This is a genomic window from Pseudoalteromonas luteoviolacea CPMOR-1 (genome assembly GCF_001625685.1).
GTDB classification, from domain to species: Bacteria; Pseudomonadota; Gammaproteobacteria; order Enterobacterales; family Alteromonadaceae; genus Pseudoalteromonas; species Pseudoalteromonas luteoviolacea_K.
In genome coordinates this window covers 230,686-277,403 of the sequence record NZ_AUYC01000020.1, presented here as the reverse complement: position 1 = coordinate 277,403, position 46,718 = coordinate 230,686, and the positions used below count along the sequence as shown (strand labels likewise).

Below are 46,718 nucleotides of genomic sequence, written 5' to 3'. Positions count from 1 at the left end.
TGGCGGAGAGATAGGGATTTGAACCCTAGATACGCTATTAACGTATGCCGGTTTTCAAGACCGGTGCTTTCAACCACTCAGCCATCTCTCCGTTGTTGGCGCGCATAATAAGGGCTATTCAAAAATATGTAAAGTATTTTTTTGATAATTTGACAATAGTTTGAGTTAATGCTGTTCAGTAATATTGTTTTGGTCGCCTTGCCAAAAACGCACAAACGACGCTGACTATAATTATGCAAAGCAGCACAGCACTTGAATCAACCGCAATGTGAATCATTTTTTCCCAGCTGCTTATCTTTTGTGCCAACAGCGGAATAACCGAAATCGAGGCAACAACCATAAATATTTTTAAGGCTGCAAAAAAATCAAAACGCTTATTGAAATTCATCCAAGCAGTGAGCAAAACAAGTAATAAAACTGGTGATGTTAGAGATAGCCAAGCATTACTGACGTAACTAAGTAAGTAGTGACAAATAATACAGCCTACCCCACCCCAAGTTATCCAGACCCACCAGTTCTCTCGTCTCTTTAGAAATAAATCTCCCATAACCTATCTTCTTATATTTATTCACAGGTAACAAACTAGGTACATCCATACTAAGACTTCTTAGACTAACAAACACAGATTAAAAAACAACCAAAGTATGATGATTTATTTTTCTAGATCACAAATGTATTTATAAAGGCGCAAACTTTGAAAAACGATGGGTATTTTCCAGGTGGCGTTTTACGTTAGCCTTAGTTATAGACTACACGACCTAGCTTTAATTTAAATAAAAATCCTCAGCTATATTAAAAACTTAATATATGACAAATAATCATGTTTCTACATCCGATTCAGCTTGACTTAAACCTTAACGTAACGATAATGCAAACCGTTATCATTTAATACCATATTTGGTACAACCCTCACCTTCAACTTTGCAAGGGCTTTGTAACGTGCCATTTAGGTCAGTGACATTTATTTGTTCTTTGGATAGGATTTTATGGACAACTTTATTTTGCAATCTTCTAACTCACGTCGTAATACACTTCGTTTGACACCTGTAACAATCGCTTTAACCGCTGCGCTAACAGGTTCACCCGCACTCGCAGAAACAATCGCAGATGACGGTCAAACGGCAAACGAAATTGAGCGCATTTATGTAACCGCCTCAACTACAGGTAACTACTCAGATGCCGCAACAAAATCAGCAACAAAAATGATTTTGTCTTTAAAAGAAACGCCGCAATCAGTGTCTGTAATCACTCAGCAGCAATTAGAAGATTGGAAGTCTGTTAATATCAAAGACATCTTACAACACACTACGGGTGTTTATGCCAGCTCATCTAGAAGTCATGATAGACCTTTTTTTGTCGCACGTGGTGAACGTATTAACTTAGTTCAAGTAGACGGTGTACAACAGTTTCCCGGAGGCCGCCGCTCAGACGTCAATGGCGACGCAATTGCCTATGAGCGCGTAGAAATTTTGCGTGGTGCAAACGGCTTAATGACAGGCGTAGGTTCACCGACCGCAACAGTAAACTTAGTGCGTAAACGTGCCATTAGCAAAGAGCTTGATGGTCATGTCGGTGTTACAACTGGACGCTGGAACAATAACCGTGTCGAATTAGACATTTCAACACCATTAAACAGTGACGGTAGTATCCGTGGACGCGTAGCGGCTGCACATTATGACAGAGACTCCTTCATTGATAGATACAGCCAAGAAAAAACATCAATATATATGACAGCAGAAGCAGATATCTCTGATGCCACACTGTTTCGTGTAGGTTATGAATACGCTGATACTGAGTCTTTAGGCGCAATGAACTCACATGCAACGCCTTATTATTTCATCGACGGCTCTTTAATGAACTTGGAACGAGGCTCAACAGGCCTTGCAGCAAACTACAGTTCATGGCCCCTGGAAGAAAACACTATATTCGCAAGTTTAAACCATGGCTTTGACAATGGTTGGCAATTAAATACTATCGCAACGTATAACACCATCGAAATGGAAGGCGGCAACCTGTTCTTTGTTTGGACAAACGATTTTTATGCTAAAGATGGCTCCGTAAACCCTGAAGTTGGTCACGGCTATAACTTTGTGATCAGTGACTCGAAAGACACACAAAAAACATTTGATATTAATTTACAAGGTGGTTTTGAATTATTAGGACGTGAACACGACTTGATAGTTGGATTTAATCTGTTTGATAGAGAACGCATAGGTTACAATAAAAAAGACGGACAGCGTGACATCTCGATTGAAAATATTAATTACTTCGGCTGGACAGGCGACATCGCACGCTATTCATACCAGCATATAGACACAGCTAATTATACTACAAATCATGAGAGTAGCGGTTTTTATGTAGCAACTCGTTTATCACTCACAGATAATTTAAAGTCAATCATTGGCGTTAGACAAACAGATTGGGAAGTTGTCGAGCATAGAACGAACCGTAAAACGCAACAACTTGCTCATAATATCAAAGGCAGCTATGAGGTAAGCAATGAACTCACGCCCTATGCAGGTCTTATTTACGATATCAACGATGAGTTTAGTATATACGCAAGTTATACCGATGCATTCGAACCTCAAAATGCGTATGACAAGGATGATAACCTACAGGCCCCTATTGTTGGCGAAAGTATTGAAGCTGGTTTAAAAGCTGAAATAGGCTTACTAAATTTCTCCTTTGCTGTATTCGAAAGCAACAGGAATAATGTTGCCAAAGCAGATCCTGCATATGCTCAGCAACAAACGCCAAATGGTAATACCGTCACCATGCTAATCGATGAAACTCAAACAAGCGGTTTCGAAATCGAACTAAGCGGTGAAGTTCACCCTGGCTTTAATATCTACGCAGGGTATTCATATGCAAGATCAGAAGACGAACATGGTTCACAGCTCAATACTGAGGTGCCAGAGCAGTTATTAAACATCTACACGACATACCAACCAACGGACTTAATTGAAGACTTAACGATTGGTTTTGGCGTCAATTGGAAAGATAGCTACTGGGTAAAAAGTACACGCCCTTCAGGCAACTTTGACTACGGTCTCAATAGATGGGGGGAGGTGTCACCAATTGAAGTTGATGAGATCCGTACTCATGGTTCAATCACATTATTCAATCTAATGGCACGCTATGACGTGACCGACGACCTGAGCGTCTCATTGAACATCGATAATGTATTCGACAAGAAATATTACGATGCGATTTCAACTGGTCAAGGCCGCGTAAACTGGGGTGAGCCCCGAAATTGGAAGCTATCTGCCAGATACAGCTTCTAATTTATTGTGCTTTAGGACAAAAGCGAGCATCCATGCTCGCTTTTTGTTTGTTTCAAAATCGCTTCGATGTAAAATTATTGTTACACGCAAATCATTGTTAACCCTGCTTAAGTTAAAGTTTTCTTAATCTTTTTAAGACGTCTTACCACTGTTTATTTTTCAATCAAGTCTTGAAATCTTGGTGTATCTCAGATTATTCATATACAAGCTCAATTTCGAGCACATAAAGGAAAAGATACATCATGAAAAAGGTTAAATTACTACTATCTGCACTCACAATCGCTGCGGCAAATACCTATGCTATGCCGCCAACTGATGTTCACCCGAATGTCGTAGGAGGAATAGAAACACCGGCTTATTCAAGACCATATCAAGTAGCATTGCTGATGAATGGCCGTCAAGGCTGTGGCGGTACGTTGATCAGTCCAGATTGGGTGTTAACGGCAGCACACTGTCTAGACAGCGCGTCTACATCAAGCTTAACGGTTCGAGTTGGTGCGCACTCTATCAGTCGAGGAGATGGTCAAACACTCAGGGTATCTCAGATTATAAACCATGAAAGATGGCGTGGTGCCAATGGTATACGCTCAGGTTACGATATTGCACTTTTGAAACTCGCTTCACCAGCGCCCAGTCAATATACCCCAGCAAAATTACCAACCGCAGCGATTGAGTCTCAATATGCAAACGTTGGTGCATACGTCACAGTATCTGGATGGGGGTTAACCTCCAATCGGGGTAGACCTAGTGATGTACTTCGAGAAGCTGAACTACCGGTTATCAGCAACAGCAGCTGTAGCTCATTGCTCAACTTTTCAATACCTGGTTCAGTGATATGCGGTGGTGGTGAAGGAGGACGCTCTGCATGTAATGGCGATAGTGGCGGTCCGTACGCAGTGCGCGTCGGAAATGATTTTTACAGTATTGGTACCGTCAGTTGGGGGATTGCCTGCCAAGGTGCGACCGCATTTACTCGAACGACTAGCTACCTAGATTGGATCAAACAGAAAACGGGTATTATTGATATTCCAAATGACAAACCACCAGTCGCTGATTTTAGATATAGTGTAAATGGCACGTCGGTTAATTTCACAAGCACTTCTACAGATGATAAAGGCATCGCTCAATTTGATTGGAACTTCGGTCAAGGTAACGCATCGTCAAACGTCGAAAACCCAAATCATGATTACAATGCCAATGGAGAGTTTAATGTCACTTTAACCGTCACTGACACAAAAGGACAGGCCAACAGTACATCTAAAGTAATCCGTGTTGGCACACCGCCTAGTTGCGGAGAAAACTGGCTGGCAACAAAGAGTTATTCACCTGGCGATAAAGTAACATTCAATGGCGTTGTCTATGAGGCCATTTGGTGGTCTCAAGGTGCTCAACCAGACTTATATAGCAATGTGTGGAGAAAAGGAAGTGATTGCGATGGTTCATCGGACCCAGCCCCGATTGCTAACTTTACTGTTGTTCAAAATGGATTAACCGTATCACTTCAAAATCAGAGCACCGGCGCGGCTTCTTACACATGGGATTTTGGTGATGGGAAAACGAGCACAACACAGTCACCAACGCATACGTATGCTGTTAAAGGCCAATACACCATTACACTTACAGCGGAAAATAACCAAGGAAAATCAGCAACACTCAGTAAAGTAGTCACTGTTGGTGACTCGTCTGGAGGCTGTCATGGTTTACCTTCTTGGTCAGCTGAAAAGGTGTATTTCAAAGGAGATCGTGTTGCACATGACAATGTGATCTACGAAGCCAACTGGTGGGTTCAAGGTGAAAATCCAGCTAACTCGGATGATTGGGGCCCCTGGACTCGTATCCAACCTTGCAATTAACAAACTGATAGTAAAATGTAAATTTTACTTTTAAAGCAACTGAGTCCCATGTAATCTTGTATGAAAAACTAGCATTACAGAGAGCATGGGACTTAATCAACACAATCGCACTGAATTAACACGTTTAGGTGAGCGGATCCAAAAAACGTTTATTGCCGTGAGTAATACCTTACCTGAACATGCACAAACGATTGGCGGTTTCGCAAAATTACTAGAATACAATCGTTCAAACAGCCAACGTTTCTTCGCGGCATGTAAAGCCAGTAGCGGTCTGCAAGTCTTGGTTGAGCTCCCCGGTACTCATGCACTCCAAATACTTTCTCGTAAGCTATCTCCCTTACTTCCTCCTTCATTAATGAGTCAAGTTAATCAAGTCGTTGACTTGTTTGCTCAGTGCATTGAAAATAACGCAAAGAGTCATGCCGATTTAAAACGCTTGATCCAAGCTCCCAAAAAAGAAGAAGTGCATTCCGAAGCGTCCGATCATAAAGCTCAGCTCTATCATGCCGCGAAAGCCCTACTCAAATTTAGTGTTGAAGAAGTTTTTTGCATCTATATTTTGCGCGAAAATCAGAACGATCCAAGTTTTTTGCAAGAAGTTGCGCTTATTAATAAATCCGGCATCAAGCGGCTTGTAGGCGCGGTACCCTTTGTACAGTTTTATACTCACCCTCACCCTGAACATTTCGACGGTCCCATTGAAGTCACTGCGGATAGTGCACTCAAGGCCAATGAATTTACACTTGGCGTCTCCAAAGAGTATTCAAGCGATGGGTTTTTGGATGCATTTAGCACCTATTCACCAAGTAACTCAGGCTTGGTCTTTGACCCATTGCCCAGTGAAAATAGCGACGTTACGTTTGTTTTTAATAACCCAGATGAAGTGGTTAATCCACTTGACCATAAAAGTCCATGTAGCTCGACCAGCTTAACCATCAAAAACCCTGTGAAAAAGCTCACGATGCTCGTCCTACTTGAAAAGCAAATTGACCGTTGTAGCACAGTCAATATTGGCTGCTATCATAGCAATCAAAAAGTAGAGGAAGGTAAGCTCAAAGCCAGTGATTTATGGACAGAAAGGTTTCCTGAATTTCCAGAATTAAAAATCACGCCCCTCGAAAACAACTTTGCTCATTGTCAATTACCAGAGGCTCATAAAGATAAACTAAGATATTTGCTCGATGTCAGTGGCATAGCTGCTGATAATTTCATCTGCTACGCCACTGAAGTAGAGTACCCTATTTGGTCAAGTACCTATAGAATCTACTTTGAACATCAATAGTTACAGCTCATTGAGATTATTGAGGTAGTGTTGAGCCTTTTCTAATATTAATGCTCTCTGTTCTGGGGACTTTTTCCGCCAGGTCGCGTATACCATACGATTACGAGGGTTAGCAGCAAACTGTGCCTCATGGGTATCCATAAATTGCCAATACATTGAATTAAGTGGGCAAGCATTGTTACCTGCAACGGATTTAATGTCGTAACGACAATCTGAGCAATAATCGCTCATTTTATTAATATAGTTGCCGCTGGCAGCGTACGCTTTTGAGCCTACGATGCCTCCGTCTGCAAATTGACTCATCCCTCGCGTATTCGGCATTTCTACCCACTCAATTGCGTCGATATAAACACCTAAATACCAGTCATCAACTTGTCTGGGATCAATACCAGCTATTAAGCAAAAGTTTCCCGTTACCATTAGGCGCTGAATATGATGAGCATATGCATAATCTAAAGACTGCTTAACTGCATGCTTCTGACAATTCATATGCGTCTTACCATCCCAAAACCAGTCCGGTAAGTCTCGTTTTGCATCCAGTTCATTAAGCTCGGCGTACTTTGGCATGTTAACCCAGTAAATGCCACGAACAAACTCTCTCCAGCCTATGATCTGTCTGACAAACCCCTCAACTTGCGCGATATCCACTGCCTGTTTATGTTGCATAAAATGCGCGATAACCGTATCAACCACAAACTGAGGGCTGATTATTTTGCTATTCAGCGCAAACGACAGCCTCGAATGATACAAACTCCATTGCTTTTTTGTATACATATCATCAGCTTTACAAGTCATCGCATCTTGGAAAAAGCCAAATTTAGGTAATTGAGTTTCGCAAAACGTAACCAGCAATTCTTTCGCTTGCACCCTTGTAATTGGCCACAAACTGTTTGCTTCGTAGGTGCCAAATGTATTGACATTATGCCTTTGCAGCCTGTCCCATACATCACTCACATCATTAGCAAAAATCAAGGGCTCGGGTATATCAGATAAGTCTTTTTGTTTAAGCTTATTTCTATTATTGCTATCAAAATTCCACTCGCCACCATACGGACTCTCACCATCCATCAAAATATTAAAGCGTATCCGCATTTTTCGATAAAAAGCTTCTAATCGGTGCTTTTTACCAGCAGTAAAATAGTGAGAGAGTTCGCTATCAGATAAATAAAAGTGCTCAGATTCATATGCACACGTATCAACACCTATCTCAGCACAATAGATGCTCAGTTGCTCTCGAAGACGATATTCATCGGGCAATTGATACTCAAACTTGGCAACGTCATATTTGCGAATAAGGTGATTTATTAATTCTGGCAACGTGTCAAACGAATGCGTGTCATCAAGAGTGAGATGAATGACTTGATGACCCGCTTTTTGCAGTGCAACTGAGAATGCCTTCATCGCAGCAAAGAAAGCACATACTTTTTGAATATGATGCTTCACATAACTCGTTTCTTGATTCAGTTCAGCAATCACATATAACGTGCTTTCATCTTTCGAACCATACCAGCTATGACTGGCGTTAAGCTGGTCACCTAAAATTAAACGCAGTGTTTGATAAGTTTGAGGCATATTTCATTAACTCTTTTTCTGACGGTTTGAAGCACAGCGCTTAGAACAATATTTGACATTAGCCCAGTCTCTTTCCCACTTTTTTCGCCAAGTGAACGGGCGATTGCATGTCACACACACTTTCGTAGGCAAATTTACTTTTTTATGCACCATATTTACCTTACATGTATTGCCAAAACACGTTTGGCCTCAATCGCTACATCTTCTCGTTTTTTCCAGTGCCACATAAGTGCTTGCGCTTGAGTATAGCTTTGTTTTAAATCAATAATGGGAGTTGGGTAATCGACACCAAGTTCAATGCCATACATCATTTGCTCCATCTCAGTTAAATCCCAAGGCGCATGAACTAAAGGCGCTGGTATATCAGCTAATTCTGGGACCCATTTTTTTACAAATACACCCTCTGGGTCTTTGTCTTCACCTTGCTTTACTGGGTTATAAATGCGAATTGTATTTATCCCTGTAACCCCTGCCTGCATCTGAAATTGGCTGTAGTGTATTCCCGGTTCAAAGTCTAAAAATAACTTTGCTAAGTGTGTCACGCCCTCACGCCAGTCTAATTCTAAATGGTGACATAGAAAACTTACCAACATGGCACGCATTCTGAAATTGAGATACCCTGTTTTTATCAAGCTACGCATGCAAGCATCCACCATAGGCACACCCGTATTTCCTTCTTTCCATGCTTTTAGTCGTGCAGAGGCCTCACTTCCTTTTACTCTTGGCATGCCTTCGTAGGCACGATTTACGCACCTGAACTCCATATCACATTCACTTTCAAACTTTTGGATAAAATGGCAATGCCAGTGCAACCTTGATGTAAAAGCGACTAGAGAACGCCTCCAATGTGGCTTTTTCCAATTAGCTAAGACGGTTTGGTATACTTGTCTCAAACTCACGTTACCCCAAGCAAGGTGAGCAGATAGACGAGAGCAGTGCACCTGAGACTTTTCGGGACTGGAAAGAGAAAATGCATATTCCTTCCCTCTCTCATTAAAAAATGAGTTGATAACTTGCCAAGCAAATGACTCTCCACCGGGCTGAAAGTGTGCAGCTTCTGATTCATACTGAAAGCATGCGATGTCTACATGCATGGAAAAATGTTTATCAATTGAAAACCAATCTATCTTGTTAGGGTCAACATCCGCTGTCGACTCACGCATGACCTTTTGCCAATTTTTGTCCCAACAGGTTCTGGCTTTAAGCCCTCTGATCACAGCTCCTTCAGGGAATTCCTTCCAATTGACCCCGTGCCTAACACACCATAATGCAACTTGCTTATCCCTTTCAAAAGTAAACCCCAGCCCTATCTCTTGGTGAGAATACAATGCATCGATACCAACCTCTTGATTTATTTGTTCAAGAACATCCATGATATTGCCATAGGCGCAATATAGACTGTCACAGGGAATACGTTTTGACATATCCTCAAGGGATTGAGAGATAAACCTCAAATGTCGGCGCGACGTATGTTCGTCTTTAACCATAATCGGTTCAAAACAATACAAAAGCAGCACCTTTTTATCCGTAGTTGACGCCTCATAAAGCGCGGCATGGTCCTGTAAACGCAAGTCCCTTTTTAGCCACACAACACTAATGGCCATGTTTTACACTCATCACAGGCCAATCGACCATATCCACATCACTACAAGGCTGCTCCCCTCCGTTTCCCCATTTACTTTGAAAAGCACCATCTGGATCATACATTTGCGCTTGCTTTTCTATGTTGAAATGCCTACCACCTCTAGGGTCATCACCAACTCCAGCTATATACTGCCAATTTCCCCAATTAGAAGCGACATCATAGTCAATGAGTTGTTGCTGAAAATAAGCTGCACCATAGCGCCAGTCCACTTGCAACTCGTTCACCAAGCAACTGGCCACAATCTGCCTGCCTCGATTAGACATAAACCCAGTTTCATTCAACTCTCTCATACACGCATTCACAAGTGGGAATTGCGTTGTGCCATTGCACCAACGCTTAAATCGCTGTGGATAATATGTTGTTAAAGGTCGAACTCCCCTTTCTCCGGCAAACTTAAATAAACTACTCCCTTTTTGAATCGCTTTGTGATGGAAAAAGTCCCGCCACATCAACTCAAAACGGATCCAATAAGTAGAGTCATTTGCGCCATGTATTCTCTCATACATATCAAGCCGGTTAATGATCTGTCTTGGTGAGATGTTACCAACAGAGAGGTATGGACTAAATTGCGTGGAGTTGTACTTTCCATCTAATGCATTTCGGGTCAGCTTGTATGACGATGCGCTCTGGGTCGAAAAATATGCTTCTAAATATTTGTGTGCAGCTTTTTCCCCGCCTTCAATGAGATCACAGTTGTGCGTTGCACGAACTAGTTCGGATCTATCCTTGGTTGAGAGAATATCGCCGATAGATAGAGGAAGAGGCAAAGTCTCTGAAAACATCTCTTCCACAGGTGACGATACCGTGAGTTTATCTGCCTTTTTCCTGAATTTGGAAAAAGACCCACTCAAGTCTTTTACCTCTAATTGCTGTGGGCCAAACATAAGGTTATTGTGTTGATGAATAAAACGCACCGTGTCATTATCAGACTTAATATGTTGTAAGGTGTTTCGCTCATCGTAACCAGCGCCTTGATGGCAACCAACAACTTCAACGCCCGCCTGATCTATCACACGGTTTAGAACTGCTCTAGTTTGTCCCTTTAAAACATATAATTCGTAACCGAGTTGCTGCAGCTGTTCAGACAAATCAACCAACGATTGCTGAATAAATTTGAGTCGCTTTTTCCCAAGTTGGACATGGTCAAAGTTAGTTGCCGAAAATAAAGAATCATCCAATACATAAATGAACATAATGCTGTTAGATGCGTAAAGTGTAGAGTTGAGAGCCAAATTATCTTGAAGCCTCAAATCGTCGGTAAACCAATAAAGAGCTTTACTCATGGCGCTTGTTTTATCCTGCCTTACAAACGGTTACTAATCTCATTTGTACGCATCAAACATCAATCTAGATTTATAAAAGACAAAACAGAAAAAAGGAAAGGATACTCTTTGGAATGAAAAGAGGCAGGTTAGGACACAGATAGCCCTAACCTGTAAATATATTACGCGATGCTTGCGTTAATATCTCTCAATGCTTTTGCTGGGTCTTGTGCTTTAGTAATTGGTCTACCAATCACTAAATAGTCACTGCCAGCTTCGATGGCTTTAGCTGGTGTCATGATACGTTTTTGATCACCCGCATCGCTGCCTGCAGGTCTGATTCCAGGTGTGATCAGCTTAAACTCATTACCAAGCTGCGCTTTTAATGTTTCAGCCTCTTGAGCTGAACACACAACACCGTCTAAACCTGATTCTTTTGCCAGCTTTGCCAAGTAAAGCACTTGCTCTTGAGGTGTTTTATCAATGCCCAATTTACTGAGCTGAGCTTGGTCCATGCTTGTCAAAACCGTTACAGCAATCAGCAAAGGCGCTTTATCACCATATTGGCTTAACGCCTCTTTTGCTTTTGACATCATTTCTGTACCGCCGCTCGCGTGTACATTAACCATCCATACTCCCAATTCTGCTGCTGCAGTGACGGCTTTTGCAACCGTGTTTGGAATATCATGGAATTTCAGGTCAAGGAATACGTCAAATCCAAGATCTACTAGCTTTTTGACAAACTGAGGGCCAAAGTAAGTAAACATTTCTTTACCCACTTTTAAGCGACACTCGTCTGGTGAAAGCTGAGACACAAATGCTAAAGCCGCACTCTCGTTGTCATAATCTAATGCAATTAGCACTTTTTTTTGTTCAATATTTGACATAATTACCTTAATTTTCTTTTAAAAGAATCACATACAATATTAATATCCATCTAAGCCCCTACTAGGTACAACAGACTCCCAAGTTTTACACGATGGGCATAACCAGTATAGTTTATGACTCGTAAAGCCACATTTGTTGCATTGATAGTCCGGCTTAGTGGATATGTAAGATGTAACTAGATGATCAATCTCTTCTAACACATCTTGAATTTTTACATTCTTTGCACTCAATAACTGAAGCAAATAGCTAAAGCCTCGGATGGAAGGCTCTCGTTTTAAACTATCAGTCAAAAACATGATAGCTTCTGCGACATTTCCAGATTCAACTAATCCCTGACAGTGTTTTATTTTTATGGTTACACCCGCATTAGGCAGCAGTTCTTCTACTAATCCATAGAATTCAGTGGTGATATTAAGCGCTTCATAGCATGTCTGGAGGTCATTGATAACAAGAGGTGCAATTTGAGGAAATTCAGAAGTAAGCTTACGCCAATAATATATGGCTTTGACATTGTCTTGGCGCTCGTGAGCATCAAGACCTAATTCATATAAGGGTCTTACAGCTTGATGATTAAGTTTTGTTGCTTTTTCAAAGTACTCTGTATCATTTGATTCGATTGCGACTTCACAGTAAAAATTAGCAATTGCTGCACAACTCGCCTTATCAGCAAAAAGCTCAGAATATGCTTCATACATATTTACGCCTTTTTGCCAATCTCTAGTTTGAGAATAGAGCTGAATCATCGGCTCTAAGGCTTCATCAAAGCCCGCTTTTACGAGGACAACTAAATTGGACTCTGCTCCATCTAACAACCCCGCCATAATATAATCTTTGGCGAGCTCTAATCGGCAAGACTTTACCAACTCTTTATCAAGATTGGGTTGTTCAATCAACAATTCGTGAATTTTAATTGCCCTATCCAGCTCTCCGCGCTTTCTAAACAAGGTTGCAAGAGTAAGGTAATGTTCGACGGAGTCAGCTGACACTTCAAGAAGCTGAATAAGGTGTTCAAGACCTTGATCTTCCTCTCTATCAAGTAAGAATTTTAGGCCTTTACTGTATTCTGATGTGATTTTTCTATTTTGCTCATGTGCCAAATTTTTAGCACTGTTCTTACCCATTACATACCCATAGGCAGCGGCAACAGGAAGCAGCAAGAACAAAAGCTCGATCATGGTTTGCTTTGATCTTTATTCAATAATAGGTTGTTTGTTTTATGTAATTGATTATTTTTTTGCTTTAACCTGACTATTGAGGCTAAATTAAACAAAACTCCAAGTAATATACCTGAAAACAGACACAAACTAAGAAGTGTCGCTAACGGCATTTCGGCACTTGCAACGATAAAGTTTACTTCAACAACATTCGGATTTTGTGTGCCTACTACAAACGCCACTAAAAGCAACACCAAAAGTAGTCCCTTTTTTAAAACTCGAACCAAATTAGGTATCTCCAATTACCCTTCGAGACTAGCGTTTACGCGATCTCTTAATTCTTTACCAGGCTTAAAGTGTGGTACATATTTACCGTCTAATTCAACTGTTTCACCAGTTTTAGGGTTACGACCAGTTCTAGGTGAGCGATAGTGCAGAGAGAAACTGCCAAAGCCACGGATTTCGATTCTATCAGAGCCAGATAGTGAACCCGCCATTTGTTCTAAAACTTCTTTTACTGCATTTTCTACGTCTTTTACAGGAACATGTGCATGCTGTTCAGCAAGTTTTTCTATTAATTCAGACTTTGTCATAACGTTTCCTTTAAATAAAAAAAGAAGGGCTAAAGTGCCCTTCTTGATTAGACTTAAGAATTAGTCTTTTTGAGCATTTTTGAAAGCAGCTGCCATTGCATTTTCGAATGCTGGCTCTTCTTTCTTAAGCTTCTCTAGAGCTTCTTTCTCTTCAGCTTCGAAGATAGCTTTAACTGATAGGCTGATCGCACGGTTCTTACGGTCAACACCTACAAATTTAGCTTCTACTTCGTCACCTTCAGAAACAACAGAAGTTGCATCTTCTACGCGCTCTTGAGCGATGTCAGCTACACGGATGTAACCTTCAACACCTTCAGCAAGCTCAACAGTTGCGCCTTTCGCGTCAACTTCAGTCACTTTACCTTTAACAATAGCACCTTTTTTGTTTGCGTCTAGGTAGTTATTGAAAGGATCAGCTTCGATTTGCTTAACGCCTAGTGAGATACGCTCACGCTCTGGGTCAACCTGAAGTACGATTGCAGTGATCTCGTCGCCTTTCTTGAACTCACGTACAGCTTCTTCACCTGGAGTGTTCCAAGAGATATCAGATAGGTGTACAAGACCGTCGATGCCGCCTTCAAGACCGATGAAGATACCGAAGTCAGTGATTGACTTGATCTTACCAGTAACTTGGTCGCCTTTGTTCTGTAGACGAGCAAATTCCTGCCAAGGGTTAGCTTTACACTGCTTAAGACCTAGAGAAATACGACGACGCTCTTCGTCGATTTCAAGAACCATAACTTCAACAGTATCACCTAGTGAAACAACTTTTGAAGGGTGGATGTTCTTGTTAGTCCAGTCCATTTCAGAAACGTGTACTAGACCTTCTACGCCTTCTTCGATCTCAACGAAACAACCGTAGTCTGTAAGGTTAGTTACGCGACCAGTAAGCTTAGCGCCTTCTGGGTAACGACCAGCGATAGCTGCCCAAGGATCTTCGCCAAGTTGCTTAAGACCTAGAGAAACACGAGTCTTCTCTTTGTCGAACTTAAGTACTTTAACAGCGATTTCGTCACCAACATTTACGATTTCGCTTGGGTGCTTAACGCGCTTCCAAGCCATGTCAGTGATGTGAAGTAGACCGTCAACACCACCAAGATCTACGAATGCACCGTAGTCTGTAAGGTTCTTAACGATACCTTTAACTTCTTGACCTTCAACAAGGTTAGCAAGAAGTTCTTCACGCTCTTGTGAGTTCTCAGATTCGATAACTGCACGACGAGAAACAACAACGTTGTTACGCTTCTGGTCAAGCTTGATTACTTTGAACTCAAGCTCTTTACCTTCAAGGTGAGCAGTGTCACGTACAGGACGAACATCAACAAGTGAACCAGGTAGGAAAGCACGGATTGAATCAACTTCAACTGTGAAACCGCCTTTAACTTTACCGTTAATCATACCGATAACAGTTTCTTGCTCTTCACATGCTTTCTCTAGACGGATCCAAGCTTCGTGACGCTTCGCTTTCTCACGAGAAAGGATAGTTTCACCGAAACCGTCTTCGATTGCATCTAGTGCTACATCTACTTCGTCGCCAACAGCAACTTCTAGTTCACCAGCAGCATTTTTGAATTGCTCTGCAGGGATTGCACTTTCAGACTTAAGGCCAGCATCAACAAGAACGATGTTGTTCTCGATTGAGATAACTGTACCTTTAACGATAGAGCCTTGCTCTGCTTCAAAACCCTTTAGGCTTTCTTCAAATAACTGCGCAAAATTTTCTGACATACTAAATACGTCTCATATATAAATGTACCAATAAGCGACCATGCTGCATGGGGTAGTTAAAAAAACACCGGCAGCCCTGCCAGTGATATGGTTAATTAGCTAACTTTTGGAAGTTTGCCGGCCAACACTGCTTCATCAACAAGTTTAAGGACTTGTTGGTATACTTGGTCAGCATCTAAAGTCGTGGTATCAATATGTATAGCATCGTCAGCTGGCACTAAAGGTGCAACTTTTCTATTCATATCTCGTTCATCACGAGCTTTTATATCTTCTAAAAGGCCCTGTAGTGTAACATCAAGGCCTTTTTCCTTCAACTCATTAAAGCGTCTCTTTGCACGCTCTTCAGCACTCGCTGTGAGATAAATTTTGAGCTCTGCTGATGGGAACACAATAGTACCCATATCTCGTCCATCTGCGATAAGGCCATTTTCCGTTCTAAATGCTCGCTGTCTGCGTAGAAGCGCCTCTCGAACTCGTGGAAGCATCGCTATTTTTGAAGCCGTGGCACCCACTTCTTCATTTCGAATCGTACTCGTGACATCTTCGCCTTCAAGTACAATTTTAGATTTTTTCGACGCACTATCAATCATAAACTGAACATCGAGGTTAGCCGCTAAAGGCACTAACGCTTCTTCGTTATCCAGCGCGATTTGATGATGTAACACTGCAATAGACAACACGCGATAAATCGCACCACTATCTAATACATCCCAATTTAACTTCTCAGCCAACAAACGACACACAGTTCCTTTTCCAGATCCGCTTGGGCCGTCTACGGTGATTACGGGCATTGCAGCCTGCATTAAAACCTCCTGAAATGCACACCTTATATAAATCGGCGCCTATTATACGCAAGTTTAATGAATAGATCCTTATCAACATGTAACTTTTTGTTCTATTGTCAGATTTGTATCTTAATTAGGTATGAGAGCGTGTGAAAAACACGCTCTTTTTACAGCTTTTAGTGCTGTGAAATTGATGCTAACACATCAAAATATGTCGGAAATGTTTTTGCAGTGCAGCCTGGGTCATTAATCGTCACTGATTGACCACCCACAGCCACCATAGAGAAGCACATCGCAATTCTATGGTCATTGTATGTATCAATTTCAGCAAGTTTAAATTCTGTCGGCGGAACTATTTCGATAAAGTCTTCGCCTTCAACGACCTCCGCTCCCACCTTGCGAAGTTCAGTGGCCATGGCATATAAACGATCCGTTTCTTTAACTCGCCAATTATAGATATTACGAATTGCTGTTTTTCCTTTCGCAAACAAAGCAACGGTTGCCAGCGTCATTGCCGCATCGGGAATAGCATTAGCGTCAATATCCACACCGATCAGATCGCCTTTAGTTACAACCAGCTTCTCGTCATGCCATTCAACATTAGCACCAACTTGCTCCATAACTTTCGCAAAGCCAATATCGCCCTGTACACTCGCCTTACCAACGCCATTTATTTCTATCTCTCCGCCAGCAATTGCCGCAGCAGCAACGAAGTAAGACGCAGACGACGCATCGCCTTCAACCATAATACTATTTGGTGAGGTGTAACCTTGTTGGCCTTTAACATAAAAAACTTGATAGTTATCATGCTCTACAACCACGCCAAACTGCTTCATAACGCCTAAGGTGATATCAATGTAAGGTTTTGAAACCAGTTCGCCGGATATTTTAATTTCACTATTACCATCAAATAGAGGTGCAGCCATCAGCAGCGCTGTTAGAAATTGACTTGAAATACTGCCATCAATCTCAACTGTTCCGCCACTGAGCTTTTTCCCTACAATATCGAGTGGAGGATAATGTGCATTTTTTAAGTAAGTAACATCTGCACCCAATACGTCTAATGCATCAACTAGATGACCAATCGGGCGCTCCTCCATGCGAGGCTCACCAGTTAAAGTGAATTTGCCTTCTGTTGCTGCTAACACAGCTGTTAATGGTCGAAAGGCGGTACCGGCATTGCCCAAGAACAACGGTTGTTCTGGTGATTTAAACTGGCCTCCGTTACCGTGAACTTTAGCAACTGTTTTATCATCGTTTAGTTCGACCTTTACACCCATTACGTCCAGTGCACCCAGCATATGGCGAATGTCGTCACTATCTAACAAGTTGCGTACTTCTGTGACGCCGTCACACAAGGCTGCGAGCAATAAAATTCGATTAGATAAACTCTTTGATCCCGGAAGCGTCACTGAACCAGACACTTTTTTAATTGGCTTTAAGGGTAACTGTTCCATCAGCTATGCTCCGCTGCAAATTTTTTCATGAATTCAATTAATGCTTTGATGCCTTCAACAGGCATTGCATTGTATATGCTTGCTCTCATTCCACCGACAAAACGATGGCCTTCTAAAGCCATGAGTCCATTTTGTTCTGCCTGTTCTAAAAATTGCTCATTTAACGCATCGTCTTTCAGCCAAAATGGTACGTTCATCAGTGACCGACAAGTCGTGGATACTTTATTGTAATAGAAGTCAGAGCTATCAATGTAGTCATAGAGCAATGCTGCTTTTTCTTGATTGTGTTTTTCCATTGCAGGCACACCACCAATGGATTCAAGATACTTAAATACCTCAGCAGCCAAGTACCAAGCGTAAGTTGGCGGTGTGTTGTACATGCTATTTTGCTTAGCTTCGATCGCATAATCTAAAATTGCTGGTCGCGGTAAACCTTCTCTCTCTAGCAGAGACTTACGAACGATAGCAATGCTCAATCCTGAAGGACCAATATTCTTTTGTGCGCCCGCGTATATTAAATCAAAGTCATCAACATTAATTTCACGAGATAAAATCATCGAAGACATATCTGCGACAATAGGCGCTGTTGGGTGCTTTGGCACATCAAATATTTCAATGCCGTCAATGGTCTCATTTGGGCAATAGTGTATAAATGACGCATTCTCAGGTAATGACCACTCTGATACCGGTAAAATATCGAATTGGCCATCTTTATCTGTGCGAATATCGACAGATTCTACTTGAGTGAATTTAGCACCTTCTTTCGTTGCACCAACAGACCAGATGCCATTCTCGACATAGACGCCTGGCGCATTATCCAAATGCAAATTCAGCGGCACTGCAGAGAAATGCCCTCTCCCGCCTCCATGCATAAATAACACTTCAAATTCATCAGAGATGTTCATTAACCTCCTCAAACTGGCTTCACACTCTTCTGCCAATTTTAAAAATGGCTTTGAGCGGTGACTGATCTCCATCACAGAGACGCCTAGACCTTGCCAATTGATAAATTCTGCTTGTGCTTTTTCCATAACCGCTGGTGGCAACATTGCAGGGCCTGCACAAAAGTTATAAACAGTCATATTTTCCTCATTCCAAATAAAACATGCCGCTAAACAAGACAGGGTAATGTTCATACAGCGCGGCACGGAAATAAATTTTCAGTCTATGAATTTACATCAAATACGGGGTCAGATAAAACAAAAATTTGGGACAAATTATTTAATTAGATTGAATTTTTTTAATAAAAAAGCGGCCTAAGCCGCTTTTTTAATTATTCAGAATCTTGTTCTGGTGAGCTAGGAGGGGTTTCCTCTCCTGGCGTATCTTCCATTACAGCTTCTTCAATATCATCTACTTCAATTTCTTCAATGCGCTGCAGTCCTACAACTTGCTCATCTTCTATTGTACGGATCAAAATAACACCTTGTGTGTTACGACCGACTGTAGATACTTCATTTACACGTGTTCTAACCAAGGTGCCTCGGTTAGAGATAAGCATAATCTCGTTGTTGTCTTCAACTTGAACGGCACCAACTACATTACCATTACGCTCTGTCACTTTGATTGATACAACCCCTTGTGTCGCACGGCTCTTCGCGGGGTACTCTTCAAGTGGCGTGCGCTTACCATAACCGTTCTCTGTGACTGTTAGGATAGCACCGTCATTTTTAGGAACAATCAGTGAAACAACTTTCACTCCGTCTGGCATTTTGATACCACGAACACCTGTTGCAGTTCGACCCATAGGACGTAATGCTAACATTTCCTCGCCCGTTTCAGGGTCCAGCTTCACTTCACCGGTTTCTGAATCACGCAGTTTTTCATTAAAGCGAACTACTTTACCGTGATCAGTAAATAACATGATGTCATTACTACCATCAGTAATATCAGCACCAATCAGGTTATCACCTTCATTCAAGTTGATTGCAATAATACCACTTGCACGCTGACGGCTATACGCAGTCAATGGTGTTTTCTTAACCGTACCATTAGCTGTCGCCATCAAGACATATTTGTCTTCTTCATACTCGCGCACAGGTAGAATCGTTGTGATGCGCTCGTCTGCCTCAAGTGGCAGTAAGTTAACAATCGGCTTACCACGTGCTTGTCTCGATGCAAGCGGTAATTGATATACTTTCAACCAGTACAATCTACCCGCAGTCGAGAAACAAAGTATTGTGTCGTGTGTATTGGCAACAAGTAGACGTTCGATGAAATCTTCATCTTTCATTCTCGTAGCCGCTTTACCTTTACCACCACGACGCTGTGCTTCGTAGTCAGATAGAGGTTGATACTTCACGTAACCTTCGTGAGATAGAGTTACAACGACATCTTCTTCGTTGATTAGGTCTTCTAAACTAATATCGTGTGCCGCAGCAGTAATTTCAGTGCGACGCTCATCACCATATACTTCTTTGATTTCAACCAACTCATCACGAATAACTTCCATCAAACGCTCAGGTGATGAAAGAATGTGTAGTAGCTCAGCAATTAAGTCTAATAATTCTTGGTATTCACCTAAAATCTTCTCATGTTCTAGACCGGTCAACTTGTGTAGACGTAAATCAAGAATTGCCTGCGCTTGTTGTTCAGAAAGGTAATATTGACCATCTCTGATACCAAGCTCATCTGCTAACCAATCAGGTCTTGCTACATTTTGCTCTCCAGCTCGCTCAAGCATAGGTGCAACAGAACCAAGCTCCCATGCACGCGCGGTTAACGCCGCTTTTGCTTCAGATGGTGTTGGCGACTTACGAATTAACTCAATGATTGGGTCGATGTTTGCAAGCGCAATAGCTAGACCTTCAAGCGTGTGCGCTCTGTCTCTTGCCTTTCGCAGGTCATAAACCGTACGACGTGTGACCACTTCGCGGCGGTGAATAACAAACGCGTCTAGCATTTCTTTTAAGTTGAAACACTTAGGTTGATTGTTATCAAGCGCAACCATGTTCATACCAAACACGGTTTGTAGCTGTGTCTGAGCGTATAGGTTATTAAGAACAACCTCGCCTACTTCACCACGCTTGATTTCAATAACAATACGCATACCGTCTTTATCAGACTCATCACGTAATGCACTGATACCTTCCACTTTCTTATCTTTTACTAGCTCAGCAATTTTCTCGATAAGACGTGCTTTGTTAACTTGGTAAGGGATCTCATGGACAATAATCGTCTCTTTGCCGGTTTTTTCGTCCGTCTCAATCTCTGCACGAGCACGGATGTAAACCTTACCACGGCCAGTTTTATAGGCTTGTTCGATGCCTTTTTTACCACTGATGATTGCCGCAGTTGGGAAATCAGGGCCTGGAATATATTCCATCAGCTCTTCAATAGTGATATCAGGGTTTTGAATAATTGCTAAGCAACCATTGATCACTTCAGTTAGGTTATGTGGCGGAATGTTTGTTGCCATACCAACTGCGATACCTGAAGAACCATTCACTAATAAGTTTGGCACTTTAGTTGGTAGCACATCAGGGATCTGCTCTGTACCATCATAGTTTGGTACGTAGTCGACAGTCTCTTTGTCAAGATCAGCAAGAAGTTCATGAGACATCTTTGCCATACGGACTTCTGTGTAACGCATTGCCGCTGCTGAATCACCGTCGACAGAACCGAAGTTACCCTGGCCGTCTACCAGCATGTAGCGTAATGAGAATGGCTGAGCCATACGTACGATTGTATCGTATACTGCACTATCACCATGAGGGTGGTATTTACCGATGACGTCACCGACTACACGAGCTGATTTTTTATAAGGTTTGTTCCAGTCATTTCGTAGCTCGTTCATTGCGAAAAGTACACGACGGTGAACTGGTTTCAGTCCATCACGTACGTCTGGCAATGCACGCCCTACGATTACGCTCATTGCGTAATCAAGGTATGAATTTTTCAATTCATCTTCAATATTGACCGGGAGGATTTCATTGGCGAGATCAGTCATTTGATACCACTTTCCTTCAGAGTCTTGCCCTTTTGTGTCACACTAATAGCAACAAAGGGTTAAGTTATTATTTATTCGGCTGCCGATAGTAACACAGGTAAATTCAATTTGCAGTCGTAAAATGTCTGGTATTTTTATAAATAGCCAATACAATGCGCCCAGATAAACGAGGAAGCTTTTTATGACCGAACATCAAAATGTAGACCATCAAGAAATCGCAAAATTCGAAGAAATCGCTGAAAGATGGTGGGATACTGAAGGAGAATTTAAACCGCTACATGATATCAACCCGTTAAGGTTAGACTTTATTAACGATAAAAGCGCAGGACTGTTCTCGAAGAAAGTACTTGATGTTGGATGTGGTGGCGGGATCTTAACTGAGAGTATGGCTAAGCTTGGCGCAGAGGCCACTGGTATCGATATGGGCCAAGAGCCTTTAAATGTGGCTAAACTACACAGCTTAGAAAGTGGAGTTAATGTAGATTATCAAAAAATACCTGCTGAAGTTTTCGCTGAGCAGCACTCTGAACAGTTTGATGTCGTTACTTGTATGGAAATGTTAGAGCATGTACCAGACCCGTCAGCCATCATTGCCGCCGTCGCAAAAGCCGCAAAGCCGGGAGCCAGCGTATTCTTTTCTACATTGAACAAAACACATAAAGCGTATCTATTAGCAGTAGTAGCTGCTGAAAAACTGTTAAAAATGGTCCCTGAAGGTACGCATGATCATAACAAGTTCATTCGCCCTTCAACTTTAATTGGTTGGGCTGAGCAACATGGACTAAAAGTGCGCGCTTCGGCAGGCATTAGTTATAATCCGTTCACTAAAACGTTTACTTTAACAGATGACGTAAGCGTCAATTACTTACTTCACTTTGAGAAATTAGCATGACAAAAGCTATTTTATTTGATTTAGACGGCACTTTACTCGACACCAGTGATGATTTAGGCGCTGCGCTAAACCATGTGCTCAAAGAACATGGGTTGCCAACACTGTCTAAAAGTGAGTACAGTCCCGCAATATCTGATGGTGTCAAAGCTTTGCTTGAAGTTGGCTTTAAAGAAAAGTTAAAGAACTATGACTTAACTACCTTGAGACAACAAGTTTTAGACTATTATGAAAGTAATATTGCGATTCATAGCCATTGCTTCACCGGCATTGACAAGCTCTTGCAGCACTTACATCAAAATGGCGTTGCAGTGGGCATCGTAACCAATAAGCCAGAGTTTTTAACTTTTCCGCTGTTAAAGCATATTGATACGCTAAAAAATATCGAAGTCGTTGTATGTGGTGATACGCTTGAGGTTGCTAAACCTCACCCTGACCCACTATTGTTTGCCGCTGAAAAACTGGGGGTTCCTGCATCAAAAGCATCCTATGTCGGTGATGCTGAGCGTGATATCGCAGCAGCAAAAGCCGCCAAAATGCGCTCAATAGCAGCACTATGGGGCTTTATACCCTCCTTAGAGGAGGCTCAGTCTTGGCAGGCCGATCTTAACTTAAACCACCCGACAGACATAATTTCGCACATATAGTGAGAAATTATAATTTGAGACACTACATATTGTGTCTTACACTTATTTGGGTAAAGAATTGAACATAAAAAAATCATTCAGTTTTTTTGCTAAAAAAAGGCAAAAATTACTGAACTGAAGTTGATTTTTTTACGCACTCAGACACCGTGGATAGCAGAAGGTTAGTAAACACTAACACTGGTAATTTATCCCAATGTTATCCACAATTTGAGTGAAGTTGTTCTATTGCAAAATAATATCAACCACACTATCTTGTGATGCACTTTCAAATAGGCACCATATCTAGTGGTGATTTCCTAGCCAATATAAGAATTTGGGAATACGGGCATAGCTTATGAACCAACAATTATCTGTCAGTAAAAGAAACGGTCGCAAAGAGCCGCTTGATTTAGATAAAATCCATCGTGTTATTACTTGGGCTGCCGAAGGCCTAGACAATGTTTCCGTTTCTCAAGTGGAACTGAAATCTCATATCCAGTTTTACGATGGGATCCGTACTGAAGATATTCATGAAACAATCATTAAAGCAGCAGCAGATTTAATATCTAAAGACACTCCAGATTATCAATATCTTGCAGCACGTCTAGCAGTGTTCCATTTAAGAAAAAAAGCATACGGTCAATTTGAGCCGCCGCACTTATATGATCATGTTGCTAAACTTGTCGACGACAAGCGCTACGACGAACACCTATTGAAAGATTATACTCGTGAAGAATTCAATGAGTTAAATGACTATATTGACCATAGTCGTGACATGACTTTTAGCTACGCTGCTGTAAAACAGCTAGAAGGTAAATATTTAGTACAAAACCGTGTTTCTGGTGAAATTTATGAAAGCGCGCAGTTTTTATACATATTAGTAGCTGCTAGCCTATTCTCAGATTATGAAAAAGAAACGCGTTTAGACTACATCAAACGCTTCTATGACGCTGTTTCACAATTTAAAATCTCATTACCTACACCGATTATGGCGGGCGTTCGTACACCGACGCGTCAGTTTAGCTCATGTGTACTGATTGAGTGTGATGATAGCCTAGACTCAATCAACGCTTCTTCTTCTGCCATTGTTAAGTACGTAAGTCAACGTGCTGGGATCGGTGTAAATGCAGGTCGCATTCGTGCACTTGGTAGCCCTATCCGTAATGGTGAAGCTTTCCATACTGGCTGTATCCCATTTTACAAACACTTCCAAACAGCAGTGAAAAGCTGTTCACAAGGCGGTGTACGAGGTGGTGCGGCAACCTTATTCTACCCACTTTGGCACTTAGAAGTTGAAAACCTACTGGTTCTAAAAAATAACCGTGGTGTTGAAGAAAACCGTGTTCGTCACCTTGATTACGGCGTTCAGTTCAACAAAACGATGTATGCACGTCTACTTAAAGATGATTACATCACTCTGTTTAGCCCTTCGGATACTCCGGGACTATACGATGCGTTCTTTGAAGACCAAACGCTTTTCGAAGAGCTATATGTAAAGTACGAGCAAGATGAATCAATCCGTAAAAAGCGCATCAAAGCCATCGAATTATTCTCTATGTTTGCTCAAGAGCGTGCGAGCACAGGTCGTATTTATTTACAAAACGTAGACCACTGTAATACGCATAGCCCGTTTGACTCTAAAGTTGCGCCAATTCGCCAATCTAACTTATGTTTAGAAATTGCACTTCCAACTAAGCCGTTGAACAACGTAAATGACGCAGAAGGTGAAATTGCGCTATGTACACTCTCTGCATTTAACTTAGGTGCAATCGAAGATTTATCTGAGCTAGAAGAGCTGGCAGAACTTGCAGTACGTGCGCTTGATAACCTATTAGATTTCCAAGACTACCCGGTTCCAGCTGCTCACACTGCAACAATGGGACGTCGTACTCTAGGTATTGGTGTTATTAACTTTGCTTATTACCTCGCTAAAAATGGTAAAAAATACTCAGACGGTAGCGCAAACGGCCTAACGCATAAAACGTTTGAAGCGATTCAATACTACTTGATGAAAGCGTCCAATGAGCTTGCAAAAGAGCGCGGTGCCTGTCCTAAGTTTAACGAAACAACGTATTCTCAGGGTATTATGCCGATCGATACTTATAAAAAAGACATCGATGCAATCTGTGACGAGCCACTTCACCTTGATTGGGACACACTTAGAGCAAGCGTGCAAGAGCATGGTATGAGAAACTCAACATTGTCAGCACTAATGCCTTCTGAAACATCGTCGCAAATTTCAAATGCAACTAATGGTATTGAACCACCTCGTGGACATATCAGTGTTAAGGCAAGTAAAGACGGTATCTTAAAACAAGTTGTACCAGAATATGAGAAACTGAAAGATCAGTATGAATTGCTATGGGACATCCCTTCTAACGATGGTTATTTAGGCCTAGTTGGTATCATGCAAAAGTTTGTAGACCAAACTATTTCTGCGAATACAAACTATGACCCAACTAAGTTTGAAGGCGGAAAAGTACCGATGAAGCTATTGCTTAAAGACTTATTAACAGCATATAAGCTAGGGGTTAAGACACTTTACTACCACAATACACGTGATGGTGCTGCGGATGCCCAAGACGAGTTAAAGCCTGAGCCAGAAGATGATGGCTGTGAAGGCGGCGCTTGTAAGATCTAACAAGCATTATGATTAAAAAGCCCAGCTTACAAGCTGGGCTTTTTAATATGAGCACACTGGATCCAAACCCTACTAATTTTTAACCCTTATTTGATTACTGTTGCCTTTACACAGGTATGCTGAGCTTTTTTACAAATCTGATAAAATGCACCGTTTAGGGAGAGCTGATAGCAATTAAACAACGTATTTTGTGGTATTTTCCAAAAAGACGCCAATAACGGCGCTGCAGATCCAGTTGCTTGATCTTCTTTGCTACCATATTGAGGAGCAAAATATCTAAAATACAAACCGTTGCTATCTAAGCCATCATTTGTAGATACGAGCAACGCCCTGCGAGTGCATTTACTATATTTCTTGGCATCAAAGTTTAGTTCGATCAGGCTTTGTTTATCGGCTACTTGCGCTACAAAATACCCGTCGCTAGGCTCTGTTTGCTTCACATGACTCAGGGTTTGATTAAAGAACGGTGATATTTGAAGAAAATTCGCCGTCATTTTAAGCCTTGCTGAAGGCAAGTACATGGCGTAAAGATTTTCACCCTCATTGAACACGCGTATTATCTGATGCGATGATTTAAAAATGATTTCATCCTGCTCTACCTCAAAGTCACAGGTTAACACATCAGCCGCTGCAAGCGTCGCATGCCCACAAAATTGAATTTCCCCGTATGACGAAAACCACCGAATCCCATAACTCCCATTACCATAGTGAACAACAAAAGCGGTTGCAGCTACTTTATTAGCGATCGCAATACGATGAAGATATTGTGTATCGCGAAACTCACCATGGCCATCACATTTAGCCACAAATGCAAGATTCCCCATGTAGCTATCCGAGCAAAATACTCGCCGAAGACCGCACATTCTCATATTGAGAAACCCTAAACATGAGCTGTATCTATTTTAAAGGTTTAAATGCTGTAGGTGTGTTAATGCAGAGCCATGTACAGCAATTCCCCCTCACTTTTACTTACCAAAGACCAAATATTTATTATCGTTCTTCTTTGGCAACCTGCCATAAGGAGTCGACAAAATACGCATTGCTATCGGTAAAATGCTTCACCACTTTAAAACCCGTTTGTTGAGATAACTGATTTATATCTTTCGTTGAGAATTTATATGAATACTCTAAATGGATCGCTTCATATGCATCAAATTGAAATGCTCGTTGCAGAGCCGAGATATAAACCTCTTGTTTTTCAGTAGACAGTACATAGCTTTCCATTGCACCTAAAACAGGGTTGTAAACACCAAAATGTTGGAATTTTTCTAGCTTAAAATTCGCGCCTAACTCTTTGTTTATACGACTCAATAAATTGAGATTGAACTGCGCAGTTAATCCATCTTTATCATTATAAGCAGCAGTAAGCTTCTGCACATCTTTCTTTAAATCATACCCAATAAATATAAAATCGTCTGCTTTAAGGCTAGCCCATAGTTTCCTAAGAAAACCAAGACTTTGCTCACGATTAAAGTTACCTATGTTTGAACCTAAAAATAAAACTAATTGCTTGTTTGCAGACTGGCCTCTTACCAACTTTAGCCCATCAAAATACTCTGCTATCACACCGCGAATAGTCAAATTATCATTCGGAACAATATTTTCTTGTAGCATCAGCATGGCTTTTTCTGAGATATCAATCGGATAAAAATTCACCTTGCAGCCGCTTTGCAAAAAACCATCAATAATGAGCTGGCTTTTGTGACCATCTCCAACACCAAGTTCAATAATATCGATTTCTTGCTCATCAATCACATCAGCCAGTTGCTTGTTAATATTGGTGATGATTTCAACTTCTTTCGCAGTCAAGTAGTAGTCTTTATGCTGAGTAATTTTTTGAAAAATTTCACTACCCGTATCATCATAAAAGTACTTTGCAGACAGGTGCTTCGGCGTTGCACTTAACCCCGTTAATACATCAATTGCCAGCTGGTCATCAGGTGCTACTTCTTCATAAGGGTTTTGCGTCAATAATCTAAAATGCGTCATTCAATATCCTTTGCGAGTCTGATGCCAGAAAACATCCAGCGCTGATGTGGTTGATAAAAGTTGCGATAACTATGTCTGTAGTGCCCTGTCGGTGTTGCTACACACCCGCCTTTCAAGACAAATTGATTACACATAAATTTGCCGTTGTATTCTGTTAACATCCCTTGATATGGCTTATACCCCGGATATCCAGAGTAATGGCTTTTGCTCCAGCACCAAATTTGGCCAAAACGTGCTTTGCTATTATTAGGATGAAATATTAGTTGGCCTATGGCTTCGGTCTTAACTATATTTTTATTTAAATTGGCGCTGTCCACTTGCATATAAATTTCTAACTCTTGCTCCGTTGGCAATCTCATGCCCGCCCAATTTGCATAAGCATCAGCTTCAAAGTAGCTAACATGGGTCACTGGGGCATTAAGGTCCAATTTCATCAAGCCATATAGTGTAAACTCATACCATTGCCCCTCTATTTCGCGCCAGTAAAGTGGACTTTTGATGCCATTATGCTTTAACCAATCCCAACCTAAACTAAGCCAGAATTCAGCCCTGTCATAACCACCAGCCTCAATAAATGAAAGGTATTCGCCATTTGTCACTGTGTTGTCAGCAATGATAAAGGGGTAGCTGTAACTCTTATGTCTCGGTTTTTCATTGTCATAAGCAAATCCTTCTCCGCCAGCCCCAATTTCATATATCCCCTCAGTGAAACTACACCATTGAGATTCCCCCACCTGCGCACACTCAAAGTGACTATTAGAATACGTCAGCGCTAAAGGGTTACAACCAAAGATATACTTGATATCCATCATAAGCAGCTCTTGATGCTGCTGCTCATGGTGTAACCCTATTTCCAATAGGCTATAAAGCGATTCATTCACCAAATCTTGAGATAGCAATATCTGTATATGTTTATCAACATACCCTCTATACCGCTTGATTTCATCTACCGCTGGCCTTGATAAGTCTCCGCGATGACTTTGCAGCCAATGTTCGCCGGCAGACTTGTAATAAGAATTGAATAGATATCGATACTGCTCATCAAATCTGACGTAACCAGGCAAGTTTTTTACCAGTATCAATTCCTCAAAAAACCAGGTTGTGTGCCCTAAGTGCCACTTTGGAGGACTCACATCACAGCTCGGTTGGACTGTGTAGTCCTCGGCTTTCAAATTAGTACATAATGCAGTCGTATGTTCGCGGATCCGGTGGTATTCATTCACAAAATACCGACCCTTTTCATGTAAACTTAAGTGCAGCCAAGTCATAAACCGCCTAATTGTAGATTTTTATCGTTATCGTCTATTCATGGAACATCTTTGCATATCCATGTTTTAGGCTCATATGTACTGCACTTATCGTGTCAAGCACTGGCAAGGGCTAAACAATCGAATTGCCAAGAACCAAATTATCATGTGCACATTTAAGATTGTCTAAGCCCCACATTGTGTCAAGTTTTTGCATGGCACAATGTGGGAAATTCAATGCTCAATATTTGAAAAGTCAGTAGACTAAAAGACAGCCAGTGATACTTTTTAGTGTGATTGAATTACATGACATTTTTATGAGAGAAAGGTTGAAAATGATTTCAGCCGTCTATTGGTGAATGCGATGAAAAAAGCATAACGATATGCAAAATAAAAACGACCACACAAAGTTGGTCGTTTTTTCTCATTGACTTTAAGCGTGACAAATACTAAATGAACTTTTTGATGATAAAATCCACTTTGACTCGTTTTGCCTGCCCTAAAATCTTTTGCACAGGTGCCGGATAATCTTGCAATGTTTCAATATCATCAGGCCCAGACAGTTTTCTGCAATGGGATAAAATCGCTTGCTTTTCGGTGTCAATAAAGGCTTTCAGCTCTTGTGCTCTATCTTCTATTAAGATGCCATTTTCGATGTCTAAGCCCCATGCTCTCGGATTTAAATTGTGGCCTGTCATCAAGTGCACTTGATTATCTTGATTGATGCCTTTTAAATGAAACGAGTTGTCACCATCTTTCCATAAGTACACATTGAGTAACCCTTGCTCTATATACTTTTTTTGCGACTTCAAGAATTTATGCAAAATACGCTCATACAGATAAGGAAGCGCGCCGATTCGACTGAACGGTTTATCTGGTGAGATATAAAAATCATTCGCGGTTTTATCACCAACGACGATCGTGACTGACTTACCTTGCTTCAAAAGCCGACGTAAAGAACGCACTAAAGGTGCCGGAAAGTTAAAATAAGGCGTATAAAGAATCAGCTCTTGCTCTGTGGTATCAAAGAGCGTTTTGATTAGCCTATTTAACTTATTCGTTCTTCGTCCAAAACCTAAAAACGCTCTCACGTTTAGTGCATTAGTTTCATCCGCTTCAGACATGTCATAATTTGCTCTTTTTAGTGAACGCATTAACTTTTTTTGAGCTAACTTAATTTCACTAAATGGCTTTAATGGTCTGCTATCAATTCTAGGCACAGCCTCCGAAGATAATAGGTGCTTTTCAATAAAGTCCGTGAAGCTATCAGCAAGTTTTGCGTTGTCGAGGAGAAAATAGCGATCTAGTCTATATCTATCCTCTTGATGTAAATAGACATCGTTAATACTCGCGCCACTGTAAAGTACAGTGTCATCGATCACAAACCCTTTTAAATGCAAAACACCAAAGAGTTCTTTCGCTTTAACAGGTACGCCATACACCTCTACATTTGAATTAAACTTTTCCAAATAGTCACAGTATAAGCGTGCATTCCCTTCCGATTTTGCCTCGCCGATCAACCCTCTTTGTGCCCGATGAAAATCCACTAATATTTTAATGTCTAATTCTGGATTTTGAAGCGATGCCTCATGCAACGCAGTTAATACTCCTTGGCCTGCCGTGTCATCTTGTAAATACAATGCAGCAATATAAACTCGCTTCTTTGCGTTACGAATAAGAGACAAAAGCTCGCTGTGATAATGCTTAGCGTCTGTTAAGACTCTACAGCTGCTCGCTTGGAGAGCAAAGCCAGAGTTATCCTGCCAAAATGCCATATACACCTTTTAACTTTGGGCTACAGATAATTTAGTAGCAAAAAAAATTCTTTAAAACATAACAAAAAAAAATAGAAAGGTCATGAAGATCCGACAATTTACGCTTCATTGGCTTACTTTTCCATCAAGTACACTATATTTGACAAGATCAGAATTTCTAGATTTGCTTTATTTGATTTTTATTTTACTTCTGGGTTGATTTACTTAGAATCGGCATCATTGTAATGCTAATACTAAATTTTAGGATAGAAATTAATGAGTGATAAGCACTGTAAACTATTGATCCTTGGATCAGGCCCTGCTGGTTACACTGCGGCTGTATACGCAGCACGTGCAAATTTAAACCCTGTATTAATCACAGGTATGCAACAAGGTGGTCAGCTAACAACAACAACAGAAGTAGAAAACTGGCCTGGCGATGCTCACGGTTTAACTGGTCCAGCTCTTATGGAGCGTATGAAAGAGCACGCTGAACGCTTTGAAACGGAAATTATTTTCGATCACATCAATAAAGTTGACGTGACAAAACGCCCGTTTACCCTTACAGGTGACCAAGGTACTTACACATGTGATGCTTTGATCATTGCAACAGGTGCATCTGCTAAATACCTTGGCCTTGAGTCTGAAACAAATTTCCAAGGTCGTGGCGTGTCAGCTTGTGCAACTTGTGATGGTTTCTTCTACAGAGGTCAGAAAGTGGCAGTAGTAGGCGGCGGTAACACAGCTGTTGAAGAAGCACTTTACCTTTCCAACATTGCAGACGAAGTGCATGTTGTTCACCGCAGAGATAGCTTCCGTAGTGAAAAAATTCTATCTGACCGTCTATTAGAGAAGGCGAAAAACGGCAATGTTGTTCTTCATTTTGACCGCACTTTAGACGAAGTACTTGGCGATGATATGGGTGTAACAGGTATTCGCATCAAAGATACAAACTCTGATGCAACTGAAGACCTAGACTTAGCTGGTGTATTCATCGCTATTGGTCATAAGCCAAATACAGATATGTTTGAAGGTCAGCTAGAAATGAAAGACGGCTACCTTGTTGTTGAGTCAGGTTTAAACGGTAATGCCACTCAAACTAGCGTAGAAGGTGTATTTGCTGCAGGTGATGTATCTGATCACATTTACCGTCAGGCTATCACATCAGCTGGTACAGGCTGTATGGCAGCCCTTGATGCCGAGCGTTATTTAGACAACCTTAAATAATGCCCCAGCACGCCATAATTGATGGCGTGCTTTACTCTTCAATTTGCTAAACTTATTTTAGCTACCTTCTGAAACGAAACTTAAGTCACCTATGACACAACAGTTGTTCCACTTATCTCTAACAGACTACATATTTCCACCCTGTCACTATGCCTTAAAAGAACCCGATGGCTTACTCGCAATCGGCGGTTGCCTAAACACGCTCAGGTTAAAAAAAGCCTATCAGCTCGGCATTTTCCCTTGGTTTAATGAGCGAGAGCCCATTATGTGGTGGTCGCCTAGCGAACGGGGAATAATTGAGCTTGATGACTTTCACATCGGCCGTACTCTTAGAAAAGCCAAAAATAAACTAAACCCTAAAGTCACGATCAACAAGGCGTTTGAACAAGTCATTACACAGTGTAGAGAGCAGCGATTGAATGACGAAGGTACTTGGATCAACAAAAACATGTTAAAAGCATACTGCCAAGCCCACCAAGAAGGCTTTGCACACAGCTTAGAGGTTTGGGTTGATGGCGAGCTAGCAGGAGGCCTTTACGGCATAATGGTTTCTGGTGTATTTTGTGGTGAATCCATGTTTCACAGTCAACCCAATACATCTAAATTAGCAATGTGGGCATTGGTAAATTGGCTAAAAAAGCACAATGCCCATTTTATAGATTGCCAATTAGATAACCCTTATTTGAGCTCAATGGGCGCAAAAGTCATTCCCAGAGATGAATTTTTGACTAAACTAAAAGAAGCAAGTGGATATCACCCTGTACAAACCATGTGGCAACCACAAGACATAGGGGCAATATATGACTGAACACTTTCCTTCTAAAATAGGCCTCAGTCAACAGTTTGATTGCAGCTACTTACCAGATAGAAAAGAGCAACTATTGGTAATTTTAGACAGTGAATGCTATACAGCTACGCGGTTTGAAGCATTATTATCGTTAGGTTTTAGACGCAGTGGCGACCAAATATATCGCCCCCATTGCCCATTATGCAGTGCCTGCCAATCGATACGTGTACTAGCAAAGCAATATACACCTTCTAAATCCCAAAAGCGGAAATTCAATAAAATACACAGTGACTTCAGCGTAAAAGTCAGCTTTGAAGAAAAAGACAACTATTTCCCACTTTACGAAAAATACATAAACCTAAGACACAGCGATGGCACAATGTTCCCACCAAATAGGTTGCAATATGAAAGCTTCCTATTTTGTCGTTGGATGCCTATCTCATTCATCGAGCTATGGCATAAGAAAACACTCATTGGTGTTGCAGTAACTGACACTATGCCAAATGCATTATCAGCAATTTACACCTTCTTTGACCCTGAGTTTGAACACCTAAGTCTAGGCACAATCATGATAATGGCCCAAATTGAACTGGCCAATGCAGAAAACAAAGACTTCGTTTATTTAGGTTACCAAATAGACGAATGTAAAAAAATGCGCTACAAAAAGCAGTTTTCCCCTGCTCAACAGCTTAAAGAAGATACATGGGTAAATATTTAAGTTACTAATTTAAGCTCTTACCTTTACTTATTGTGTGCTTTTGGGCAAAATCTCCAACGATAAACTTATACAGAGGTGATACGCTCCAAATGGCGAAAGAAGACGTTATTGAAATGCAAGGCACGGTCCTTGATACTTTACCAAATACAATGTTCCGTGTTGAATTAGAAAATGGTCACGTAGTTGTGGCTCATATTTCTGGTAAGATGCGCAAAAACTACATCCGTATTTTAACAGGTGACAAGGTCACTGTAGAATTAACTCCTTACGATTTAAGCAAGGGTCGCATCGTTTTCCGTGCACGTTAATTCTGCCGTCTCGCCAGCATCATTTTGATGCTATAAGACGTATGTAGCAAAAAACCTAGCCTTGGCTAGGTTTTTTGCTTTTATAGCATGGTAAAAGTATGCAGCCGCTTGTTAAGTTCATAGCAACGGCTGCCACAACCCAAACGCAAGGCTATGCAGACACTAACTCTTGCTCAAAATTGAACTCAAGCGCGTTCGCTTTCACAGTTACTTTTACATTACCGCCATCAACAAGTGAGCCGAATAAAATTTCATTCGCCAACGGCTTTTTGAGATTGTCTTGGATAATACGTGCCATCGGTCTCGCACCCATTGCTTTATCGTAGCCAATATCAGCAATCCAGTCTCTTGCCTCATTGGTAAGCTCTAAGTTAACCGACTTTTTATCTAATTGAGCTTGCAACTCAACAATGAACTTATCAACAACCTGAAGGATAACCTCTTTCTCTAAATGATTAAACCAAATAATGTTATCAAGTCTGTTTCTAAATTCAGGCGTGAATACTTTATTAATTTCGATCATTGCATCATGAGAGTGGTCTTGCTGTTGGAAACCTATAGACTTTCTCACCGTCTCTTGCACACCAGCGTTTGTTGTCATAACAAATATAACATTGCGGAAGTCTGCTTTACGCCCATTATTGTCAGTTAACGTACCATGATCCATTACCTGCAATAAGATGTTATAAATATCAGGATGCGCTTTTTCAATCTCATCCAGTAACACAACAGCGTGAGGATGTTTGATGACAGAGTCTGTTAACAAACCGCCCTGCTCAAAACCAACATAACCTGGAGGGGCACCGATCAAACGACTCACCGCATGGCGCTCAGAGTATTCAGACATATCGAAGCGAATGAACTCAATTCCCATACATTTAGCAAGCTGCTTAGTGACTTCCGTTTTACCAACACCAGTAGGTCCTGCAAATAAGAATGAACCAATTGGCTTTTCCTCATTAGCAAGGCCTGAGCGTGATAAACGAATTGCAGAAGTAAGTGCATCGATTGACTCGTCCTGACCGAAAACCAACATTTTCAGGTTTCTATCGAGGTTTTTAAGGACTTCTTTATCGCTTGACGACACATTTTGCTGAGGGATACGGGCAATTTTAGAAACAATTTGTTCTATATCAGATACGCCAATTGTTTTTTTGCGTCTAGACATTGGCAGTAAGCGTTGGTTTGCGCCCGCTTCATCAATAACATCAATCGCTTTGTCTGGTAGGTGACGTTCATTGATATATTTAGCACTTAACTCAGCCGCCGCTTTCAACGCTTTTTGTGTGTAGCGAATACCATGATGCTCTTCATAACGGTCTTTGAGGCCGTATAAGATCTTCGCTGTATCAGCAACACTCGGTTCAACCACATCGATTTTTTGGAAACGACGGACTAAAGCTCTGTCTTTCTCAAATATATTCTTAAATTCAGAATACGTTGTAGAACCTAAACAACGAAGTTTACCACTAGAAAGTAATGGCTTAATTAAATTTGATGCATCCATCACGCCGCCTGATGCAGCACCTGCACCAATGATTGTGTGAATTTCATCGATAAATAAAATCGCGTTTGGTTTTGCTTGAAGCTCTTTCAATAGCGCTTTAAAACGCTTTTCAAAATCACCCCGATATTTTGTACCTGCTAGAAGTGCCCCCATATCTAATGAGTAAACAACAGCGTCCTCTATGACTTCTGGCACCTGATCATTAACAATACGATATGCCAAACCTTCCGCGATTGCTGTTTTACCAACCCCCGCTTCACCCACTAACAAAGGGTTATTCTTTTTACGACGACACAATACTTGGATGGTTCTTTCTACTTCTTGATCACGACCAACCAATGGATCAATCTGCCCTGCTTTTGCTAGCACATTTAAATTTGCAGTAAAGTTCTCTAACTTGGTTTTCTCTTCGCCTTGAACTTCTGCACCTTCTTCATTGATGTCCTCATGCTCTTCAGGCTCTGGATCATCATCAGATTTCGAAATACCATGGCTGATGAAGTTCACTATATCCAAACGGCTGACATCCGCTTTTTTTAACAAATAGACGGCTTGGCTTTCTTGCTCTGAAAAAATTGCGACTAATACATTGACGCCGGTAACTTCATTTCTACCAGAAGATTGGACATGAAACACTGCTCTTTGTAAAACACGTTGAAAACCTAACGTGGGCTGAGTCTCCCTGTCTTCCTCTAGCTCAGGGATTATCGGCGTTGTTTCATCAATAAACTCCGACAAATCTTTTTTCAAACTGTCGGTATCTACGCTACAAGCATTGAGCGCTTCACTTGCAGATGGGTTATCTATCAGTGCAAGTAATAAATGCTCCACCGTCATAAATTCATGACGACGAGTACGAGCTTCACGAAACGCGGTGTTAAGTGTAATTTCTAAATCTTTATTTAGCATTGGCAACCCCCAACGAGAATAAATAAGGTCATTCTTGCTCACAGCTACACAGGAGCGGATGCTCATGATCGCGAGCGTATCTGTTTACCTGCTCAGCCTTTGTATGAGCTATGTCTGCAGGATACATTCCACATACCGCTTTTCCCTCGTGATGTACTTTCAACATCACTTCAGTTGCTCTTTCGCTATCCATGTTGAAAAAAGTCGTTAACACTTCGATGACGAAATCCATCGGTGTATAATCATCATTGTTCAAAATCACTTTGTATTTCTTAGGTGGTTGTAATTTTTGCTTCTCAAGGTCTTTAACCTCTTCCAACACACCCGAATCTTTTATCCCACTCATAATTAAATATAGTCTTGTCTTATATACTCAAGCAAACTTGAATTAAAAAATAAATAAAATGTTAAAAAACTGCACTAAAAAACTTGACTGTATGGTTATTTAAACTACATTCTAGTCCTAGTTGTTCATGATATGGACAGCTTAGCAAATTTCAAAGGTTAGATTAACTTAATTAGTCAACTTATAGAAGGATGTAGAAGTATGGCTTGCGGAAAAGTCAAATGGTTTAACAACGCCAAAGGGTTTGGTTTCATCGTAGAAGACGGCAGTGACGAAGATATCTTTGCACATTACTCGACGATTGTAATGGATGGATACAAGACGCTTAAAGCTGGTCAAGATGTAACATTCGAGCTACAGGAAGGGCCTAAGGGCTTACATGCTACTAATATTGCACCGAAAGTTGGTGAAATGGCATAGCAAATTCTAAGGCTCTATAAGCGGGCTACGTAAGTTGCTCGCTTCATCTCTTTTCTCCTCAAAACGCCCCTTGTAACATATTTTTCTATAACTTAAGTAAATTGCATTAGCAGCATTACGATTAGATTGGTACAATCCCTGCCGATGTCCAGGTCTGTTAGTTATTGCTATTACCTAACTTCAGTAGGAATAACTAACAAACTTGCTAATTACAAAGAGTTTAAGCTTTTTTTAAAGCTAATTTTTTTGCTATCCATTCGTCAAAATAACGTTGGGTAACATAAGTTAGCAAGATTTTGCTTATTGTTGAACGGTCGAAATTGGCCCAAAACTATCTAGGAATGATGATGACATCAAAAATTATTTATACAAAAACCGACGAAGCACCAGCTTTAGCAACATATTCTTTGTTGCCAGTAATTCAAGCTTATACTAAAGCAGCTGGTGTTGAAGTAGAAACAAGAGACATCTCTTTAGCTGGTCGTGTGATCGCTAACTTCCCTGAGTTTCTTACTGAAGAGCAAAGAATTGCAGATGCACTATCTGAGCTAGGCGAACTTGCTAAGACGCCTGAAGCAAATATCATCAAATTACCTAACATCAGTGCTTCAATCCCTCAACTTAAAGCAACTATCAAAGAGCTACAAGAAAAAGGCTACGCACTTCCTGATTACCCTGAAGAGCCAAAAGATGACAAAGAAGCTGCTATCAAAGCAACTTACGACAAAATCAAAGGCAGCGCAGTAAACCCTGTACTACGTGAAGGTAACTCTGACCGTCGTGCACCAGGTTCTGTAAAAGCATATGCTCAGAAAAACCCACATTCAATGGGTGCTTGGTCTGCAGACTCTCAGTCATACGTTGCAAGCATGAGCGAAGGCGACTTCTTTGGCTCTGAGCAGTCTACAACCGTTGCTGAAGCAACAGACGTTCGTATCGAGCATGTTGCAGCAGACGGTACTGTAAATGTACTTAAGCAAAGCACCCCTCTACTTGCTGGCGAAATCATCGATGCGTCTCGCATGAGTGTTAGCGCACTTCGCTCTTTCTTAGCAGCTGAAGTAGAAGCAGCAAAAGAGAAAGGCGTTCTTTTCTCACTGCACATGAAAGCAACCATGATGAAGGTCTCAGATCCAATTATCTTTGGTCACGCAGTTAAAGTATTCTACAAAGAAGTATTCGAAAAACACGGTGATACTTTTGAGCAACTAGGTGTTGACGTTAACAACGGTATTGGTGACGTTTATAACAAGCTTGCTAAGCTAGATGACGCAAAACGCGCTGAAATTGAAGCAGATCTTGCTGCGGTTTATGACGTTCGTCCAAGCATTGCAATGGTTGATTCTGATCGTGGTATCACAAACCTACACGTACCAAGTGACGTTATCATCGACGCATCTATGCCAGCGGCTATCCGTACAAGCGGTCAAATGTGGAATGCTGAAGGCAAGCAACAAGACACAAGTTTTGTTATTCCAGATCGTTGTTACTCTGGTGTTTACCAAGCAACTATCGACTTCTGTAAAGAAAATGGTGCTTTTGATCCTCGTACTATGGGTACAATCCCTAACGTTGGTCTTATGGCTCAAAAAGCAGAAGAATACGGTTCACACGACAAAACGTTTGAAGCCCCTTCGAATGGTGTTATCCGCGTAGTTGACCAAGCAGGTAACGTACTACTTCAACACGATGTTGAGCAAGGCGATATCTGGCGTATGTGTCAGGTTAAAGACGCACCAATCAAAGATTGGGTTAAGCTAGCTGTTAACCGTTCACGTGCATCTAATACACCTGCAGTATTCTGGTTAAACGAAGAGCGTGCACACGACGCTGAGCTTATCAAAAAAGTAAATGCATATTTACCAGAGCACGACACAGACGGTCTTGATATCCGCATCCTTGCACCTGTTGAAGCGACAAAGTTCTCACTAGCTCGCATGAAAGACAGCCAAGACACTATTTCAGTTACAGGTAACGTATTACGTGACTACCTAACTGACTTGTTCCCAATTCTAGAGCTTGGTACAAGTGCGAAAATGTTATCTATCGTTCCACTAATGAACGGTGGTGGCCTATTCGAAACTGGTGCAGGTGGTTCAGCGCCTAAGCACGTTCAACAGTTCGAAAAAGAAAACCACTTACGTTGGGACTCTTTAGGTGAATTCTTAGCGCTTGCTGCGTCTCTTGAGCACCTGAGCCAAGTAACAAACAATCCAAAAGCACAAGTACTGGCAGATACGCTAGATGCGGCAACGGGTAAATTCCTAGACGAGAACAAATCACCATCTCGTAAAGTGAATGAACTAGATAACCGTGGTAGCCATTTCTACCTATCTCTATACTGGGCACAAGCGCTAGCTGCACAAGACACTGACGCTGAGCTTAAAGCTAAATTTGAAGCAGTTGCTAAGCAACTAACTGAAAACGAAGCTGCTATCGTTGCAGAGCTAAACGATGTTCAAGGTCAAGCTATGGATGTTGAAGGTTACTTCCAGCCAAATGACGAGAAAGCGTTTGCTGCAATGCGTCCAAGTAAATTATTTAACGATGCATTAAACCTAATCGCATAAGTTAAATTCAAGCTTTAAAAGGCAGCCTTGTGCTGCCTTTTTTCGTTTTCATGCTGAAGTATTGCGAGACTTTTGTTAGTATGCGCCCATTCATATTACCTCTTTGTAAGCTATGACATACAAAAACAGTCAGCGCCCTAACGCTGCTCGGAACAAGCCAAAAAACATCTCACGACGACCATCACGAGGCGCTAAAAAGCCGCCAGTCAAACCTGAGGATGTCAAAGTAGTCTTGTTCAATAAACCATTCGATGTTCTCTGCCAATTTACGGATGATCAACATCGTAAAACACTTGCTGATTATATCGATGTTAAATCTGTATATGCTGCGGGCCGCCTTGATCGTGATAGTGAAGGCCTATTGCTACTCACAAACTGTGGCAAGCTGCAACACAAACTGACTGAACCCAAAAAGAACACCAATAAAACATACTGGGTTCAGGTGGAAGGCGCACCGGATGAGCAGTCGTTAAACCAGCTTAGAAAAGGCATTGAGCTTAAAGATGGCTTGACTAAACCTGCACACATTGAGGTAATAGAAGAGCCAAATGTTTGGCCACGCACGCCACCTATCAGAGAGCGTAAAAATATTCCTACAACTTGGTTGAGCATTACCATTTCTGAAGGACGCAACCGACAAGTTCGCCGTATGACTGCACACATAGGTCACCCAACACTGAGATTGATCCGATACAGTATTGGTAAATATACCCTCAATGGCCTAAATAACGGTCAGTATAAGGTTTTACAGCCAAATAAAGTCTAGAGTGTGTCTTTTGAGGGTAGCCAAATGCATGCTATACTCACGACCTTTCAAATATTACATATAGATGTACAGCGATATTATGAGCGATAACAGTAACATTAAAGTCATTGTCGGCATGTCTGGCGGCGTAGATTCTTCAGTTTCAGCTTACCTTCTAAAAGAACAAGGCTATCAAGTAGAAGGCTTGTTTATGAAAAACTGGGAAGAAGACGATAACGATGAATACTGTGCCGCAGCTGAAGATCTAAAAGATGCACAAGCGGTCTGTGAAAAGCTTGGCATTGAATTACACACTGTCAATTTTGCAGCTGAATACTGGGATAACGTATTTGAATACTTCTTGGAAGAATACCGTGCTGGTCGTACGCCTAATCCAGATATCATGTGTAACAAAGAAATTAAATTCAAAGCTTTTTTAGAGTTTGCTGCCGAAGCATTAGGTGCAGACTACATCGCCACCGGGCACTACGTTCGCAGAGAGGAACGTGACGGAAAGTTTGCCATGCTAAGAGGCTTAGACAATAACAAAGACCAAAGTTATTTCTTATACACACTCAGCCATGAACACGTTGCACAAACCCTGTTCCCAGTAGGTGAAATAGAAAAGCCTGAAGTACGCAGAATTGCCGAAGAGCAAGGCCTAATTACACATAACAAAAAAGACAGCACAGGTATTTGCTTTATAGGTGAGCGTAAGTTCAAAGATTTCTTACAAAAATTCTTACCAGCTCAACCTGGCACCATCGAAGATGCTGAAGGAAACCAAGTCGGTGAACATGAAGGGTTAATGTATCACACGCTTGGCCAGAGAAAAGGCCTACTTATTGGCGGAATGAAAGAAGGCTCAGGTGAACCTTGGTACGTAGTAGATAAAGATGTAGAGCGCAACGTACTTGTTGTTGGACAAGGTAAAGATCACCCTCGTCTTTACAGCAATGGATTGAATGCGAACCAGCTTCACTGGGTGGATCGTGAAGGTCCACAAGGCACGACTCGCTGCACAGTGAAAACACGTTACAGACAAGAAGATATTCCTTGTACCTTATTAGTCGGTAAAGACGGCATGGCACGCGTTTTGTTTGATGAACCACAAAAAGCCGTAACACCTGGCCAATCCGCTGTTTTTTATTCCGATGATGCCTGCCTAGGTGGTGGTATCATTGAGTCGGTGATTAAATAATGCAATCAAAAGCCGTTATTCCACTCGCTGCTATTTGCCAAATAGCAAAGCTTGTTCAAAAATGTGCTCGTTATGGCACCTTCAATGAAAACGAAGTGCATACTTTTTTGCAGAGCATATTAAATACCGCGCCTCAAAACCCAGAAGATGTCTATGATGATCACTTTGCCCTTAAAGGTGGTTATCAAGCACTGGTTGCTCAACTATCAAGTGACGGTGAAAAAGACGTTGAGATAGTAAAATACGTCGGTAGCCTGTTACAATTAGAAAGAGCCTTATCTTCTAATGATGCTGTTTTCTCAGAACTAGCAAAGCGTATTGAGCAAGTAGAAAGGCAAACATTACATTTCAATGTCTATGACGAACAAGTTCTAGGCGCACTTGCTGATATCTACACCCAAGTTATCAGCCCTGCAGGTCCAAAGATCCAAGTTTTTGGTAAACCAGATTTATTACAGCAAACCCATATTCAACATAAGATACGTGCTTTGCTGTTAGCAGGTATTAGAAGTGCCGTGTTGTGGCGACAGTTAGGCGGCAAACGCCGTCACTTCTTTTTCTCTAAAAAGAAGATTATCCACACAGCACAACAATTTATTTAAAATATCGTTCAAAAAACCAATTAGTTAGGAGAAATTATGGAGCTTTCAGCGTTAACCGCTATCTCTCCAGTAGATGGTCGCTATGGTAGCAAAACCAAAGAACTGAGAAGCATCTTCAGTGAGTTCGGTCTGATCAAATACCGTGTCACAGTAGAAGTTCGTTGGTTACAAGCTTTAGCAAAAGCTGACGCAATCAAAGAAGTCCCTGCTTTCAGTGACGAAGCGAATGCGCTACTTGACGACATCGTGGCAAACTTCAGCGAAGAAGATGCACAGCGTGTTAAAGACATCGAGCGTACTACTAACCATGATGTTAAAGCAGTTGAATATTTGCTTAAAGAGAAAGTTGCGGATAATGAAGAGCTACAAGCTGTTAATGAGTTCATTCACTTCGCTTGTACATCTGAAGACATCAATAACCTATCTCATGGTTTAATGCTTAGCGAAGCACGTGATCAAGTATTACTTCCTTACTGTGATAACCTGCTTAATGCCATCAAAGATAAGGCAATTGAGTATAAGTCAGTACCAATGATGACACGTACTCACGGTCAGCCTGCATCACCTTCTACTATGGGTAAAGAGTTTGCTAACGTTTATGTTCGCCTACAGCGTCAACGCGAGCAAATTGCAAATGTATCACTATTAGGCAAAATCAACGGTGCTGTAGGTAACTACAATGCACACCTTAGTGCTTACCCTGAATATGACTGGCATGCACACGCTGAATCATTTGTTACAAGCCTTGGTCTAACTTGGAATGCTTTCACAACTCAAATCGAGCCGCATGATTACATTGCAGAGCTGTTTGATGCGATTGCACGTTTCAACACAATTCTATTAGACTTTGACCGTGACGTTTGGGGCTACATTGCACTAAACCACTTCAAACAAAAAACAATTGCTGGCGAAATCGGCTCATCAACAATGCCACACAAAGTTAACCCAATTGACTTTGAAAACTCAGAAGGTAACTTAGGTTTAGCAAATGCTATTTTTGCTCACCTTGCGCAAAAACTACCGGTATCTCGCTGGCAGCGTGACCTTACTGACTCAACAGTACTTCGTAACCTAGGTGTTGGCATGGGTTATACTCTGATTGCATATCAAGCAACACTTAAAGGTATTAGCAAGCTAGAAGTCAATGCAGATCGCCTACTTGCAGAGCTTGACGATAACTGGGAGCTGCTTGCAGAGCCAATCCAAACAGTTATGCGTAAATATGGCATCGAAAAGCCATATGAAAAGCTTAAAGAATTAACGCGTGGTAAGCGTGTTAATCAAGAGATCATGGCAGAATTCATCGACGGCCTAGATTTACCTGACGCAGTTAAAGCTGAAATGAAGCTGATGACTCCGGCTAACTACATTGGTCGTGCCGAAGCATTTATCGACGAATTAAACTAATCTAAATCATTAGATTTTATTAAGCGAAAGGATAAGCAAATAGCTTGTTACTTTCGCTTTTTTTATGGAGAAAATATGTACCAGCTGTCTATTAACAATATGAGCCCAGAAGCCTTTTTAAAAGAGTATTGGCAAAAAAAACCTCTGCTCATCAAGGGAGGTTTTAAAGATTTTCAAGACCCTTTGTCAGCGGAGGAACTTGCAGGCTTAGCAATGGAAGACAGCATAGAGTCTCGATTAATCACCAATCATGATGAAAATTGGTTAGCTCACCACGGTCCATTTGAAAATTTTGACAAATTAACTGAAACCAACAGTACCCTGCTCGTTCAAGCTGTTGATCATTGGCATCCACCAGCAGCCGAATTACTTGAACCATTTCGTTTTATTCCAAACTGGCGCATCGATGATTTGATGATTAGTTATTCGACACCTAAAGGCGGCGTCGGACCTCACTTAGACCAGTATGATGTTTTCATTATCCAAGGTGAAGGCAAAAGACACTGGCGTGTTGGCATGCCAGACGCAAGCTTGAAACAGTTCACTAAAGACAAAGCGCTGCTACAAGTTGAACAATTTGAAGCCATAATTGATGACATTCTTGAGCCCGGTGATATTCTCTACATTCCACCTGGTTGCCCGCACGAAGGTTATGCCGTTGAAAATGCACTCAACTACTCTGTTGGGTTTAGAGCACCTGACCAAAAAGACCTGATCAGTAGTTTTGCTGACCACATTATTGACGAAGAAGCAGGAAAAAACCGCTACAGTGATGCCGATCTCAGCATAAGGGCATCAATTGGTGAAATTAATTTTGATGACAAGCGCAAAATCCAAGCTATGTTAACCGGATTAATTGAGAATGACACACTGTATAGTCAATGGCTAGGCACCTACTTAAGCCAACCCAAGCACGATATGGACCTAGCGCCCCTTGACGATGCATTAGTCGCAGAGTTTCTAGAAGATGAAGTTGAGCCACACGACACCGTGATTCGTTCTGGCGGAGTGAGAGCAGTTTATCAGATTACCGACACGCACATTTTGTTGAGCGTGAATGGGGAAAATTACACACTGCCCAAAAATACGCTAGAACAGGTAAAATTGTTAACAGATAGTACAGCTTTTTCTTTTGAACAGGTAAAACCAGCGTTAATTAGCTTGGAATTCAAACAAACGTTAACTACGCTTATTAATGACGGGCTATTTTACATTGAAGCTTGGTCTTAATGCCTGACTGACAGGGCCAACCGAACAAAAGTAAGGTGCCAAATTCGTGGCACCTCAAAATAATAATAAGGGTTGAATTTTCCCTTATTCGTCAGGACGTGTTCTATGATTTTTCGCAAAGAGGTAATCATGATTTATCACGTCGACAAAGTGAGTTGGAAACAAACTCAGGGACAACTGCGCCAAATTCGTGAAAGAGTATTCGTTTGTGAATTGCACTTACCAAAACAAGTAGAGTTCGATCAACATGACAAGACAGCTGATCATGTGCTAATACGTGATGAAAACGACCAAGCTGTGGGCACGGGTCGGCTGTGCAGTGACGGGTTAATCAGCCGTATTGCAATAATTAAAGATCATCGAAACAGACAAGCCTATCAATCATTAATCGGTTATCTTGCAGATCTAGCTCAGCAGAAAGGTCTAGAAGACGTTTTTGTTCAGTGTATTTTAGACGAAGTACCCACCTTTATAAAATCAGGGTTTAGCAAACAAGGGAGCGTATTTATGGAAGCAGGGATACCAAGACAGCGCCTCAAATGCCCTGCTTCAATGATTAACTCGGAGCCATTTACGATGCTACATTAGCCCACAGTTTATCATTGTCGTAAATTGCATAGATATCATGTGCCTTGTTAACAAGCAAGTTCGCAAAATCAACTTGTGTCTTATCTTTGATGCCTGATGACATAATGCCATCGGCCTTTAATTGCCACTGGAATGATAAGTGCCTTAGTACATCTCTTGCCGTGTTAGCAACTTTCACTTCTACTGCGTCGGTTGGCACTTGCCCAGAAACAGCCCAATAGCCCTTTCCTTTTTGGTCTTCAAGCCGCCAAATTGCAAGTGCTGGCGGCAGAATACGACATTCTTTTTCAATTACTTTGTTTGTGATGATGCCTTTTTCTGCAAGGTAACGTTGAGCTACGTGCAGTTGTTCTCGTTGCCAAGATTGGAGTGATTTCTGCTGTTGCGAATTTGACATAATTAAACCTGCTTACTTCTTTATTTTAAACTGTCTTAAACTTTACCCACACTCTATTAATTTCATTAACTCGTTGCAACAAAGAAATGGCAAAGCGCAGAGACAAATTAAAATTTGCACAATAATCATACTTTACTAGGCTAAAAATAACCCAGCTGAAGAATAAGTAACATGTTTTTGTTTGTAGCTTACATTACACCTATATTGACATTGGTGATTGGATTAATTTTTGTAGAGTCTCTGCTAACCACACTCCTTTTAGCTGGGATGTCAGCTATCGCGCTAGTATCTCAAAACGTCGGCCTTAAACAGACTCACCCTGAAGAGCAAAGTGAGCCTGAACTGTCTAAAACTGACAACACCCAAGAGCAAAAAGAAGATTTAGCATGTTTAGAGCAACTGAGCAGTGTGATTATTCCTCAACTAATCGCTCAAGTATCCAGTGCGCGAGAACAAACCAAAAGCTCAATCGTAAATATGTCCGGTGAGTTCTCTCAGCTGGTTGGAAACATTTCAGACACTTTAGACAGAACAACAAGTGATGGTAGCAACACGCTGCAAGGAGTGTCTGAGTCGAGCAGAGAAAAACTCAATGATGTACTCGCTTATATTGAGCAAACCAATGACTCTCAAGCTCAAATGACAGTTACGATTAAAGATTTAGTAGACAAAAGCAACGAATTGCAAACGATGTCGGTTGATGTATCTAAAATTGCCGAACAGACTAATCTATTGGCACTAAACGCATCTATTGAAGCCGCTCGCGCAGGTGAAAATGGCCGAGGCTTTGCGGTTGTTGCTGACGAAGTCAGGTCATTGGCTAACTCAAGTGGTGAAACAGGCGTACGCATCGGACAGCTTATAGAAAGCATTGCAAACGCCATGCGTACTTCAATGGATATGATGAACAGTGAATTAGAAAACAAGCAAGCCCTCACTGAGAAATATCGAACTGAAATAAATAATGTCGTAGATGAATGGCTTGATTTATCTCAACAAGTCGAAGCGCAAGCCTCTGAGCTACACGCTTCTAATATAGAGATACGGGAAAAGATTTCACACATTATGGTCGATTTACAGTTTCAAGATCGAGTCGACCAGATACAGGATAGTGTGACAATCGCTTTGCACATCATGACCGAAGAGATTGACCAATTT

The 46,718-nt window shown here is 41.3% G+C and carries 40 protein-coding genes and 1 tRNA gene (1 of these 41 running past the window's edge); 19 read left to right on the top strand and 22 right to left on the bottom strand.

What is annotated here, in order from left to right:
- Together N473_RS08290 and N473_RS08285 are read right to left on the bottom strand one after the other, a co-directional pair.
- A tRNA-Ser gene (locus N473_RS08290) sits at nt 1–91 on the bottom strand.
- Between the two features lie 84 nt (nt 92–175).
- Nucleotides 176–547, bottom strand: a complete 372-nt coding sequence (locus N473_RS08285; protein ID WP_039608963.1) for a hypothetical protein — start codon at nt 545–547, stop codon at nt 176–178.
- Between the two features lie 439 nt (nt 548–986).
- Here N473_RS08285 and N473_RS08280 point away from each other — a divergent pair, with 439 nt between their 5' ends.
- From N473_RS08280 to N473_RS08270, 3 genes are all read left to right on the top strand, one after another.
- Nucleotides 987–3,284 (top strand): TonB-dependent siderophore receptor, encoded by a 2,298-nt coding sequence (locus N473_RS08280; RefSeq protein ID WP_231099539.1) that lies wholly within the window; start codon nt 987–989, stop codon nt 3,282–3,284.
- Nucleotides 3,285–3,526: 242 nt separating this feature from the next.
- Nucleotides 3,527–5,137: a trypsin-like serine protease gene (locus N473_RS08275; RefSeq protein ID WP_063367498.1), complete on the top strand. Its 1,611-nt coding sequence runs from the start codon at nt 3,527–3,529 to the stop codon at nt 5,135–5,137.
- Nucleotides 5,138–5,222: 85 nt separating this feature from the next.
- A complete protein-coding gene (locus N473_RS08270; RefSeq protein ID WP_063367497.1) occupies nt 5,223–6,419 on the top strand; it encodes a hypothetical protein in 1,197 nt (398 codons plus the stop codon).
- On the opposite strand, the gene N473_RS08265 is transcribed toward N473_RS08270, so the two are convergent.
- The 13 genes from N473_RS08265 to gyrA all read right to left on the bottom strand — a co-directional run bounded on the left by N473_RS08265 (nt 6,420) and on the right by gyrA (nt 21,452).
- Nucleotides 6,420–7,991 (bottom strand): cryptochrome/photolyase family protein, encoded by a 1,572-nt coding sequence (locus tag N473_RS08265; RefSeq protein ID WP_063367496.1) that lies wholly within the window; start codon nt 7,989–7,991, stop codon nt 6,420–6,422. It lies immediately after the preceding gene.
- 6 nt (nt 7,992–7,997) lie between these two features.
- On the bottom strand, nt 7,998–8,144 hold the full coding sequence (locus N473_RS25810; RefSeq protein WP_081221027.1) for a DUF2256 domain-containing protein: 147 nt from the start codon (nt 8,142–8,144) through the stop codon (nt 7,998–8,000).
- Nucleotides 8,145–8,146: 2 nt separating this feature from the next.
- Nucleotides 8,147–9,595, bottom strand: coding sequence for a cryptochrome/deoxyribodipyrimidine photo-lyase family protein (locus tag N473_RS08260; RefSeq protein WP_063367495.1), 1,449 nt, complete (start codon nt 9,593–9,595; stop codon nt 8,147–8,149).
- Nucleotides 9,585–10,919: a DASH family cryptochrome gene (locus N473_RS08255; RefSeq protein ID WP_063367494.1), complete on the bottom strand. Its 1,335-nt coding sequence runs from the start codon at nt 10,917–10,919 to the stop codon at nt 9,585–9,587. The genes N473_RS08260 and N473_RS08255 overlap by 11 nt, the downstream gene beginning before the upstream one ends.
- Before the next feature lie 161 nt (nt 10,920–11,080).
- On the bottom strand, nt 11,081–11,785 hold the full coding sequence (gene pyrF, locus N473_RS08250; RefSeq protein WP_063367493.1) for an orotidine-5'-phosphate decarboxylase: 705 nt from the start codon (nt 11,783–11,785) through the stop codon (nt 11,081–11,083).
- Between the two features lie 39 nt (nt 11,786–11,824).
- Nucleotides 11,825–12,961, bottom strand: coding sequence for a lipopolysaccharide assembly protein LapB (gene lapB / locus N473_RS08245; protein WP_063367492.1), 1,137 nt, complete (start codon nt 12,959–12,961; stop codon nt 11,825–11,827).
- Complete coding sequence (locus N473_RS08240; protein WP_063367491.1) at nt 12,958–13,227, bottom strand: LapA family protein; 270 nt, start codon at nt 13,225–13,227, stop codon at nt 12,958–12,960. The genes lapB and N473_RS08240 overlap by 4 nt, the downstream gene beginning before the upstream one ends.
- 15 nt (nt 13,228–13,242) lie before the next feature.
- Entirely contained in the window at nt 13,243–13,533 is a 291-nt protein-coding gene (gene ihfB / locus N473_RS08235) for an integration host factor subunit beta (RefSeq protein WP_023401704.1), read from the bottom strand.
- A 60-nt stretch (nt 13,534–13,593) separates the two neighbouring features.
- Nucleotides 13,594–15,261, bottom strand: coding sequence for a 30S ribosomal protein S1 (gene rpsA / locus N473_RS08230; protein ID WP_039608972.1), 1,668 nt, complete (start codon nt 15,259–15,261; stop codon nt 13,594–13,596).
- A 95-nt stretch (nt 15,262–15,356) separates the two neighbouring features.
- A complete protein-coding gene (gene cmk / locus N473_RS08225) occupies nt 15,357–16,064 on the bottom strand; it encodes a (d)CMP kinase (protein WP_063367490.1) in 708 nt (235 codons plus the stop codon).
- A 158-nt stretch (nt 16,065–16,222) separates the two neighbouring features.
- A complete protein-coding gene (aroA, locus tag N473_RS08220) occupies nt 16,223–17,503 on the bottom strand; it encodes a 3-phosphoshikimate 1-carboxyvinyltransferase (protein ID WP_063367489.1) in 1,281 nt (426 codons plus the stop codon).
- The gene (serC, locus tag N473_RS08215; RefSeq protein ID WP_063367488.1) at nt 17,503–18,585 is read right to left on the bottom strand and encodes a 3-phosphoserine/phosphohydroxythreonine transaminase; all 1,083 of its coding nucleotides are present in this window, start codon (nt 18,583–18,585) and stop codon (nt 17,503–17,505) included. Before serC ends, aroA begins: the two co-directional genes overlap by 1 nt.
- A 191-nt stretch (nt 18,586–18,776) precedes the next feature.
- Nucleotides 18,777–21,452 (bottom strand): DNA topoisomerase (ATP-hydrolyzing) subunit A, encoded by a 2,676-nt coding sequence (gyrA, locus tag N473_RS08210; protein ID WP_063367487.1) that lies wholly within the window; start codon nt 21,450–21,452, stop codon nt 18,777–18,779.
- A gap of 181 nt (nt 21,453–21,633) precedes the next feature.
- Between gyrA and ubiG the strand changes: the two genes are divergently transcribed.
- The 3 genes from ubiG to nrdA all read left to right on the top strand — a co-directional run bounded on the left by ubiG (nt 21,634) and on the right by nrdA (nt 25,608).
- Nucleotides 21,634–22,344 (top strand): bifunctional 2-polyprenyl-6-hydroxyphenol methylase/3-demethylubiquinol 3-O-methyltransferase UbiG, encoded by a 711-nt coding sequence (gene ubiG / locus N473_RS08205; RefSeq protein WP_063367486.1) that lies wholly within the window; start codon nt 21,634–21,636, stop codon nt 22,342–22,344.
- On the top strand, nt 22,341–22,988 hold the full coding sequence (locus tag N473_RS08200) for an HAD family hydrolase (protein ID WP_063367485.1): 648 nt from the start codon (nt 22,341–22,343) through the stop codon (nt 22,986–22,988). The genes ubiG and N473_RS08200 overlap by 4 nt, the downstream gene beginning before the upstream one ends.
- Before the next feature lie 334 nt (nt 22,989–23,322).
- On the top strand, nt 23,323–25,608 hold the full coding sequence (gene nrdA, locus N473_RS08195; protein WP_063367484.1) for a class 1a ribonucleoside-diphosphate reductase subunit alpha: 2,286 nt from the start codon (nt 23,323–23,325) through the stop codon (nt 25,606–25,608).
- Nucleotides 25,609–25,694: 86 nt separating this feature from the next.
- On the opposite strand, the gene N473_RS08190 is transcribed toward nrdA, so the two are convergent.
- From N473_RS08190 to pssA, 4 genes are all read right to left on the bottom strand, one after another.
- Entirely contained in the window at nt 25,695–26,471 is a 777-nt protein-coding gene (locus tag N473_RS08190; protein ID WP_269202333.1) for a PhzF family phenazine biosynthesis protein, read from the bottom strand.
- Between the two features lie 127 nt (nt 26,472–26,598).
- The gene (locus tag N473_RS08185; RefSeq protein WP_063367482.1) at nt 26,599–27,597 is read right to left on the bottom strand and encodes an L-histidine N(alpha)-methyltransferase; all 999 of its coding nucleotides are present in this window, start codon (nt 27,595–27,597) and stop codon (nt 26,599–26,601) included.
- Nucleotides 27,594–28,865, bottom strand: coding sequence for an ergothioneine biosynthesis protein EgtB (egtB, locus tag N473_RS08180; protein ID WP_063367481.1), 1,272 nt, complete (start codon nt 28,863–28,865; stop codon nt 27,594–27,596). The genes N473_RS08185 and egtB overlap by 4 nt, the downstream gene beginning before the upstream one ends.
- Nucleotides 28,866–29,293: 428 nt before the next feature.
- The gene (gene pssA, locus N473_RS08175) at nt 29,294–30,619 is read right to left on the bottom strand and encodes a CDP-diacylglycerol--serine O-phosphatidyltransferase (protein ID WP_063367480.1); all 1,326 of its coding nucleotides are present in this window, start codon (nt 30,617–30,619) and stop codon (nt 29,294–29,296) included.
- 255 nt (nt 30,620–30,874) lie between these two features.
- Between pssA and trxB the strand changes: the two genes are divergently transcribed.
- From trxB to infA, 4 genes are all read left to right on the top strand, one after another.
- Entirely contained in the window at nt 30,875–31,825 is a 951-nt protein-coding gene (gene trxB / locus N473_RS08170; protein WP_039608983.1) for a thioredoxin-disulfide reductase, read from the top strand.
- Nucleotides 31,826–31,916: 91 nt separating this feature from the next.
- Nucleotides 31,917–32,633: a leucyl/phenylalanyl-tRNA--protein transferase gene (gene aat / locus N473_RS08165; protein WP_063367479.1), complete on the top strand. Its 717-nt coding sequence runs from the start codon at nt 31,917–31,919 to the stop codon at nt 32,631–32,633.
- A complete protein-coding gene (locus N473_RS08160; protein WP_063367478.1) occupies nt 32,626–33,330 on the top strand; it encodes an arginyltransferase in 705 nt (234 codons plus the stop codon). Before aat ends, N473_RS08160 begins: the two co-directional genes overlap by 8 nt.
- An 89-nt stretch (nt 33,331–33,419) precedes the next feature.
- Nucleotides 33,420–33,638, top strand: a complete 219-nt coding sequence (infA, locus tag N473_RS08155) for a translation initiation factor IF-1 (protein WP_010560183.1) — start codon at nt 33,420–33,422, stop codon at nt 33,636–33,638.
- Nucleotides 33,639–33,789: 151 nt separating this feature from the next.
- Here infA and clpA read toward each other — a convergent pair whose 3' ends face one another.
- Both clpA and clpS read right to left on the bottom strand, forming a co-directional pair.
- A complete protein-coding gene (clpA, locus tag N473_RS08150; protein WP_039608986.1) occupies nt 33,790–36,054 on the bottom strand; it encodes an ATP-dependent Clp protease ATP-binding subunit ClpA in 2,265 nt (754 codons plus the stop codon).
- 28 nt (nt 36,055–36,082) lie between these two features.
- Nucleotides 36,083–36,400, bottom strand: a complete 318-nt coding sequence (gene clpS, locus N473_RS08145; RefSeq protein ID WP_039608987.1) for an ATP-dependent Clp protease adapter ClpS — start codon at nt 36,398–36,400, stop codon at nt 36,083–36,085.
- 201 nt (nt 36,401–36,601) lie between these two features.
- Here clpS and cspD point away from each other — a divergent pair, with 201 nt between their 5' ends.
- From cspD to N473_RS08105, 8 genes are all read left to right on the top strand, one after another.
- The gene (gene cspD / locus N473_RS08140) at nt 36,602–36,820 is read left to right on the top strand and encodes a cold shock domain-containing protein CspD (RefSeq protein ID WP_023401678.1); all 219 of its coding nucleotides are present in this window, start codon (nt 36,602–36,604) and stop codon (nt 36,818–36,820) included.
- Nucleotides 36,821–37,167: 347 nt separating this feature from the next.
- On the top strand, nt 37,168–39,390 hold the full coding sequence (locus N473_RS08135; protein ID WP_063367477.1) for an NADP-dependent isocitrate dehydrogenase: 2,223 nt from the start codon (nt 37,168–37,170) through the stop codon (nt 39,388–39,390).
- A gap of 112 nt (nt 39,391–39,502) precedes the next feature.
- Nucleotides 39,503–40,156 (top strand): pseudouridine synthase, encoded by a 654-nt coding sequence (locus N473_RS08130; RefSeq protein WP_063367476.1) that lies wholly within the window; start codon nt 39,503–39,505, stop codon nt 40,154–40,156.
- Nucleotides 40,157–40,235: 79 nt separating this feature from the next.
- Entirely contained in the window at nt 40,236–41,336 is a 1,101-nt protein-coding gene (mnmA, locus tag N473_RS08125; RefSeq protein ID WP_063367475.1) for a tRNA 2-thiouridine(34) synthase MnmA, read from the top strand.
- Nucleotides 41,336–41,938, top strand: coding sequence for a high frequency lysogenization protein HflD (gene hflD, locus N473_RS08120; protein ID WP_063367474.1), 603 nt, complete (start codon nt 41,336–41,338; stop codon nt 41,936–41,938). Before mnmA ends, hflD begins: the two co-directional genes overlap by 1 nt.
- A gap of 36 nt (nt 41,939–41,974) precedes the next feature.
- Nucleotides 41,975–43,345 (top strand): adenylosuccinate lyase, encoded by a 1,371-nt coding sequence (gene purB, locus N473_RS08115; RefSeq protein ID WP_063367473.1) that lies wholly within the window; start codon nt 41,975–41,977, stop codon nt 43,343–43,345.
- Nucleotides 43,346–43,420: 75 nt separating this feature from the next.
- Entirely contained in the window at nt 43,421–44,575 is a 1,155-nt protein-coding gene (locus N473_RS08110; RefSeq protein WP_063367472.1) for a cupin domain-containing protein, read from the top strand.
- A gap of 129 nt (nt 44,576–44,704) precedes the next feature.
- Nucleotides 44,705–45,163, top strand: coding sequence for a GNAT family N-acetyltransferase (locus N473_RS08105; protein WP_063367471.1), 459 nt, complete (start codon nt 44,705–44,707; stop codon nt 45,161–45,163).
- On the opposite strand, the gene N473_RS08100 is transcribed toward N473_RS08105, so the two are convergent.
- The gene (locus N473_RS08100; protein ID WP_063367470.1) at nt 45,147–45,560 is read right to left on the bottom strand and encodes a DUF4826 family protein; all 414 of its coding nucleotides are present in this window, start codon (nt 45,558–45,560) and stop codon (nt 45,147–45,149) included. The two genes, N473_RS08105 and N473_RS08100, sit on opposite strands and share 17 nt — an antisense overlap.
- A gap of 171 nt (nt 45,561–45,731) precedes the next feature.
- Between N473_RS08100 and N473_RS08095 the strand changes: the two genes are divergently transcribed.
- On the top strand, nt 45,732–46,718 hold the 5' portion of the coding sequence (locus tag N473_RS08095; RefSeq protein WP_063367469.1) for a methyl-accepting chemotaxis protein. The gene runs 150 nt beyond the window's last position; only the first 987 of its 1,137 coding nucleotides appear in the window; the start codon lies at nt 45,732–45,734; the stop codon falls past the right edge of the window.

What these genes read in the sequence shown, in the direction of transcription:
- N473_RS08285 (WP_039608963.1), bottom strand. Translation starts at nt 547, where the DNA reads ATGGGAGATTTATTTCTAAAGAGACGAGAGAACTGGTGGGTCTGGATA.
- N473_RS08280 (WP_231099539.1), top strand. Translation starts at nt 987, where the DNA reads ATGGACAACTTTATTTTGCAATCTTCTAACTCACGTCGTAATACACTT.
- N473_RS08275 (WP_063367498.1), top strand. Translation starts at nt 3,527, where the DNA reads ATGAAAAAGGTTAAATTACTACTATCTGCACTCACAATCGCTGCGGCA.
- N473_RS08270 (WP_063367497.1), top strand. Translation starts at nt 5,223, where the DNA reads ATGGGACTTAATCAACACAATCGCACTGAATTAACACGTTTAGGTGAG.
- N473_RS08265 (WP_063367496.1), bottom strand. Translation starts at nt 7,991, where the DNA reads ATGCCTCAAACTTATCAAACACTGCGTTTAATTTTAGGTGACCAGCTT.
- N473_RS25810 (WP_081221027.1), bottom strand. Translation starts at nt 8,144, where the DNA reads ATGGTGCATAAAAAAGTAAATTTGCCTACGAAAGTGTGTGTGACATGC.
- N473_RS08260 (WP_063367495.1), bottom strand. Translation starts at nt 9,595, where the DNA reads ATGGCCATTAGTGTTGTGTGGCTAAAAAGGGACTTGCGTTTACAGGAC.
- N473_RS08255 (WP_063367494.1), bottom strand. Translation starts at nt 10,919, where the DNA reads ATGAGTAAAGCTCTTTATTGGTTTACCGACGATTTGAGGCTTCAAGAT.
- pyrF (WP_063367493.1), bottom strand. Translation starts at nt 11,785, where the DNA reads ATGTCAAATATTGAACAAAAAAAAGTGCTAATTGCATTAGATTATGAC.
- lapB (WP_063367492.1), bottom strand. Translation starts at nt 12,961, where the DNA reads ATGATCGAGCTTTTGTTCTTGCTGCTTCCTGTTGCCGCTGCCTATGGG.
- ihfB (WP_023401704.1), bottom strand. Translation starts at nt 13,533, where the DNA reads ATGACAAAGTCTGAATTAATAGAAAAACTTGCTGAACAGCATGCACAT.
- rpsA (WP_039608972.1), bottom strand. Translation starts at nt 15,261, where the DNA reads ATGTCAGAAAATTTTGCGCAGTTATTTGAAGAAAGCCTAAAGGGTTTT.
- cmk (WP_063367490.1), bottom strand. Translation starts at nt 16,064, where the DNA reads ATGCAGGCTGCAATGCCCGTAATCACCGTAGACGGCCCAAGCGGATCT.
- aroA (WP_063367489.1), bottom strand. Translation starts at nt 17,503, where the DNA reads ATGGAACAGTTACCCTTAAAGCCAATTAAAAAAGTGTCTGGTTCAGTG.
- serC (WP_063367488.1), bottom strand. Translation starts at nt 18,585, where the DNA reads ATGACTGTTTATAACTTTTGTGCAGGCCCTGCAATGTTGCCACCAGCG.
- gyrA (WP_063367487.1), bottom strand. Translation starts at nt 21,452, where the DNA reads ATGACTGATCTCGCCAATGAAATCCTCCCGGTCAATATTGAAGATGAA.
- ubiG (WP_063367486.1), top strand. Translation starts at nt 21,634, where the DNA reads ATGACCGAACATCAAAATGTAGACCATCAAGAAATCGCAAAATTCGAA.
- N473_RS08200 (WP_063367485.1), top strand. Translation starts at nt 22,341, where the DNA reads ATGACAAAAGCTATTTTATTTGATTTAGACGGCACTTTACTCGACACC.
- nrdA (WP_063367484.1), top strand. Translation starts at nt 23,323, where the DNA reads ATGAACCAACAATTATCTGTCAGTAAAAGAAACGGTCGCAAAGAGCCG.
- N473_RS08190 (WP_269202333.1), bottom strand. Translation starts at nt 26,471, where the DNA reads ATGTGCGGTCTTCGGCGAGTATTTTGCTCGGATAGCTACATGGGGAAT.
- N473_RS08185 (WP_063367482.1), bottom strand. Translation starts at nt 27,597, where the DNA reads ATGACGCATTTTAGATTATTGACGCAAAACCCTTATGAAGAAGTAGCA.
- egtB (WP_063367481.1), bottom strand. Translation starts at nt 28,865, where the DNA reads ATGACTTGGCTGCACTTAAGTTTACATGAAAAGGGTCGGTATTTTGTG.
- pssA (WP_063367480.1), bottom strand. Translation starts at nt 30,619, where the DNA reads ATGGCATTTTGGCAGGATAACTCTGGCTTTGCTCTCCAAGCGAGCAGC.
- trxB (WP_039608983.1), top strand. Translation starts at nt 30,875, where the DNA reads ATGAGTGATAAGCACTGTAAACTATTGATCCTTGGATCAGGCCCTGCT.
- aat (WP_063367479.1), top strand. Translation starts at nt 31,917, where the DNA reads ATGACACAACAGTTGTTCCACTTATCTCTAACAGACTACATATTTCCA.
- N473_RS08160 (WP_063367478.1), top strand. Translation starts at nt 32,626, where the DNA reads ATGACTGAACACTTTCCTTCTAAAATAGGCCTCAGTCAACAGTTTGAT.
- infA (WP_010560183.1), top strand. Translation starts at nt 33,420, where the DNA reads ATGGCGAAAGAAGACGTTATTGAAATGCAAGGCACGGTCCTTGATACT.
- clpA (WP_039608986.1), bottom strand. Translation starts at nt 36,054, where the DNA reads ATGCTAAATAAAGATTTAGAAATTACACTTAACACCGCGTTTCGTGAA.
- clpS (WP_039608987.1), bottom strand. Translation starts at nt 36,400, where the DNA reads ATGAGTGGGATAAAAGATTCGGGTGTGTTGGAAGAGGTTAAAGACCTT.
- cspD (WP_023401678.1), top strand. Translation starts at nt 36,602, where the DNA reads ATGGCTTGCGGAAAAGTCAAATGGTTTAACAACGCCAAAGGGTTTGGT.
- N473_RS08135 (WP_063367477.1), top strand. Translation starts at nt 37,168, where the DNA reads ATGACATCAAAAATTATTTATACAAAAACCGACGAAGCACCAGCTTTA.
- N473_RS08130 (WP_063367476.1), top strand. Translation starts at nt 39,503, where the DNA reads ATGACATACAAAAACAGTCAGCGCCCTAACGCTGCTCGGAACAAGCCA.
- mnmA (WP_063367475.1), top strand. Translation starts at nt 40,236, where the DNA reads ATGAGCGATAACAGTAACATTAAAGTCATTGTCGGCATGTCTGGCGGC.
- hflD (WP_063367474.1), top strand. Translation starts at nt 41,336, where the DNA reads ATGCAATCAAAAGCCGTTATTCCACTCGCTGCTATTTGCCAAATAGCA.
- purB (WP_063367473.1), top strand. Translation starts at nt 41,975, where the DNA reads ATGGAGCTTTCAGCGTTAACCGCTATCTCTCCAGTAGATGGTCGCTAT.
- N473_RS08110 (WP_063367472.1), top strand. Translation starts at nt 43,421, where the DNA reads ATGTACCAGCTGTCTATTAACAATATGAGCCCAGAAGCCTTTTTAAAA.
- N473_RS08105 (WP_063367471.1), top strand. Translation starts at nt 44,705, where the DNA reads ATGATTTATCACGTCGACAAAGTGAGTTGGAAACAAACTCAGGGACAA.
- N473_RS08100 (WP_063367470.1), bottom strand. Translation starts at nt 45,560, where the DNA reads ATGTCAAATTCGCAACAGCAGAAATCACTCCAATCTTGGCAACGAGAA.